Source organism: Streptomyces sp. NPDC005576, assembly GCF_042871745.1.
In the GTDB taxonomy this organism is placed as follows: Bacteria; Actinomycetota; Actinomycetes; order Streptomycetales; family Streptomycetaceae; genus Streptomyces.
The window spans coordinates 451317-508987 of record NZ_JBIAJC010000002.1; the positions used below are offsets into that span (position 1 = coordinate 451317).

Annotated in this window: 48 protein-coding genes and 4 tRNA genes (2 of these 52 cut by a window edge); 24 read left to right on the forward strand and 28 right to left on the reverse strand. The window is 72.5% G+C overall.

The genetic code is table 11. The features are described from left to right. Both ACFYPN_RS05395 and ACFYPN_RS05400 read left to right on the forward strand, forming a co-directional pair. Positions 1–408: the 3' portion of a YidC/Oxa1 family membrane protein insertase gene (locus tag ACFYPN_RS05395; RefSeq protein ID WP_358757296.1), read on the forward strand. Its footprint begins 363 nt before the window's first position; the window shows 408 of its 771 coding nt (coding positions 364–771); the start codon falls outside the window, past its left edge; the stop codon is at positions 406–408. 232 nt (positions 409–640) lie between these two features. After that, positions 641–1501, forward strand: a complete 861-nt coding sequence (locus ACFYPN_RS05400; RefSeq protein WP_358757294.1) for a fumarylacetoacetate hydrolase family protein — start codon at positions 641–643, stop codon at positions 1499–1501. 99 nt (positions 1502–1600) lie between these two features. Here the strand turns inward: ACFYPN_RS05400 and ACFYPN_RS05405 are convergent, their stop codons facing one another. Next, entirely contained in the window at positions 1601–2086 is a 486-nt protein-coding gene (locus ACFYPN_RS05405) for a heme-degrading domain-containing protein (RefSeq protein ID WP_358757292.1), read from the reverse strand. Continuing rightward, positions 2083–3228, reverse strand: a complete 1146-nt coding sequence (locus ACFYPN_RS05410) for a Gfo/Idh/MocA family oxidoreductase (protein WP_358757290.1) — start codon at positions 3226–3228, stop codon at positions 2083–2085. Before ACFYPN_RS05410 ends, ACFYPN_RS05405 begins: the two co-directional genes overlap by 4 nt. A 56-nt stretch (positions 3229–3284) precedes the next feature. Between ACFYPN_RS05410 and ACFYPN_RS05415 the strand changes: the two genes are divergently transcribed. The 5 genes from ACFYPN_RS05415 (at position 3285) to ACFYPN_RS05435 (ending at position 8351) form a co-directional block, all read left to right on the forward strand. Continuing rightward, positions 3285–4451, forward strand: coding sequence for an ROK family protein (locus tag ACFYPN_RS05415; RefSeq protein WP_389296780.1), 1167 nt, complete (start codon positions 3285–3287; stop codon positions 4449–4451). 289 nt (positions 4452–4740) lie between these two features. Further along, positions 4741–6069, forward strand: a complete 1329-nt coding sequence (locus ACFYPN_RS05420) for a peptidase (RefSeq protein ID WP_358757288.1) — start codon at positions 4741–4743, stop codon at positions 6067–6069. A 169-nt stretch (positions 6070–6238) separates the two neighbouring features. Then, positions 6239–7018 carry an HAD-IIA family hydrolase gene (locus ACFYPN_RS05425; protein ID WP_358757286.1) on the forward strand — a complete coding sequence of 260 codons (780 nt, stop codon included), beginning with the start codon at positions 6239–6241 and terminating at the stop codon, positions 7016–7018. A gap of 93 nt (positions 7019–7111) precedes the next feature. Then, positions 7112–7672: a hypothetical protein gene (locus ACFYPN_RS05430; RefSeq protein WP_358757284.1), complete on the forward strand. Its 561-nt coding sequence runs from the start codon at positions 7112–7114 to the stop codon at positions 7670–7672. A 1-nt stretch (position 7673) separates the two neighbouring features. Further along, on the forward strand, positions 7674–8351 hold the full coding sequence (locus ACFYPN_RS05435; protein ID WP_358757282.1) for a class F sortase: 678 nt from the start codon (positions 7674–7676) through the stop codon (positions 8349–8351). 317 nt (positions 8352–8668) lie between these two features. On the opposite strand, the gene ACFYPN_RS05440 is transcribed toward ACFYPN_RS05435, so the two are convergent. After that, positions 8669–8742, reverse strand: a tRNA-Lys gene (locus tag ACFYPN_RS05440). 188 nt (positions 8743–8930) lie between these two features. On the opposite strand from ACFYPN_RS05440, the gene ACFYPN_RS05445 reads away from it, so the two are divergent. The 3 genes from ACFYPN_RS05445 (at position 8931) to ACFYPN_RS05455 (ending at position 12841) form a co-directional block, all read left to right on the forward strand. Further along, complete coding sequence (locus ACFYPN_RS05445; protein WP_389296783.1) at positions 8931–10232, forward strand: peptidoglycan-binding protein; 1302 nt, start codon at positions 8931–8933, stop codon at positions 10230–10232. Positions 10233–10352: 120 nt separating this feature from the next. Next, the gene (locus tag ACFYPN_RS05450; RefSeq protein ID WP_389296785.1) at positions 10353–12038 is read left to right on the forward strand and encodes an SPFH domain-containing protein; all 1686 of its coding nucleotides are present in this window, start codon (positions 10353–10355) and stop codon (positions 12036–12038) included. A 212-nt stretch (positions 12039–12250) separates the two neighbouring features. Next, a complete protein-coding gene (locus ACFYPN_RS05455; RefSeq protein WP_358757276.1) occupies positions 12251–12841 on the forward strand; it encodes a lytic polysaccharide monooxygenase in 591 nt (196 codons plus the stop codon). A 248-nt stretch (positions 12842–13089) separates the two neighbouring features. Here the strand turns inward: ACFYPN_RS05455 and ACFYPN_RS05460 are convergent. Then, a tRNA-Lys gene (locus ACFYPN_RS05460) sits at positions 13090–13163 on the reverse strand. Positions 13164–13267: 104 nt separating this feature from the next. Then, complete coding sequence (locus ACFYPN_RS05465) at positions 13268–14026, reverse strand: IclR family transcriptional regulator (RefSeq protein WP_389296787.1); 759 nt, start codon at positions 14024–14026, stop codon at positions 13268–13270. 474 nt (positions 14027–14500) lie between these two features. Here ACFYPN_RS05465 and ACFYPN_RS05470 point away from each other — a divergent pair, with 474 nt between their 5' ends. Together ACFYPN_RS05470 and ACFYPN_RS05475 are read left to right on the forward strand one after the other, a co-directional pair. Next, on the forward strand, positions 14501–15265 hold the full coding sequence (locus ACFYPN_RS05470; RefSeq protein ID WP_358757272.1) for a decarboxylase: 765 nt from the start codon (positions 14501–14503) through the stop codon (positions 15263–15265). 131 nt (positions 15266–15396) lie between these two features. Further along, entirely contained in the window at positions 15397–16539 is a 1143-nt protein-coding gene (locus ACFYPN_RS05475; RefSeq protein ID WP_358757270.1) for an LLM class flavin-dependent oxidoreductase, read from the forward strand. Between the two features lie 74 nt (positions 16540–16613). Here the strand turns inward: ACFYPN_RS05475 and ACFYPN_RS05480 are convergent, their stop codons facing one another. Then, positions 16614–18479, reverse strand: a complete 1866-nt coding sequence (locus ACFYPN_RS05480) for a putative bifunctional diguanylate cyclase/phosphodiesterase (protein ID WP_389296789.1) — start codon at positions 18477–18479, stop codon at positions 16614–16616. A 494-nt stretch (positions 18480–18973) separates the two neighbouring features. On the opposite strand from ACFYPN_RS05480, the gene ACFYPN_RS05485 reads away from it, so the two are divergent. After that, positions 18974–20215: a M6 family metalloprotease domain-containing protein gene (locus tag ACFYPN_RS05485; protein WP_358757266.1), complete on the forward strand. Its 1242-nt coding sequence runs from the start codon at positions 18974–18976 to the stop codon at positions 20213–20215. 87 nt (positions 20216–20302) lie between these two features. On the opposite strand, the gene ACFYPN_RS05490 is transcribed toward ACFYPN_RS05485, so the two are convergent. The 7 genes from ACFYPN_RS05490 to ACFYPN_RS05520 all read right to left on the reverse strand — a co-directional run bounded on the left by ACFYPN_RS05490 (position 20303) and on the right by ACFYPN_RS05520 (position 27051). Continuing rightward, positions 20303–20376, reverse strand: a tRNA-Lys gene (locus ACFYPN_RS05490). Next, the gene (locus ACFYPN_RS05495; protein ID WP_389296790.1) at positions 20367–21047 is read right to left on the reverse strand and encodes a bifunctional DNA primase/polymerase; all 681 of its coding nucleotides are present in this window, start codon (positions 21045–21047) and stop codon (positions 20367–20369) included. Before ACFYPN_RS05495 ends, ACFYPN_RS05490 begins: the two co-directional genes overlap by 10 nt. 177 nt (positions 21048–21224) lie before the next feature. After that, complete coding sequence (locus ACFYPN_RS05500) at positions 21225–21566, reverse strand: hypothetical protein (RefSeq protein ID WP_358757262.1); 342 nt, start codon at positions 21564–21566, stop codon at positions 21225–21227. A 362-nt stretch (positions 21567–21928) separates the two neighbouring features. Then, positions 21929–23287 (reverse strand): AAA domain-containing protein, encoded by a 1359-nt coding sequence (locus tag ACFYPN_RS05505; RefSeq protein WP_389296977.1) that lies wholly within the window; start codon positions 23285–23287, stop codon positions 21929–21931. A 5-nt stretch (positions 23288–23292) separates the two neighbouring features. Continuing rightward, complete coding sequence (locus ACFYPN_RS05510) at positions 23293–24945, reverse strand: hypothetical protein (protein WP_389296793.1); 1653 nt, start codon at positions 24943–24945, stop codon at positions 23293–23295. Further along, positions 24936–26201: a hypothetical protein gene (locus ACFYPN_RS05515; protein ID WP_358757258.1), complete on the reverse strand. Its 1266-nt coding sequence runs from the start codon at positions 26199–26201 to the stop codon at positions 24936–24938. Before ACFYPN_RS05515 ends, ACFYPN_RS05510 begins: the two co-directional genes overlap by 10 nt. Next, complete coding sequence (locus tag ACFYPN_RS05520) at positions 26086–27051, reverse strand: phosphatase PAP2 family protein (protein ID WP_358757256.1); 966 nt, start codon at positions 27049–27051, stop codon at positions 26086–26088. The genes ACFYPN_RS05515 and ACFYPN_RS05520 overlap by 116 nt, the downstream gene beginning before the upstream one ends. 364 nt (positions 27052–27415) lie before the next feature. On the opposite strand from ACFYPN_RS05520, the gene ACFYPN_RS05525 reads away from it, so the two are divergent. Continuing rightward, complete coding sequence (locus ACFYPN_RS05525) at positions 27416–28012, forward strand: histidine phosphatase family protein (RefSeq protein WP_389296794.1); 597 nt, start codon at positions 27416–27418, stop codon at positions 28010–28012. Positions 28013–28111: 99 nt separating this feature from the next. On the opposite strand, the gene ACFYPN_RS05530 is transcribed toward ACFYPN_RS05525, so the two are convergent. Then, the gene (locus tag ACFYPN_RS05530; RefSeq protein WP_358757252.1) at positions 28112–29488 is read right to left on the reverse strand and encodes a tetratricopeptide repeat protein; all 1377 of its coding nucleotides are present in this window, start codon (positions 29486–29488) and stop codon (positions 28112–28114) included. A gap of 242 nt (positions 29489–29730) precedes the next feature. Here ACFYPN_RS05530 and ACFYPN_RS05535 point away from each other — a divergent pair, with 242 nt between their 5' ends. Both ACFYPN_RS05535 and ACFYPN_RS05540 read left to right on the forward strand, forming a co-directional pair. Continuing rightward, entirely contained in the window at positions 29731–30258 is a 528-nt protein-coding gene (locus ACFYPN_RS05535) for a hypothetical protein (protein ID WP_358757250.1), read from the forward strand. Positions 30259–30399: 141 nt separating this feature from the next. Continuing rightward, positions 30400–31335 (forward strand): fused MFS/spermidine synthase, encoded by a 936-nt coding sequence (locus ACFYPN_RS05540; protein ID WP_358757248.1) that lies wholly within the window; start codon positions 30400–30402, stop codon positions 31333–31335. Positions 31336–31402: 67 nt separating this feature from the next. On the opposite strand, the gene ACFYPN_RS05545 is transcribed toward ACFYPN_RS05540, so the two are convergent. Next, positions 31403–33169, reverse strand: coding sequence for a 2-isopropylmalate synthase (locus ACFYPN_RS05545; RefSeq protein ID WP_389296796.1), 1767 nt, complete (start codon positions 33167–33169; stop codon positions 31403–31405). A 177-nt stretch (positions 33170–33346) separates the two neighbouring features. Here ACFYPN_RS05545 and ACFYPN_RS05550 point away from each other — a divergent pair, with 177 nt between their 5' ends. From ACFYPN_RS05550 to ACFYPN_RS05575, 6 genes are all read left to right on the forward strand, one after another. Next, a complete protein-coding gene (locus ACFYPN_RS05550) occupies positions 33347–34039 on the forward strand; it encodes a FadR/GntR family transcriptional regulator (protein ID WP_389296798.1) in 693 nt (230 codons plus the stop codon). 777 nt (positions 34040–34816) lie between these two features. Next, a complete protein-coding gene (locus ACFYPN_RS05555) occupies positions 34817–36154 on the forward strand; it encodes an extracellular solute-binding protein (RefSeq protein ID WP_358757242.1) in 1338 nt (445 codons plus the stop codon). Positions 36155–36842: 688 nt separating this feature from the next. After that, complete coding sequence (locus ACFYPN_RS05560; protein ID WP_358757240.1) at positions 36843–37838, forward strand: sugar ABC transporter permease; 996 nt, start codon at positions 36843–36845, stop codon at positions 37836–37838. 18 nt (positions 37839–37856) lie between these two features. After that, positions 37857–38774: a carbohydrate ABC transporter permease gene (locus tag ACFYPN_RS05565; protein ID WP_389296800.1), complete on the forward strand. Its 918-nt coding sequence runs from the start codon at positions 37857–37859 to the stop codon at positions 38772–38774. Between the two features lie 103 nt (positions 38775–38877). Further along, the gene (locus ACFYPN_RS05570; RefSeq protein WP_358757238.1) at positions 38878–40329 is read left to right on the forward strand and encodes a GH1 family beta-glucosidase; all 1452 of its coding nucleotides are present in this window, start codon (positions 38878–38880) and stop codon (positions 40327–40329) included. Between the two features lie 335 nt (positions 40330–40664). Continuing rightward, positions 40665–41696, forward strand: coding sequence for a LacI family DNA-binding transcriptional regulator (locus ACFYPN_RS05575; protein ID WP_358757236.1), 1032 nt, complete (start codon positions 40665–40667; stop codon positions 41694–41696). Between the two features lie 81 nt (positions 41697–41777). On the opposite strand, the gene ACFYPN_RS05580 is transcribed toward ACFYPN_RS05575, so the two are convergent. The 3 genes from ACFYPN_RS05580 to ACFYPN_RS05590 form a co-directional block, all read right to left on the reverse strand. Further along, complete coding sequence (locus ACFYPN_RS05580) at positions 41778–42611, reverse strand: TIGR04222 domain-containing membrane protein (RefSeq protein ID WP_389296802.1); 834 nt, start codon at positions 42609–42611, stop codon at positions 41778–41780. Positions 42612–42768: 157 nt separating this feature from the next. Further along, positions 42769–43155, reverse strand: coding sequence for a VOC family protein (locus tag ACFYPN_RS05585; protein WP_358757232.1), 387 nt, complete (start codon positions 43153–43155; stop codon positions 42769–42771). Positions 43156–43364: 209 nt separating this feature from the next. Next, the gene (locus tag ACFYPN_RS05590) at positions 43365–44396 is read right to left on the reverse strand and encodes a medium chain dehydrogenase/reductase family protein (protein ID WP_389296804.1); all 1032 of its coding nucleotides are present in this window, start codon (positions 44394–44396) and stop codon (positions 43365–43367) included. Between the two features lie 233 nt (positions 44397–44629). Between ACFYPN_RS05590 and ACFYPN_RS05595 the strand changes: the two genes are divergently transcribed. Then, positions 44630–45349, forward strand: a complete 720-nt coding sequence (locus ACFYPN_RS05595; protein WP_389296806.1) for a TetR/AcrR family transcriptional regulator — start codon at positions 44630–44632, stop codon at positions 45347–45349. Between the two features lie 234 nt (positions 45350–45583). Here the strand turns inward: ACFYPN_RS05595 and ACFYPN_RS05600 are convergent, their stop codons facing one another. The 6 genes from ACFYPN_RS05600 to ACFYPN_RS05625 form a co-directional block, all read right to left on the reverse strand. Further along, on the reverse strand, positions 45584–47053 hold the full coding sequence (locus tag ACFYPN_RS05600; protein ID WP_389296808.1) for a glycosyltransferase: 1470 nt from the start codon (positions 47051–47053) through the stop codon (positions 45584–45586). A gap of 71 nt (positions 47054–47124) precedes the next feature. Continuing rightward, positions 47125–47778 (reverse strand): hypothetical protein, encoded by a 654-nt coding sequence (locus ACFYPN_RS05605; RefSeq protein ID WP_389296809.1) that lies wholly within the window; start codon positions 47776–47778, stop codon positions 47125–47127. Positions 47779–47831: 53 nt separating this feature from the next. Then, a complete protein-coding gene (locus ACFYPN_RS05610) occupies positions 47832–48209 on the reverse strand; it encodes a hypothetical protein (protein ID WP_389296811.1) in 378 nt (125 codons plus the stop codon). An 805-nt stretch (positions 48210–49014) separates the two neighbouring features. Beyond that, positions 49015–49087, reverse strand: a tRNA-His gene (locus ACFYPN_RS05615). Positions 49088–49236: 149 nt separating this feature from the next. Then, a complete protein-coding gene (gene orn / locus ACFYPN_RS05620; protein ID WP_358757222.1) occupies positions 49237–49842 on the reverse strand; it encodes an oligoribonuclease in 606 nt (201 codons plus the stop codon). Positions 49843–49852: 10 nt separating this feature from the next. Next, positions 49853–51073, reverse strand: a complete 1221-nt coding sequence (locus ACFYPN_RS05625) for a helix-turn-helix domain-containing protein (RefSeq protein WP_358757220.1) — start codon at positions 51071–51073, stop codon at positions 49853–49855. Positions 51074–52235: 1162 nt separating this feature from the next. On the opposite strand from ACFYPN_RS05625, the gene ACFYPN_RS05630 reads away from it, so the two are divergent. Continuing rightward, positions 52236–52757, forward strand: coding sequence for a universal stress protein (locus ACFYPN_RS05630; protein ID WP_358757218.1), 522 nt, complete (start codon positions 52236–52238; stop codon positions 52755–52757). A 192-nt stretch (positions 52758–52949) separates the two neighbouring features. On the opposite strand, the gene glmS is transcribed toward ACFYPN_RS05630, so the two are convergent. The 4 genes from glmS to ACFYPN_RS05650 form a co-directional block, all read right to left on the reverse strand. Continuing rightward, positions 52950–54779: a glutamine--fructose-6-phosphate transaminase (isomerizing) gene (gene glmS / locus ACFYPN_RS05635; protein ID WP_358757216.1), complete on the reverse strand. Its 1830-nt coding sequence runs from the start codon at positions 54777–54779 to the stop codon at positions 52950–52952. Between the two features lie 78 nt (positions 54780–54857). Next, a complete protein-coding gene (locus tag ACFYPN_RS05640; RefSeq protein ID WP_266704610.1) occupies positions 54858–55133 on the reverse strand; it encodes a hypothetical protein in 276 nt (91 codons plus the stop codon). Between the two features lie 674 nt (positions 55134–55807). After that, positions 55808–56977 (reverse strand): acyl-CoA dehydrogenase family protein, encoded by a 1170-nt coding sequence (locus ACFYPN_RS05645; RefSeq protein WP_358757214.1) that lies wholly within the window; start codon positions 56975–56977, stop codon positions 55808–55810. A gap of 8 nt (positions 56978–56985) precedes the next feature. After that, positions 56986–57671, reverse strand: partial view of a hydroxymethylglutaryl-CoA lyase gene (locus ACFYPN_RS05650; RefSeq protein ID WP_358757212.1) — the 3' portion only. The gene runs 343 nt beyond the window's last position; only the last 686 of its 1029 coding nucleotides appear in the window; the start codon falls outside the window, past its right edge; its stop codon occupies positions 56986–56988.

Genomic DNA, 57671 nt, shown 5'->3' on the forward strand with positions numbered 1-57671 from the left:
GACCCCAACGAGCTCCTCGGCCACCAGCTCTTCGGGGCGCCGTTGGGCGAGCGCTGGCACCACGCTCTCGCCGAGGGCGGTCTCTTCGGCGGGCAGGGGCTGGTCTACCTCGGCCTCTTCGGGATCGTCACCGTCGTGGCGACCTTCAACTACCGGCGTACGAAGCGTCAGATGGCGCTCAACCCGGTGGCGCCCACGGCCGGCCCCGACGGCCGGCCGGTGCCGGGCATGGGCGCGATGACGAAGGTGATGCCGCTGATGTCCTTCTTCACGCTCTTCACCGTGGCCGTGGTACCGCTCGCCGCGGCTCTGTACGTCGTCACCAGTACGACGTGGACCGCGATCGAAAGGGCCTACCTCTACCGCGACGCACCGGCCGCCGGAGTGGCGATGGCCTCGGTCGTCTGACCCGCGAAGGGCGCTCTCTGCCTCGGATGACGCGTGGCCGGGCCCGTCCAGGGGCTGAACGCACCTTGCCAAGTGATCCGATGTCTTGCAGGGTGAACCGGTGGAGTGGGCTGTGCTGGGTGCGGTCCTCGGCAGCCGCCGGAGCCGCGCCCGACCGGCACGGACCCTCTCCACCCAGGCACCTCAGGCCGGGCATCCCAGCCCAGGCATCTCTACCCAGGGAGTGGCACCCGTGAAGTTGCTTCGAGTCGGCACGGCGGGAGCGGAGCGCCCGGCTCTGCTCGCGGAGGACGGAACACTGCGCGACCTGTCGGGGGTCGTCCCCGACATCGACAGTGCGCTGCTCACCGACGCGCACGGGCTGGACCGGGTACGCGCCGCCGCGGTCGACCCCGGATCGCTGCCCGAGCTCGACCCGTCGGGGCTGCGGACCGGGGCTCCTCTCGCCCGCATCGGCAAGATCGTCTGCATCGGGCTGAACTACCACGACCACGCCGAGGAGACCGGGGCGGCGATCCCCCGGGAGCCGATCCTCTTCTTCAAGGCGCCCGACACGGTCGTCGGCCCCGAGGACACCGTCCTCGTGCCGCGCGGCAGCGTGAAGACCGACTGGGAGGTCGAACTCGCGGTCGTCATCGGCCGCACCGCCCGCTACCTCGACTCGGCCGAGGAGGCGCTGCACCACGTCGCCGGCTACGCCGTCGCGCACGACGTCTCCGAGCGCGAGTTCCAGACCGAGCGCGGTGGCACCTGGGACAAGGGCAAGAACTGCGAGACCTTCAACCCTCTCGGCCCGTGGCTCGTGACCGCCGACGAGATCCCCGACCCGCAGGCGCTGTCACTGAAGCTCTGGGTCAACGGCGAACTGAAGCAGGACGGCACCACCGCCGAGCAGATCTTCCCGGTCGGCGAGGTCGTGCGCTACCTCAGCCACTTCATGACCCTCTACCCGGGCGACGTCATCAACACGGGCACCCCGGCCGGCGTCGCGATGGGCCACCCGGACCCGAAGCCGTACCTCCGCGCGGGCGACGTCGTCGAGCTGGAGGTCGAGGGGCTGGGACGCCAGCGACAGGTGCTGAAGGACGCGTGAGCGCGACGCCCCGGGGTCCCGCGCGGTGATGCGCGGGACCCCCGGGGCGTCGCGACGGAGAGCGGGCGCCGGAAGCGGGCGCCGGCGAGGGAGTGCGGCTCACCCCTCCAGCGTCGCCAGGAACTCCTCCAGGCCCTGGACGACCAGGGCGTGGTCGTCGGCCTGGGGGAGGCCCGAGACGGTGACGGTGCCGATGACGCCCGCGCCGTCGACGGTGATCGGGAACGAGCCGCCGTGCGCGGCGTAGGTGCCCAGCGGCAGGCGGGACGAGTCCTCGAAGGTGGTGCCCTTCGCGCGGAACCTGGTGCCCACGAGGTACGAGCTCTCCCCGTAGCGCTCCACGACCTTGCGCTTGCGGTCGATCCAGGAGTCGTTGTCGGCGCTGGAGCCCGGGAGCGCGACGTGGAAGAGCTGCTGCGCGCCGCGCCGGATGTCGATGGCGACCGGGGCGTTCCGCTCGCGGGCCAGCCGGACGAGCAGGGTGCCGAGGGCGTACGCGTCCTCGTACCCGAAGCGGGGCAGGGTCAGCCGGCGCTCCTGGGCGAGCAGCTCGGAGACGGTGGGGGCGTCGGGGCGCTTGCTCATGCCTGCGGCTCCTCGTCGCTCGGCGTACCGGTGGGCCGGGCGGGGTGGGTGCCCGGCTGCGGGACCAGGGTGACGGAGGTCCCCTCCTGGGCGGAGCGGCGGGCCGCTTCCAGGACGTCGAGCGCGGCTGCCGCCTCCAGGGCGGTGACCGGGTTCTCGCCGGTGCCGCGCAGGGCGGCGGCGATGGCCGCGTAGTACGCCGGGTAGTCGCCCGGCAGGGTGCGGACCGGGACGCCGCCACCGGTCAGCGGCGACTCGCCCGAACCGAGCCGGCCCCACAGACCCTCGGGCTCCTCGCCCCAGGGCCCCTGGCCGGTGCCGGGGCGGTGGCCCTCGCGCAGCGCCGCCTCCTGGGGGTCCAGGCCGTACTTCACATAACCGGCCTTCTGCCCCAGCACCCGGAAGCGCGGGCCCAGCTGGGCCGTGGTGGCGCTGGCGTACAGGTGCGAGCGGACGCCGCTCGCGTGGGTGATCGCGATGAAGGTGTCGTCGTCGGTCACCGCGCCCGGACGGCGGGTGTCGGACTCGGCGTACACCTGGACCGCGGGGCCGAACAGGACCAGCGCCTGGTCGACGATGTGGCTGCCCAGGTCGAAGAGGAGCCCGCCGATCTCCTGCGGGTCGCCCGACTCGCGCCAGCCGCCCTTCAGCTGCGGGCGCCACCGCTCGAACCGGGACTCGAAGCGCTGCACCTCGCCGAGTTCGCCATCGGCCATCAGCCGGGCGATCGTCAGGAAGTCGTTGTCCCAGCGGCGGTTCTGGAAGACCGAGAGCAGCACCCCGCTCTTCTCGGCGAGCGCGGCCAGTTCGCGGGCCTCGGCCGCGGTGCCGGCGATCGGCTTGTCGACGACGACCGGCAGCCCGGCCGCCAGGGCGGCCTCGGCGACCGGGACGTGCGTCTTGTTCGGCGTCGCGATGACGACGAGGTCCAGCTCGCCGGCGCGCGGCCACAGCTCCTCGGGCGAGTCGGCGAAGCGGACGGCGGGGAACTCCGCGCGGGCCTGCGCCCGGCGCTCCTCGTTCGAGGTGACGACCGTGTCGAGCACCAGGCCCTCGGTCGCCGCGATCAGCGGGGCGTGGAAGACGGAGCCCGCCAGGCCGTAGCCGACGAGCGCGACGCGGAGGGGTTCGGTGGAAGTCATGGAATCCACTTAAGCAACGCTGTTGCCAAAGTGCAAGCGGCGCCCACAATGGGGTGGTGAACACGAGCGATACCAGCGATACCAGTGAGCCCCGGGGCGGCCCCGGTGTCGGCGCGCGCAACGGCGCCGGGGTCAACCTCCCGGCCCTGCGCCACCACAACGCCGCCCTCGTGCTCGACCTGCTCCGCGGCGCGGGCGGCGACGGCATCAGCCGCCTCGAACTGGCCGAGCGCACCGGACTCACCCCGCAGGCGGTCAGCAAGATCACCGCCCGGCTGCGCGCGGAGGGCCTCGCCACCGAGGCGGGCCGCCGCGCGTCCACCGGCGGCAAGCCGCGTACCGTGCTCCGGCTCGTCCCGCACGCCCGGCACGCGGTCGGCCTCCACCTGGACCGGGACCGGCTGACCGCGGTCCTCGTCGACCTCGCCGGTACTCCGGTCGCCGTCCGGACCGCACCGCTCGACTTCGGTGCCCCCGCGGCCGAAGTGGTCGCAGGGGCGGCGGACGCGGTGGCGGAGGTGAGCGCGGCCGTGCCGGTGGCATGGGCGGAAGGCGGTCCGGCCGTGCTCGGGGTGGGTGTGGCCGTCCCCGGCCCGCTCGACCACCGCGACGGGGTACTGCACCGGGTCACCGGTTTCCCGCAGTGGGACGGGTTCCCGCTCCGGGAGGCCCTCGCCTCCCGCACCGGCCTGCCGGTCTCCGTGGACAAGGACACCAACGCCGCCGCCCTGGGCCTCGCCCTCCGCGACCCGGACGCGGGGGACTTCGCGTACCTCCACCTCGGTACGGGCCTGGGCGCCGGGCTCGTCCTCGGCGGGGCGCTCCACCGGGGCGCCCGCACCGGTGCGGGCGAGTTCGGGCACCAGACCCTCCAGCTGGACGGTCCGCCGTGCGGGTGCGGCGGACGCGGCTGCGTCGAGGCGCTCTGCCTCGCGGCGGTGGAGCGGGGCGACGTCGCCGAGTCCGCCCGGGTCCTGGGCGCCGGAGCCGCCAACCTCGTCGCACTGCTCGACATCGACCGGGTGGTGCTGGGCGGACGCACGGTCGCGGCGCACGAGGACGCCTACGTACGGGGCGTGCGCGCCGTGATCGAGGAGCGCGCCCGCCGCGAGGGCGCCGGGTCACCCGTGCCGGTCGCGGTCGCGGGCGGCGGCGACCACCCCGTCGCCGAGGGCGCCGCCCAACTGGTGCTCGGCCCGCTCTTCGGGAGGACGACGGAGTAGCGGGCGGCGGAGGAGAGGCCGACCCGTGAAGTCCACCCGGTGGAGATCGACCGGTGGAGGTCGGCCCGGGGAGAACGACCGCTGGAGGCCGCCCGGGTGGAGGGTCTCCGCCGCCCGGGTGACCCTCGGTCACGCCTGTGCGATGTTCGTACTTATCTGTGGAAGCGTCTCCGCCGACATGCCGGTGACGCCCGCGCACCGGTCACGACACCGGTGGTTCCGCACCGGTCGCGAAGCGCCGGTGGTCACCTCCGCACCGGCCGTTCGCGCGCTGCGAAGGGTACCTCGCATGCTCCCCCGACTTCCCGCACGATCCCCACTCCCCGCACGATCCCCACTCCCCGCGCGTCCGGGAACTCCCGCGCGGTCGCGACTTCCCGTACGGCTGCGCGAGGGACGTGCGTTCACCTCGCTCGGCCTCGCGGCCGGGATCGCCGTACCGGGCGCACTGCTCGGCGGCCCGCAGACCTCCGCCGCCGAACACGCCGCGACCGCGACCGTCCTCGCGGACCAGCAACCCGCCTGCGGCGCACCGGGCGCCAGGGACTTCCCCATCGACACCCGGATCCACGGCGGCCCGGACACCTACGCCTCCGGCGGGGGGTACGGGATCTGGTACCTGGACCTCGTCAACACCACCTCGGAGTCCTGCCGCGCCCTCCACCCCGTACTCGTCCTGACCGACCAGGAACGGCTGCTGACACCCGACCAGATCCAGCTCGCCTACACGGAGGGCGCCGGTACGGACACGGGCGCCGCCACCGAGCACCGGGTCAGCTGGGAGACCACCGACCGGAACGAACAGATCGGAGTCTTCGGCGGCGGGGACGGGGGCGACGACTTCGAGGGCTTCACCGTGCCCGCCGGGCGGACCGTGACCGTCCGCGTCAGGATGGCCTTCACCTCGGACACCCGCCCCGGGAAGGTCGTCGCCAACGCGGCCGTCGTGCAGCGCCACCGCGCCGAACCCGCCGGTGGGCGGGCCGACGGGGACGGCGACTGGGTGGGGGAGTCGGAGGACTACCCGTTCTCCATCGTCGAGGGAGAGATCGAGGGTGGCACCGACCTGGTGTTCCCCTCCGACGCATCCCCCTCCGACGCATCCACCCTCGACGCCTCCGACCCGGATGCCTCCGACCCGGATGCCTCCGACCCGGACGGAACCACCGACCCCGGCGAGACCGCCGCATCCGGGGCGGCGGACGAGGGAGCGGGTGCCCGGACCGGCACGGACACCACCCCCGGCCGGAGCGCACACCCGGACGCCGGGACGGGCGGGAACCGGACGCCAGGCTCCGACCCCCGCACCCGCGCAAGTGCCGGCACCGGAACCGGCACAGACGCCACCGGCACCGGACCCGCCCCCGACGCCTCCGCCGGCCCCGGCGCACCGACCACCCCTCGCGCCTCCAGCAGCCCCCCGGGCGGCCTCGGCCTTCCGCGCGACCCCGCCGGGAACCCGCTCCCCGAGCTCGCCCGCACCGGCCGCCCCGGCCACGCGGCGGCTCTCCGTACCGGCGCGGTGGCCGTCGCGCTGCTGCTCGGCGGTACGGCCGCACTGCTTCTGGCCCGCCGGATGCGGCGGGGCAGGGCCCTGGGTGGCGTCCGGCGCACCTGAGGCACCGAGGGGTCCACCACGCCCCGGACCTGCCGCGATCCGACCCCCTCCGCGTGATCGATACGGGCCACCTTTCGGCCTAAACTCGGGACGCCGGCGCCGCACACCGCAGTGCCGCCGGCGTCCCCAGCACCTCGGGTGCACCGTGCGTACGGCAGGAGTCCGTGTGATGGCAGAGCGCAAGCCGATCGAGTCCTGGCTGACCGACATGGACGGGGTCCTCATCCACGAGGGAACGCCCATTCCCGGCGCGGACGCGTTCATCAAGCGGCTGCGGGAGTCGGGGAAACCCTTCCTCGTCCTCACCAACAACTCCATCTACACCGCCCGCGACCTGCACGCCCGGCTCAGTCGCATGGGCCTCGACGTCCCGGTCGAGAACATCTGGACCTCCGCCCTGGCGACCGCCCGGTTCCTCGACGACCAGCGCCCCGGCGGCACGGCGTACGTCATCGGCGAGGCGGGTCTCACCACCGCGCTGCACGACATCGGCTACGTCCTCACCGATCACGCCCCCGACTACGTGGTGCTCGGCGAGACCCGTACGTACAGCTTCGAGGCGCTGACCAAGGCGATCCGGCTGATCAACGCGGGCGCCCGCTTCATCTGCACCAACCCGGACGAGACCGGTCCGTCCGCCGAGGGCCCGCTGCCGGCCACCGGTTCCGTCGCGGCCCTGATCACCAAGGCCACCGGCAAGGAGCCGTACTTCGCCGGCAAGCCCAACCCGCTGATGATGCGGACCGGGCTCAACGCCATCGGCGCGCACTCCGAGACCAGCGCGATGATCGGCGACCGGATGGACACCGACGTGCTGGCCGGTCTGGAGGCCGGAATGGAGACGTTCCTGGTGCTCACGGGGCTCACCGCCACCGCCGACATCGACCGCTACCCCTTCCGCCCGTCCAACGTCGTGGACTCCATCGCGGACCTGGTCGACCTGGTCTGACACCCGCACGGGGGTGTCCGTACGTCGCCCGACCGGGCGACAGCGGATGCGGGAAGCGGGCGTACGGGTGAACCTTCCGTCAGGAGGTTCACGATGCGTTCACTGCCCCTCACCATCTGCACCACCGCGGCGGTCGCGGCGATATCCGTCTCCGCGCCCGCCGCACTGGCCGCCCGGAACGACGAGGGCACCCTGCGGGTGACCCCGTCGACCGTCGTTCCGGGCGGCGAGGTCGAGCTCTGGTCCGACGCCTGCGGCAAGGGGACGGAGGGCGTCGGCGACTCCGACGCCTTCGTCGCCCCGGTGCGGTTCGGCCCCGCCGCCGGGTGGACCCCGCCCAAGGGCCTCCGGGCCGGGGCCCGTGTCCGGTACGACGCCGGGGCCGGCCGGTACGACGTCACCCTCCGCTGCGAGGGCCGGGGCGGCAGGGGCGGCCGGGCCACCGCCACCCTCACCGTGGTGCACCACGCCCGGCCGACCCCGGTCGCCCCCGTCCGCGCGGGCGGCGGCGGTACCGCCGAACTCGCCACGCCGGCCACGGAGTCCGGCGGGCCGGGCATCCGCCATGTGGTGGCCGGGCTGGCGCTCGCCGCCGCCGCGGCGGCCACCGCTGCTTTCCGCGGCGCACGCCGCCGCCGTCCGGCCGCGGACTGACGTGTCCGCCGCCTCTCGCCCGGCAGGTACCGGGCGGCTGCTCACCGGAGTGGCGTGGGCCGTGCTCCTGCTCGGCCTCTGGCTCTGGGGCCGTGAGTCCGACGGAGGGCTCGGCGGCAGTTCGGCGCCCACCACCGGCGACGTCGCGGCGGTCGGCCGCCCCCTCGGGATGCCGCTGCCCCCGGCGCACGATCCGCTGGACGCCTCCCCGCCGCGCGCGGTCGCGATCCCGTCCGTCGGGATCGACGCCCCCGTCGTCGGCCGCGGCCTCGACCGTGCGGGAGCGGTCGATCCGCCCCCGTTCGCGACCCCGGGGACCGTCGGCTGGTACGACGACGGCGCCGAACCCGGCACCGAAGGGGCCGCGATCATGGTCGGCCACGTCGACACGGAGACGGAGCCCGCCGTCTTCTACGGCCTGAGCGCGACCCGGCCCGGCGCCGAGATCCGGGTGACCCGGGCCGACGGCACGATCGCCGAGTTCACCGTCGACGACGTGCAGGTCTTCACCCGGGCCCGCTTCGACGCCCGGAAGGCGTACGGGCAGCGCCAGGACGGGCGGGCCGAACTCCGGCTGATCACCTGCGGCGGTACGTACGACCGCGCCGCGCACGCCTACACCGCCAATGTCGTCGTCTCCGCCTACCTCACGGGAGAGAACGCCGACGACACCACCTGAGACGGCCCCGACCGCGCCGCCCCCGGTCGCGAGGTGTTCCGGGGCCCCCGCGCGGGGAGAATCACCAGAGGCGTTCCGTAACGGTTCCTGTGCGGAGAGTCACTATCCGGTGTGGCGCGTGCAGGCCGCGCGACTCCGGTCCGCGCCCGTGGTCGGGCGGGGTGCGAGGTGCGAAGAGGTGTCGCGCGGATGCGTGAGGAGATACGAGAGGTGGCAGCGAGCCCCGCGGTGTGCGCGGGGCGGGGGCGGACGTCCCGGCGTGGGCCGGGTGACGAACAAGGCCCCCTCACGTGAAGTGAGAGGGCCTTGACTCTGCGTGCGCCGCCAGGGACTCGAACCCCGGACCCGCTGATTAAGAGTCAGCTGCTCTAACCAACTGAGCTAGCGGCGCCTGCTGACCTGGAGAACATTACCGGATTCCGCAGCATGCTCCTGACCATTTTCCGTGACGCCACGCCCTGTCGCATGGTCGTTTTTTCTCTTTGATCCGTCAAAATGCGATTTGTCATGAGAGTGCAGACGCTGACACGCGTCGCGGAAGGCCTGAAAAAATCTTGACAAGTGCGGAGGGGAATCGACATGACCACTGTCCCGGCCTTCGAGGAGTACGAACCCGCCACCGACTGCGGCTGTGCCGGCTGCGCCCTCCAGCGGCGCGCGGCGGCGGCCCGGACCCTGCCGCCCCGGCTGGGCGGCCATCCCGCCGCGCACGGGGCACGTCGTGCCCTGGTGCTCGCCACGGCCGCCGGGGTGGTCCTCTCCGCCGGTGCTGCCGAGGCGGTCGCCCCGGCCGGCCGCACCGCCGGGCCCGTCCGTGCGGAGGACGTGAGCGGCCCCGGGCCCACGACCCCGCAGGGGCAGGCCGGACCGCTGAGGGACGGCGGAGCCCAGGCCCCGCCCCCCGCGAACGCGCCCCTGCTCCTGAGGGCCACCACCCGCGACGAGATCATCTCCCGCGCGAAGACGTGGGTGGCCGCGAAGGTGCCGTACGACATGGAGAAGTACTGGTCCGACGGGTACCGCCAGGACTGTTCCGGCTACGTCTCGATGGCCTGGGACCTGGGCGGCAACGAGTGGACCGGCAGCCTCTCCTCGTACGGCACGCGGATCGCGCGCACGCGGCTGGAACCGGGCGACATCCTGCTCTTCCACAACCCCGCCGACCCCAACGAGGGGTCGCACGTCACGATCTTCGGCGGCTGGACCAACAGCGCGCACACCCAGTACATGGCGTACGAGCAGACGCCCCCGGCCACCCGGAAGAAGACCACCCCTCTCGCGTACTGGAGCAACTCCGACATGTACGTGGCCTACCGCTACAAGGGACTCACCGGAGGTTCCGCCGGCAGCTCGCCGACCGGTTTCCCGGGCGCCGCCGCGTTCGGGCCGGGAGCCCGCAACGCCCACGTCACCCGCCTCGGCTCCCTGCTCGTCGCGCGCGGCGGGAAACGTTTCTACACCGAGGGCCCCGGACCCGCCTGGAGCGAGGCGGACCGGCGAGCGACCCGCGCGTTCCAGCAGGCGCAGGGGTGGAAGGGCGCGCACGCGGACGGCCTGCCCGGCCCCGACACCTGGCGCCGGCTCGTCAACGGCACCGGGAGGAACATCCCGGCGGCCGGGTCGGGAGGCAGTTCGAGCGTGGTGCCGCCCTTCCCCGGACGGGGCTATTTCCGGCCGGGTCAATCGAACGCCCATGTCGAGCGGCTCGGCAGGCAGTTGGTGGAGAAGGGGTACGACCGGCACTACGTGTCCGGGCCGGGCCGCCGCTGGACCGAGGCGGACCGGCGCAACGTGGAGGCGTTCCAGCGGGCCCAGGGCTGGCGCGGCGGCGTGGCGGACGGCTACCCGGGACCGGACACCTGGCGGCGGCTCTTCTCGTGAGGGCCCGAGCCGGGCCCGGGAGCCCGAGGGCCGCCCCGTCGGAGCGGCGGATCGACAGCTCCGGATCGCCGGAGTACGGAAAGGGAACGGTGGCGCGTGTACGGAGACGAGGAAGACCGCGTGGGGGCGGGCCGTGGCACGGGAGACGGTACGGACCCGGTCCCGCGCCGGGGGCCGGTGCGGGACCCCGGCCGCGACGGAGACGGCGAGCCGCGTGCGGAAGGCGGTACGGACGGCGGGGGTCCGTGCGTGGACGTGGTGCTGGAACTCGTGCAGAGCGAGGCGGAGACCTCCTCGATGCGCACGGTTTCGGCCACCGTCTCGGTGCCCGCCGGAGGCGCGGACGGAGGTCCCACCGACGAGACCGACGAGACCGACGGAACCGACGACGCGGACGACACCGACGCGACCGGCGGAGCCGGGTGGGCTGCCGGGGGAGGGGTGGTCGGGGGCGGGGGGAGCGTGGGTGACGCGCGTACCGGGCAGTCGCCCGCGGGGGAGGCATTCGTCGTCGAGGTGCCCGCCCCGACCACCGGCCTCCGCGAGGACGACCGGTGGGGCACCGGCCGCCGCCGGCCGGTCATCGCCAACGACTCCACCGCGTCCATCCCGGTCCACCTGCTCTTCCGCGACGAACCCCGGAACGAACCCCGCGACGGTGCCCGCGATCCCGGTGCCGGTGCCGGGGCCGGGTTCCTCCCACGTGCCGGTGGTGGTGTACCGGACCCGTACGGATCGCCCGGAGGCGACCCGCGACGGACCGCCCGAGTCGCCCCGCTCCCCGTCGCCGTGGCCCACCACGCACCGCCGGCCGACCGGTCCGGGGCCGTGTCCGGGGCGCGGCGGCCGCCCGTACCCCGTTCGCCGCAGGTCGGTCCGCCGACCCGGCCCGCGCCCGTCGCCGATCCCCGGTTGCGCGAGCGCCCCGGACCGGCCCTGCCCGGCTGGGTGGCCGTGCTCACCGGAATGACCGGCCTCGCCGCCGTGCTGGTGGTCCTCTGGTGGGTGGGCGCCCTGCCGGGTACGGCGCAGAGGCGGCTCGGCGTCGGGCCGCGTCCGTACGAGGGCATCGGCATCGGTCTCTGGGCGGTGCTCGCGGTGCTGGTCACCGTGGTGCTCTTCGCGTTCGGCGGCCTCGGGCGCGGGCGGGTCGGGTACGCCCTGGTGCTGACCCTCTTCGGCGACTACCGGGGGAGTGTCCGGCGTACCGGGCTCGTCTGGGTCTCGCCGCTGCTGCTCCGCCGCCGCACCGACGTGCGGCTGCGGCACTGGCGGAGCGAGCCGATGCCCGCCGTGGACGCGAACGGTACGGCGCTGCGGGTCACCGTCCTCGTCGTCTGGCGGGTCGAGGACACCGTCCGGGCGGTGCTGGGGGTCGCGGACCACGAGACGTATCTGCGGGAGCAGGTCGAGGCGGCGATGGCCCGGGTCCTCTCGCAACTGCCCGCCGACGCCTTCCACGAGGACGCCCCCACGCTGCGGAACGCCGAGGCGGTCGGGGACGCGCTGACACGGCTGCTGAAGGCGGAGTGCGAACCGGTCGGGGTGGAGGTCTACTCGGCGCAGCCGACCGGGATCGAGTACGCCCCCGAGGTCGCGGCAGCGATGCAGCGCCGCCGGGTCGCGGCGCTCGACGCCCGGCACCGGGACAGCGTCCTGACCTCCGTGGTGGACGCGGTCGACGACACCGTCAACCGGCTCACCACGCGCGGGCTCGTCGCGCTCGACGATTACGAACGCAAGGCCCTCGTCAGGGACTTGACGGTGGCCTTCTACACCGGGCGGGGTGGTGGCGAAGGGATCTGAGGGGCCCGTCGGGGGCCGTCGGTACCGGCGGGGTGGGTCGGGCCCGGCGGGGTCCGTGCGGCGGTGCAGGGTAGCGAAACGGAATGCCGTCACGCATTGGTCTGGACATGTTCACGCCACGTCAATACTGTGGAACTTGGTCTAGACCGCACGACCGCGCGCTTCACGAGCAGTGCTCACCGAGAAGTTCCCCTGTACCTGAGGAGCGAAGCATGCGTAAGAGGACAAGCGCGGCCGTGGTCGGCCTCGCGATTCTGGGCGCTTCGGCGCTCGCCACCAGCAGCGCCAGCAGCCACGGCTACACCGACTCCCCCATCAGCCGCCAGAAGCTCTGTGCCAACGGCACGGTCACCAACTGCGGCAACATCCAGTGGGAGCCGCAGAGCGTCGAGGGCCCGAAGGGCTTCCCGACCGCCGGTCCCGCGGACGGGAAGATCTGCTCCGCCAACCACGGCGAGTTCGCGCAGCTCGACGACCCGCGCGGGGGTGCCTGGCCCGCCACGCAACTCACCGGCGGCCAGTCGTACAACTTCCGCTGGCAGTTCACCGCCCGTCACGCCACGACGGACTTCCGGTACTACATCACCAAGCAGGGCTGGGATTCCACGAAGCCCCTCACCCGGGCCGCTCTGGACCCGCAGCCGTTCCTGACGGTGCCGTACAACAACCAGCAGCCGCCGGCCACGCTCACCCACGCGGGCACCATCCCCAGCGGGAAGACCGGTCGGCACCTGATCCTGGCGGTGTGGACGGTCGCGGACACCGCGAACGCGTTCTACTCCTGCTCGGACGTGAAGTTCTGACCCCCGCGCCGGAGGCAGGGGTGCTCGACGGCCCCCGTACCGGCACGGGTGCGAGAAGCGCCGGCCCGAGAGGCACCGGCGTGAGCGGGACGGGGAGCACGAGCGGCGACGGCCGGACGTGATGCCCCGGAGATGAAGCGCGGCCGTTCGGGCGGGACGGCCGGGTCCACGAACCGCCGTGAAGAGGCGGGACGGCGCAACGCAGTGGGGCGGTCTCCGATACCGGAGACCGCCCCACTGTCGTGTCGTGCGCCGCCAGGGACTCGAACCCCGGACCCGCTGATTAAGAGTCAGCTGCTCTAACCAACTGAGCTAGCGGCGCCTGCTGACTCGAAAATAATACCTGGTCCGAAGGGGTGCTGACGACATCCGCCCCGCGGAGCCCGGACGGAACGGGGGCGGGCCGGTCCGCCCCCGGCGTGTCGGTCAGAGCGCCAGCGACAGCAGGACCGGCGCAGCCTGCTGGTTCAGCACTTCGGCGGCCTCGCGCAGGCGGTAGGTGTCGCCGACCGGGAGCGACAGGGCCAGACAGCCCGCGGAGCCGCCGGCCGTCAGCGGGACCGCCGCGCAGACCGTACCCACCGCGTACTCCTGGAGGTCCAGCATCGGGACCGTCGCCGGATGGTGGTCGAGGGCGGCCAGCAGCACCTTCTCGTCCGTGATGGTCCGGGAGGTGAGCCGCGCCGTGCGGTGGCGCGCGATGTGGTCGCGCCGGGCGGTCGGGTCCAACTGGGCCAGCAGGCACTTGCCGACCGCGCTGGCGTGCGCCGCCGAGCGGAAGTCGACCCACTCGTTGACCGCGGGGGTGAGGGGGCCGTCGAGCACCTGGGTCACCGTGACCTCGCCGTCGACGTACCGGCTGATGTAGACCGCCGCGCCGACGGTGTCGCGCAGCTGCGCCAGGGCGCGCTGGAGCCGTTCCTCCAGGGCCAGGCGCCGGGTGGGTCCCGAGCCGAGGAGGAGGAGTGAGGCGCCGAGGACGTACGCGCCGTCCGCGACCTGCTCGACGTACCCCTCGCGGCGCAGCGTCAGCAGCAGAGAGGTGAGCCGGGCGGACGGCAGTCCGGTCTCCCGTGCGATCTGCGTCTCGGTCACACCGTCGCCGTGGTGGGAGACCGTCTCGAGCACGCGGAAGGCGTGCTGCACCGCGTGGAACGGCGCTGTTGGTTCCGGTCGCAATGTCACGGTGCCCCCCTGCCCAAGGTCCGACCGCAAAGCTTTGCGTCCACGATAGTGGCGAAGAAGTGTCCGTGGCAGGGGTGTTGGCCACTTCTTGCCCCATCTGTGCCGTCCTGGGCTGGGACGCATCCGGGCGGCATATGCCAGAGTCATGATCTGGGTTGGCAAATGCCAGGTCACGGGGGTGCGCAGGCGTTCCCATGCCCGGGGAACGTCCCGGAGGGCGCGGGGAATTTTTCCGGTCGCTGCGATTCGACCACCTGTCCTCCGTCGAACATCAGCGCCGACTTCCGGGCCCCGCGCGGTGTCCGCCGGACGCTGCCCGGGCCGTCCCGCGCGGTCCGGGTGGGTGCGACGGCGGATGTCGGGAACACTGGAGTGAGAGGAAGAGACAGGGGCGACTGCCGGGCCGGCCGCACCGTCCGTGCGCGGCCCGCCCCTGACCCGGACCGCTGGTCCGGGTGACAAGGAAGGGTGGACATGACGACCGTCGGACTTCTCTACCCGGGCGAATGCGCCGAGGACGACTTCCCGCGGATCGAGATCACGCTGGACAGCGACATCAGACTGCCTCTGTTCCGCACCGGGATCGGCGACGACGTCCGCCATGTGCAGGCCCTGCGCGAGCTGGGCTCCGCCGAGCGACTGGACGCCGGTGTGGAGGAGCTCCGGCTCGCCGGCGCCGAGTCCCTGGTGTGGGCCTGCACGGGCGGCAGCTTCGTACTCGGCCGCGACGGCGCCCAGGAGCAGATCAACGCCCTGGCGCGCTCCGCCGGTCTCCCCGCCTCCAGCACGTCCTTCGCCTTCGTGCACGCGGTGGAGGAACTCGGGGTCCGGCGGGTCGCCGTCGCCGCGACCTACCCCGACGAGGTCGCCGCCCTCTTCAGCGACTTCCTGACGGCCGCCGGTATCGAGGTGGTCGCCACCCGGGGCAGCGGGATCATCACCGGGGCCGAGGTGGCCGGCTGGGGCCCGGACCTCACCCGGGAGCTCGCCGTCGCCGGCGACCACCCGGACGCGGAGGCGGTCCTCCTCCCGGACACCGCCCTGCACACCGCGGCGCAGGTCACCGAATTGGAAGAACTTCTCGGAAAGCCGGTCCTCGCGGCCAACCCGGTCACCGTCTGGGAGGGGCTGCGGCTCGCCGACCGGCACATCTGGGCCCCCGCGCTCGGCGCTCTCTTCGCCACCCGCGAGCCCCCGCTCGGCACCGTCGAACCGCGCGGACTCGAAGTACGCGAATGAGGCGGTCGGGCCGGTGACGGGGCCCCGTGCTCCCGCCGCCGCGGCACCTCCGCCGGAATAAGCGGAGCCGCCCTCCTGTTGCACGGGTTCGATACGCATACGTATGACCAGTGGCACCGGGAGAGCGACACGTGGACGAGAACCGAGGCGACGAGATCCGCACCGACGGCGACGGAGCCGCCGACGGCAGGGCCGGCACCATCAGGGGCGCGGCGGGCGGGACCGCCCCCGTCCCCCTGTCGGTCCTCGACCTGGTCACCGTGGGCAAGGGCAGTACCGCGAGCGAGGCCCTCCGTACCAGCGTGGACATCGTGAAGCTGGCCGAGCGGCGCGGCTTCCACCGCTACTGGGTCGCCGAGCACCACTCCATGCCCGGAGTCGCCTCGTCCTCACCGGCCGTGATCCTGGCGCACCTCGCCGCCCACACCGACCGCATCCGGCTCGGTTCGGGCGGCGTGATGCTGCCCAACCACGCCCCCCTCGTCATCGCGGAGCAGTTCGGCACCCTGGAGGCGATGGCCCCCGGCCGCGTCGACCTCGGCCTCGGCCGCGCCCCCGGTACGGACGGCGCCACGGCCGCCGCGCTGCGCCGGAGCGACCGGCTCAACGAGGGCGCCGACGACTTTCCGCAGCAGCTCGCCGAACTGACCCGCTTCCTGGACGACGACTTCCCGGACGGCCACCCCTACTCCCGCATCCACGCCGTCCCCGGCCCGGTGCAGGCCACCTCGGACGGCGGGGTGCAGTCGCCCGCCCGGCCGCCGGTCTGGCTCCTCGGTTCGTCCGGCTTCTCCGCCCGGCTGGCCGGCGTCCTCGGGCTGCCCTTCGCCTTCGCGCACCACTTCTCGGCCCGGAACACCATTCCGGCCCTGGACCTCTACCGGGAGTCCTTCCAGCCCTCCGAGGTGCTCGACGCCCCGTACGCCCTGATCGGCGCCGCCGCCCTCGCGGCCGACACCGAGGCCGAGGCCCGCCGCCAGGTGCTCACCGGCGCGCTCAGCATGCTGCGGCTGCGCAGCGGCCGCCCGGGCCTGGTGCCCACCCCGGAGGAGGCCGAGGCCCACACCTTCGGCCCGCTGGAGAGCGACTTCGTGGACGAGTGGCTCGGCAACATCGTGTACGGCACCTCCGAGCAGGTCCGCGCGGGCCTGGACGACCTGGCCAAGCGGACCGGTGCCGACGAGCTGATGATCACCGCCAACGCGCACGGCGGCGAGGCCCGGCTGCGCAGTTACGAGCTCATCGCCGACGCGTACGGCCTGCCCACGCTCTGAGCTGCCCACGCTCCTGCCTGCCCACGCTCAGACCCGGCCACCCTCCACGTGGCGTTCCCTCCGGTGCCCCGTCCTCACGGGGCGCCGGAGGCCGGTCGTTCCCCGGCCGTTCCGCCCGCGTCGATCAGTTCGTCGATCCGCTCCGGTGCGACCGCCCGCGAGTACAGCCAGCCCTGCCCGGTGTCGCAGCCGATCCGGCGCAGCCGCTCGGCCTGCTCGGTCGTCTCCACGCACTCCGCCGTCACGGTCAGCCCCAGCCGGTGCGCCAGCTCCACCAGCGCCTCCACGATCGTCTCGTCGGCCGGGCTCGGGTGCGTACCGCCGTCGTCGTACCGGAAGCCGCGGACGAAGGAGCCGTCCAGCTTGAGTACGGAGACGGGGAGCCGGCTCAGGTAGGCGAGGTTGGAGTAGCCGGTGCCGAAGTCGTCGATGGCGATCCGTACGCCCATGTCGCTCAGTGCCTGGAGGGCCCGCAGCGGGCGGCCCGCCGACCCCATGACGGCGGACTCGGTCAGCTCCAGTTGCAGCAGTCCGGGGTCGAGGCCCGTCTCGGCGAGGATGTCCCCGACCTCGGCGACCAGGTCCGAGTCCCAGACCTGCCGCACGGCGACGTTGACGCTGACGAACAGCGCCGGCCCGTCCGGGTGGTCCAGCTGCCAGCGGCGCGCCTGGCGGCAGGCCGTACGCAGCACCCAGCGGCCCAGCCGGACGATCGAGCCGTCCTCCTCGGCGATGGCGACGAAACGGTTCGGCCCCAGCATCCCGAACTGCGGGTGGTTCCACCGCACCAGCGCCTCGACGCCCCGCACGACCCCGTCCGCCATGCCGACCAGCGGCTGGTACTCAAGGACGAACTCGCCGCGGTCGACGGCCGGCCTGAGCGTCGAGGAGAGCGCTTGCCGGGTCATCCGATGGGCGTTGCGTTCGGGGTCGAAGAGGGTCCAGCGGGCCCTGCCGTCCGCCTTCGCCCAGTAGAGCGTGGTGTCGGCGGCCTGCATCAGCCCGGTGGGGGAGGTGCCGGCCGACGCGCGTTCCACCACCCCGATCGAGGCGGAGACCGAGAGCCGCTGCCCGGCCAGGTCGAACGGCTGCTGCACCGCTGTGAGCAGCGCCTCCGCAAGGTCCAGCAGCTGCTGGGTGCCCTGTGACTCCTCGACCAGCACCGCGAACTCGTCGCCCCCGAGCCGCGCGACGAAGTGACTGCCGTCGCGGTGGTGCGGGTCGCGCCCGGCGACCTCGCTCAGCCGTCCGGCCACGGCTGCGAGCAGCCGGTCGCCCGTCCCGTGTCCCAGGGTGTCGTTGACGGCCTTGAAGCCGTCCAGATCGAGATAGCAGAGCCCGATCCGGCCGGGGCGCGGCAGCAGCGAGCTGTCCTGGAACGGCGACAGGTCCAGCGCGGCCGAGAGCCGCTCGAAGAAGAGGGTCCGGTTGGGCAGCCGGGTCACGGCGTCGTGCATCTGGAGGTGGCGCAGCCGCTGCTGGAGTTCGTGCCGGTCGCTGATGTCGACCACCGTCAGCAGCGACCGCCCCGGGGCGCCCGCCGAGGGGTCGGCCATCGGCACCACGGTGATCTCCGCCCAGAGCGGCCGCCCGTCGCGGTGCTTGAGCCGGCGGGTGCAGCGGAACCGGGAACGCCGCCCGCGCAGCACCTCGCGGTAGGCCCGCCAGGCGTGGTCGTCCGGGGTGAGACCGACGAGTGCGGCGGCGGGCAGCCCGGCGAGGCCGTCGGCGCCGGTGCCCACCATCCGGGCGAGCGTCTCGTTGGCCCGGACGACCGCCCCCGCGCCGTCCACGACCGCCATGGCGAAGGTGGCACTGCGGAAGGCGGACCGGTAGTCGAGCAGCGCGGTCTCCGGCTGGTGACGCTCCGTGTCCGCCGTCGGGTGCGCGCCGGGGGACGTGCCTGCCGGGGCCCGGTGCCCTTCGGAGGTTCCGCTCACCGCTCGCTCCCGCTGTGCAGATTGTCGTGAACAGGTGTGGCCGGACCGGCCACCGGGTGGAGCGCCCCGGGCCGGGGCACGAACCACGCGGGAAAACGTGAGGAAGCATAGAGGGTGCGGTGCCGGCGCTTCCAGCCCGGCCCGCCCGTGCGCTGCCGCCGCTCGGGTCCGGGTGGGTGTCCACGTGCCCTCGGCCGCCCTGCGGAAGGTTCCGGTACCGCTCCGTCCGGTCTCCCGTTTTGCCCGCCACCGTTCCCTTCTGTACGACTGCGTTCTCGGTCGGCGTCCCACTGTCGGATTCCGAGAAGCGGATGTCCGTATGTGACGTTACGTGATCACTGGCTTCCGGCTGGCGCGTCACCGGTGCGAGCGGGCCGGCCCCGGAGCGCCCCCCCGGGCCCCGCCGCACCCGTGTGGGGCAGCCCAGCGGGCGGCGCGCGGTGATCGGGCACAGGGTGGAGCGAGGCGTTCCGCATTTCCACCCGGAGGTAGATGTGCCGCGACAGCACGGGCCCGGGGGGATGGAGAAGCCGAGTCCGCGCGGAGTGACGGCGGCGCTCACCGCTCTCATGGCGCTGGCCGCGATGTCACTCGTCGCCGGTCCGGCCGCCGCCGCGTACGCGGGTGTGAAGCCGTGCGCACTGCCCCGTACCCCGGCCCACCACTCGCTGGGACTCGACAACTGGAACGGCGCCTACCCGCGCCCGGTCCGGCGCCTCGACGCAGTCATGATCTTCCTGTCCTTCCCGGACGCCGACCCGGTCGTCCCGCCGGACGCACTCGCCGCCGACTACTTCCCCTCGACCACCGCGTTCTTCGAGCGGGCCAGCTACGGCACCTTCACCCTCGCCGCGCACCCGCAGAAGCGCTGGGTGCGGATGCCGCACCCGTCCACCTGGTACGGCATAGCGCGCGACTGGGACTCCGGCCGGCGGACCTCCTACCTGCACGACGCGATCAGGGCCGCGGACCCGCAGGTCGACTTCTCGGCGTACGACATCGTCTACCTGGTCGCCGACCCCGACGCCCCGGGCGTCGACTCCGACGCCACCAAGGTCGTCAACTTCGACCACCCGATCACCGCCGACTCCACGGACATCAGGCGCGTGGTCACCGTCTTCGAACAGCATCCGCCCGACCGCAACGTCCTCGCCCACGAGACCGGGCACGTCTTCGACCTCGCCGACCTCTACCACCGCCCCACGGACGGCAAGGGCGACTGGGACACGTACGTCGGCGACTGGGACGTCATGGGCAGCCAGTTCGGTCTGGCGCCGGACCTCTTCGCCTGGCACAAGTGGAAGCTCGGGTGGCTCGGCGACCGGCAGGTGGTCTGCGTCCAGGGCAGCGCCGACGTGACCCTGGAGCCGGTCGCCGCGGCCCCCGTCCCCGGCGGCACCATGGGCACCCGGCTCGCCGTCGTCAGGACGGGCGAGGACAGCGCGCTGGCCGTCGAGGCCCGCGGCGCCACCGGTAACGACCGGGCGACCTGCACCGAGGGCGTGCTGATCTACCGGGTGCGCAGCGGTACGGCCTCCGGAGGCGGCCCGGTGGAGGTGCTGGACACCCACCCGGAGACCGAGGCCTGCTGGGACCGCTCGGTCTACCCGCCGCTGGCGGACGCCCCGCTCGGAGTCGGGGAGACGTACAGCGTGCCGGGGGAGCGGACCCGGATCGAGGTCGCCGACCGCACCCCGTCCGGCTCCTGGACCGTACGGATCACCACCGGCACCTGAGCCCTCCCGGGGGAGGCGGGCCTCCCCCCGGGAGGCGAAGGGGACACGAAGAAGCCCCCCGCTCGCGCGAGGGGCTTCTTCCGTCGGTGCGCCGCCAGGGACTCGAACCCCGGACCCGCTGATTAAGAGTCAGCTGCTCTAACCAACTGAGCTAGCGGCGCCTGCTGACGTCGTAGACATTAGCACCCGGATCAGCCGGAGGAAAAATCGAGTAATCGGACACCGGGGGGACCGGGGTCCGGGCCGCCCGTACACACGCCCACCGCAGTACGTCGGGGCCGGGCAGCCAGGGAGTACGGGTGTCGGGGGCGACCACCCACTGCGGCCCCGGGGCGGTGGTGTCGCAGGCCAGCGGCGGTACGGTCACCGCGTCACCGGTGCCGTGACAGAGCACCGGGGGCAGGGTGCGCGAGGAGGTGTCCCGGCGTGTCGCGCCCGTGCCCCACTCCTCCCAGGCCAGCAGGGAGGGCAGCCGCTGCGCGGTGCCGGGGGTCGCGAAAAGCAGGGTCCGGCCGCGATGGGTCGCGACGGGACCGGAGCCCGGGCCCTCCGCCCAGAGCCGCTCCAGCATCCGCCGCCCGAAGAGCGCGGGGACGCTGACCACGTCGAACGCGGTGCCGCACGGCAGGACGCCCGGTGACGCGGGGCTCGCCCGCCAGCGGGTGAGGGTGGTGCGCGGGTTCGCGGTGGCGCCGGCGAGCCAGACGGCTCCCGCAGGGGTGACCTCGGCGGGCTGGTGTGCGGCCTGACTCCGCAGGGGAGGGAGGGTACCGACGCCGGAGCGCGGGTTGCGGGCCTGCAGGGACGTTTCGTCTTCCAGCCATGCGGTCATGGAGACAGGTCTACCGGGCGTGACGGGACTGACGCCGAGAGTCGTCGAATCCAGGACAGGGCATCACCGTGCCGGGTATCTTGCCCGCGGGCATATGCCAGAAGCTGTACCCGGAGTGACCGTGCCGGGGGCGGGGGCGCCGGACAGGTCTCAGGAGCGGCATTCAGGGGGCTGGGGTCAGGGGCGCGGTGACTTCAGCAGGGACCGGCCGAATTCGATCATTTTCTCCGCGTAGTCCTCGGTCCACTCCGCGCGCTCCGCGACGTCGGCGGGGGTGAGCCGGTCGAAGCGGCGGGGGTCGGCGAGCTGGGCGGCCGCGACGGCCTGGAACTCGATGCTCCGGTCGGTGGCCGCCCGGAACGCGTGCGTCAGCTCGGTCGCGCGGGAGAGCAACTCCGCCGGGTCGTCCATCGACTCCAGGTTGAAGAAGTGCTCGGGGTCGGACGTCGCCGCCGCGGGCTCGAAGAGCAGCGGGGCGGGGCGCATCCTCGGCTGCGCGTTCCGGTCGGCTTCTGCCATGTGCGTTTTCCTCCTCCGGGAAGGCCGGACGGCCACCCTCCATTGTCCAACCCGGCGCAAGTCCGGTGTCCGGGTCCCCAGCCCGTCCCTGGTGACGAACGTGCCCGGCACACCGAATGATTCCGCGCTCGCGGACATGCCGGTGCGCCCGGAGGTGCCCGTGGCCCCGGGCACCGCCGTGGTCCCCACGAGCTGTCCGCCGTACGCCACGGTGGCCCCGAACAAGTCTGTCCGGGCCGCCCGGCCGGAAAACACCGTCCGGAAGTGTTCGGCCCGCGCGCTCCCCCCGTACCCGTCGATGAGCGGGCGCGGCGGGGCCGAGTACCAGGGACCCCGGCAGCCCCACGTCAACAGCCCTTTCGTCAACCGCCCCAGGGCACCCGGTGCTTCGACCAGTGCTCCCAGGTGGACTGCATGGCCTCCCAGCCGTCCGGGAACTTCACCTCCACGCCGAGCTGCACCGGTTCCGTCGACGGGTGCGCGTCCAGCAGGTCGGCGACCCCCGCCCGGCACACCACGACGCAGGCGTGGCGGTGGCGGGAGGCCAGTACGCAGAGCCGGCCCGTCTCCAGGTGGAAGGCGGTGGCGTCGGGCCGTCCGGAGAGTGGGTGGAGGACCACCGTGACGTCGAACTCCCGGCCCTGGAGCCGGTTCGCGGTGTCCACCGCGACGCCGGTGACCCCCAGCCCGGCGAGCGCGACGCGTACTGCCGCCGCCTGGTCGCGGTGGGCCGTACCTACCGCTATCCGGTCCGCCGTCACCGGGACCGGGCCCGCCGCGCGTTCGCTGGTCGCGGTGGTGCCCCGGTCCAGCAGCCTGCGGACCACCAGCGCCACCGCGCGTACCGCCTCCGGGTCGGTGCGCGGGGTGTGGCGGGCGGGCAGCTCCAGCAGCCCCCAGCCGGCCTCCGCCGCCACATCCAGCACCCGGTCGGGGCCCGAGCCGTCCGAGGCCTCCGTGAAAGCCAGCGTCCGGTCCCCGTGGCCGGTGCCGCTGCGGAACGGGGTGTACGGGTAGAACGCGTCCGACACCAGGGGCGCGGCCGAGGCCGGCAGCCGCCAGGAGACCGGCAACCGGTGCTGCGGCAGCCGCGGGTTGTGCGCCAGCAGGGTGGAGACCGCGCTCGCCGACGGGTCGTGGCTCAGTCCCGCCCACTGGTCCGCGCCCACGATCGAGAACGGGTCCAACTGGCCCGGGTCGCCGACGAAGAGCGCCCGCCGGAAGAGACCGGCCACGGCGAGCAGCGCGTCCGACCGCATCTGGTACGCCTCGTCGACGATCGCGTGCTCCCACGGCTCCACGTTCTTCACGTGCGCCCACTTCGCGGCCGTCGAGACGACCACGTCGAGCCCGGCCAGATCGGCCGCCTTCGCCGACTTGCGGACGTTCTCCAGGTCGTCCAGCGCCTTGTCGTACGGGTCGGAGTCGCTGCTGTGCAACCGCCCCACCGGCAGCTCGGGCTCCTTCTCCGCGAGCCGCAGCACCAGGTCGTCGACCTGGGCATTGGTCTGCGCGATCACCATCAACGGGCGCCCGGCCGCGACGAGTTCCAGTGCGGCGCGGACCACCAGGGTGGACTTGCCCGCACCCGGCGGGGAGTTGACCACGACACCCGGGGAGCTGCCGCTCAGGGTGTCGGCGAGGATCGCGCCGGTGGCCCGCGCCGCCGCCGCCCCCGGGTCGAACGCCCCGGTCGCCGTGAGGTCCTCCGCCCTCGTCACGTCGGTCACAGCACATCCTCCGGGGTGACGGCGTCGGGCTGCTCGGCGGTCGCACCCGGCGGGCCACCGTGCGTCCACGGGGTCTCCTCCGCGTCCGGCAGCGCCGGACCGCCGCGCTGGTCGTGCTCGAAGAGCGTCCACACCGTGCGGTCGCCGGGCGAGGGGAGCGACCCGGGGGCCGGCTCCTTGCCGCGCCCCATCCGGTCCAGGACCCGCAGCACCAACAGCACCTCGGAGCCGTCCTCCGGCGCGTCGGCGCCCTCGGTGTGCTCGGTGTGCTCGGTGTCCTCAGGGGCCTGTCCCGCGTACCCCACGAACTCCGCCGACTGCGGCTTGCCGTCGAGCGAGCGGTACACCTTCGTCCGCTCGCCCACCTGCGGGCGCTCGACCGTGCGGACCGTGACCAGCGGACGCGGGGAAGGGCGCTTCGACTCCGTGTACGCCATCTCCACCCCGGTCACCTCGCCGACGAACGCCTCGCCGTTCAGCCGGCGGCCGGCCAGCACCAGCGGATCGTCCAACGCCTCCTGCGCGTCCAGCCGCGCCTGCGCGGTCTCCCGGGAGGACAGCTTCCGGGCCGCCGTCACCGCGTCGTCCCGGCGTGGCTGCGGCGGCTCCCCGGAGCGCACCTTGTCCCGGTGGCCGGTGAACGACCAGCGGTCGCCCGTCCACCGCTCCTCGGCCCTGGCCCCCTCCGGCAGCTCCCGCAGCCGGTCGAGCCCGCGCCACACGGCGTCCCAGGTCGGGAGCAGCACTCCGGCCAGCAGCGAACGGATCTCCCGCTCGGCGGCGTGCAGTTCCCCGAGCCGCCCGTCCGCCTCCAGCCCGTCCTGGACGGCTGCGAGCGCGGTGCGGGCACGGTCGTACCGCTCGATCGCGGGCGCCAGCAGCCGGTTGTCGAACGCCGGGTCGGTGGCCGGGCCGGCGGGCGGGCAGACCAACTGGCCGTCCCGGCCCCGCTCCAGCTCCGCCCGGAGCGCCGCCTGAGCGCCCGGGACGCCGTCCGGCGGGTCGATCCAGGCGAGCAGCGCCCCCAGGTGCTGGTCCTCCACACTGCTCTGCCCCGTGGCCCAATGGCGGTTCAGCAGATCGGTGGTGGCCAGCAGCAACGAGGAACCCGGCACCCGGGCCCGCTCCGCGTAGTGCGTCAGCCAGCGGCCGAGCAGCGGCACCCGGGGCGGGGCCGGATAGGGGGTGTCCGGATCGTCCTCGGCGGTACGCCGGAACCGCATCGACCGCCCCAGCAGCCGCACCAGGTCGAGCCCCGCCCGGCTCGGCACGATCAACTGCGCGGCGTCCACGCACAGCTCGACCTCGACCTTGACCTTCTTGCCGGTCTCCGGATCGGTCTCGCTCCGCTCGGCGGGCTCCACCACGTCCGCGTACGCCTCGATGTGCGGCAGCACCAGCTCGGCCAGCTCCGCCAGGAACGCGAACCGCAGATCGCGGTCGCGCGGCTGCGCCACCGCCAGCAGCGTCGGCGCCTCCCGGTCGGTGCCCACCAGTGCGCCCAGCGGGGCACCCGCCTCGCCCGAGGTGGTCAGCGGTACGAGGACGAGCGGCCGGTCGGTCAGATGGCGGTGGCGCACGGTGGCGAGCGGCTGGGCCCGCCCGCTGTCCACGGCTTCCATCCGCGCCAGGGTGCTGATCAGTGACATGCCGTGGTGCCTTCCCGAGCCGTGCCTTCCCGAGCCGTGCCTGTCCGAGCCGTGCCTTCCGGTGCCCGCGTGCGCGGGACCGCCGCGCCCTCCAGCGCCTCGGCGCGCAGGGCCGCCGCCCGGCGGAGCGCGGCGACCGCCGGGTCGGCCGGGTCGCCCTCCTTGCCGGCGGCCGCGTCGAGCACCGCGCGGATGGTCGTCAGGCCGCCCAGCTCACCGCTCACCCCGCGCCCCAGCGTCCGCACCGCGTCCTGGGCCCGGGACCTCGCCCGGCAGTGGAACGCGAGCTCGCAGGCGGCCAGGCACTCCGGGGCGTACGCCGCCGGGACCGCCTCGACGGCGGCGGTCAGCTCCTCGGCCGAACGCTCCGGATCAAAGCTCGCGCCCTCCGGGAGCAGGGCGGCGATCTCCTCGATGCGGGTGAGCCGGGTCAGCTGGCGCCGGGTCACCGCGCGCTGCTTCCGTACGTCCACCACGGAGCCGGCCGGCAGGTTGGAGAAGTCCTTCGGGCAGACGAGGAGGACGTCGTGCGCCACCTCGGCACCCTCGGTACGGGCGGCGACCGCCTCCAGGGCCAGGACGTAGACCGCCGACTGGCGGGCGGCGGCACCGACCTTCGCCGCGTCGGCCGAACCGTCGATCATCGGGAAGGACTTGATCTCGATGACCGTCCACCGGCCGTCGGGATGCACCACCACGGCGTCCGGTTCCAGGTACGCGGGGGAGCCCGCCACCTCCAGAGCCAGCATCGGATGGTCCAGCAGGCTCCAGCCCCCGGCCGCGGTCGCCTCGCGCAGCGCCAGCGCGGTCCTGGCCGTCCGTCCCTCGGGGCCGGCCGCCGTCAGATCGGGGACCCGGGCGCCCTGCGGCGGCTCGCCACCGCCGCCCAGGCTCTCGTGCAGCAGGCGCAGCAGCTCGGTGCCGCCGTCCGCCTTGACCCGCGCCTCGAAGGCGTTGCCCCGCATGAAGGCGAACTGGGACTGGCCGTACCCCGAGGGGGAGCCGAGCGCCTCGGCCAGCCCGGTCTTGTCGACCCCGGCGCCGTCGAGCAGCGCCCGCCGCTTGCAGCCGGGGTTGGCGGCGAGGGCGGCCAGCGCGCGGGCGTCCAGTGGGTGCGGGACGACCGTCGGTCCGCGCAGCTCAGCGAGCCGCTGCCGGAGCGCTGTCGCCGGAGGCCGCCCGGCCGGGGGAGCCGGAGGCTTGGGGCGCGTCGCTGGGATGTGCGGAGGGGGTCCGCCGGCCGGGGAATCGCTCACCCGCCGAAGTCTCGCATCCGCTACTGACAATCGGGGACCGCGTCGCCACAACCGTGCTCCCCCGTGCGCGCAACCGGGAGACGGAAGCCCGCAGCCGGGCCGAGACGCCGGCGGCCGCCCGCATGACCGGGCGGGCCAGCAGCGCGCCCGCGCCCATCACCGCGACGCCCGCCACCGCGTCGAGGAAGTAATGGTTGGCGGTGCCCATCACCACGAAGACGATCGTCAGGGGGTAGAGCACGCCGAGCGCGCGCAGCAGCGGATGCCGCCCGTACCGCCACAGCAGCACCCCGCACCAGAGCGCCCACCCCACGTGGAGGCTCGGCATCGCCGCGTACTGGTTGGTCATGCCGCCGAGTCCGCGCGGGGCGCTCGCCTCCGCGCCCCACCACCCGTAGGAGCTGTACTGCGCCATGGTGTCGACGAAGCCGTGCCGGGCGTCGAGGAGCCGGGGCGGACAGGTCGGCATCAGCGTGAAGCCGATCAGACCGATCAGGGTGGAGGTCAGCAGCCAGGTGCGGGCCGCGCGGTAGGCGGCGGCGCGGCGCCGGTACATCCAGAAGAGCAGGGCCGGCGTGACGAGGTAGTGCAGCGAGGCGTACGCGAAGTCGGCGGGTATGCCCAGCGAGGAGTGCGCGGTCAGCAACCGGTTGAGCGGGTGTTCGAGGTTCAGGTGGAGCGACTTCTCCACCCGGAGTATCGAGAGGCCGTGGTCGACGGCGGTCGATATGTCACCGCGCACCAGCAGCCGGCCGACCGAGTAGAGCCCGTACACCCCCGCCAGGAGCGGCAGCTCCGTCCACCAGCGGGGCCGGTGCCCGGAGGCGCGTACGGGTGTGGCGTGCGGCATCCGGTGGCTCTCCCCTGTTCAAGCGTCCGACGGCGAGCGTTCAACCGTACGGCGGTCGTCGGTCGCGATTTCCCCCGGGGGGTCCCTTTCGCACACCCCTGCCCGCGACCTGCCGCCGGCGGCGCCGGCGACGGTCGGGGTACCGCGCAGAGAGGGACGTGCGGACGAGCCGTGAGGTTGCCCGCGTCCTCGCTCCCTGTCGGGTGCCCGGCAGGACGGGCCGCACGCCGGTACGCGATGATGCGGGATGATGGAGAGGGACAGGCGCACCGCCCGAAGGCCGGAGCGCGTCCCTTCCCGGCGTCCGGACACCGTGGTCCCGCAGCGCCCCCGCCGTCCCCCAGTTCTCAGGGAGAGCCCGCTCATGGCACCGCGCATCCTGCTCGCCCGGCACGGCCAGACCCAGTGGTCGGTCCAGGGCAATCACACCGGCAGGACCGACATCCCGCTGCTCGACTCGGGGCGCGGGGGCGCCAAGCTGCTCGGCGAGCGGCTGCACCGGGCCCCCTGGTCCGGGCTGCCGGACACGGACGTCCGCACCAGCCCGCTGGTACGCGCCTCCGAGACCTGCGAGCTGGCCGGCTTCGGAGGCCGGGCGGAGACCTGGGACGCCCTGATGGAGTGGGACTACGGGGAGTACGAGGGCCTCACCCCCGCGCAGATCAGGGCGGACCGGCCCGACTGGCTGATCTGGCGCGACGGGGTCCCCGGCGGGGAGTCCACCGCCGACATGACGGCCCGCGCGGACGGGATCGTCGAGCAGGTGCGCTCCGGCGAACGCGACGTCCTGGTCTTCGCGCACGGCCACGTCCTGCGCTCGCTCGCCGCGCGCTGGCTGGGCGAGGACCTGATGTTCGGTGCCCGCCTCCGGCTGGAGCCGACCTCGCTCTCGGTGCTCGGCTGGGCCTACGGGATGCCCGCCGTCGAGCGGTGGAACGACACCGGCCACCTGGAACGCTGAGCGCCGGCGCCCGACCGGGGCGCTGTACCAGGGCGCCGCCGGCCGTGGTGCTCAGCTGCGCAGCCGCTCATCGGTTCATCTGCTCGGCTGCGCGTCCGGTCAGCCCTTTCGCACGGTCCGGTACCGCTCCAGCAGGCCGGCCACCGCCGTCGCGTCACGGTCGGCGGCCAGCACGCGTACCGTCCCCGCCAGCATCCCGCTGATCCGCGAGGACCTGACCCGGTCCAGCAGGTCCAGCACCTGATGCGCGGAGCGGACCGCTTCCTCCGCCGCGCCGGCCCGGGCCAGGTCGCCCGCCAGCTGTGCGCGGTAGAGCGCGAGGTTCCGGGTGAAGTGCGGGTCCTGGAGCGCGGTGGCCCGCCGGCCGTGCCGGGCAGCCCGGGGCCAGTCGCCGAGGGTGGACCAGCACTGCGCTTCCAGCAGGTGCATCTCCGCCTCGCGGAAGAAGCTCATCCACTCCGGGTCGCCCTCGGCGGGCCCCCGGTCGAACGCGGACCGGGCCCGTGCGATCGCCCGGTCGCAGCCCGTACGGTCCCCGAGGCCCGCCCGGCCGCCCGCTTCGCGCAGGGCGAGCAGGGCCAGCAGCCGGTGGGAGCCGACCGAGCGGGCCGCCCGCTGTCCGGCCTCGGCCGCCCGGACCGCCTCCCTCGGCCGTCCCGCGTCGCGGGCCAGGAACGACGTGTTGCAGAAGGCGTGCGCCTCCAGCGCGTCGTCGCCCGCGACCCGGGCGGTGGCCAGTGCCTCCGCGTAGTAGGAGCGCGCGTCGTCGAACCGCCCCGAGTCGTGGGCCAGCCAGCCCACCGATAGGGCCAGCTCGCCGGCCCCGGCGTGCAGTCGGTCGGCGGTGGCGCGGCGGGTGGGCGTACCCGAGTCGAGCAGGGCGTACGCCGCCCGCAGCGGCTGGGCGGCACGACGGTAGAGCCCGTCGCCGCCGTGCTGGTCGTCGAGGACGCGGATCTCGCGCACCGCCTCCTCCACGGAACGCACCTCGGCTTCGCCGGCCCGTCGCTGGGCGGGCAGGACGATCGGGGTGCCGGCGGCCCGGTGGGCGCCGATCCCGATCGATGCGGTCGCCACACTGGTGGTGCCGCTCGTCATGAACACGCGACGCAGCACGTCGCTCTCCTCGATGTCGCTGGGTACGGAGAGGGCCGGAACCGTGTCCCCGGACAGGGGTGTCCGGACCGCCGCCGGTACGCGGGTGCGCGCCGAACGTCCGCGCACGCTCTCCCGGTCCGAGAAGCCCAGGTCCCCCAGAGTGGCGCCGGGGAACATGTGCAGGAAGACCCGTTCGTACGCGTAGTTCGGGCAGCGGATCTCGCCGGACTCCACGCGACCGATGTAGCGGGCGTCGCAGGCGACCTGCTCGCCGATCTCGCGGGCGGCCCTGCGGACGGCCGCCGCGAACTCTCCCGCCGAGCGCTGTCCGCGCAACTGGCGGAAGACGAGGTTGGGAACGGCCCGTGACGACACCATGGCGTGGCCCTCTCTGGTGCAGCCGGGCGCATGCCTCAGGTGTCCCGGCGGAGCAAGAACGTACCTGGTGTGACGGGGCGTTCACACAGTGTTTCGCAACAAAGTGGGGCATCTCGGCCGCGATCCGCCATGAACTGCCACCCTTTGCGGCGGCTCGGCACCGTAGCCCTTGACGCGGTCGGCGCGTTGGTCCATGCGGAGACGGGGCGTGGCTCCGTTCGGCGACGACAGGAGGGGTTCCCATGCTTCACCTCGGCACGGAGACCGGCCCATGGACCACTGCGGCCACCTCGAAGGACGCGGGGGCGCAGCCGGCCGTTCCGCCGCACCCGACATCGGCCCCGATCGAGGGATGTGCCGCACACTTGTGTGACCTCGTCACCGTCCCCGCCCGGCAGGGGCTGGAGGCCGTGGACATCCTGCGCCGGGGCACGGACCTGCTCGCGGTGGGGCCGGTGCTCCACGACGGGGCCGGTGACACCGTCGGCTTCCTGGTGCCGCCCGGTACCGCCGAGGGCTGGGACGTGCCGGGCAGCGCGTGTACGAGCACCGAGGGCCGGGGGCTCCGCCTCCCCGCCGGCCCCCCCTCGAGCCTGACGCCCGGCGCCGCCCCCGGCCTCACCCCGGACCTCCCCGACGAGCCGTCCGTCTCCGGAACCGGCTGGCTGCTGCCGCCCGCCGAGGATGCCCCGGTCACCGACCCCGCAGCCCTGCGGGCCGCGCTCGACCAGGCGGCCCGCATGATCGAAGCGGCCGACAACTGCCGCTGAGCCCATAATGACCAGGTGGGCGGGGTGGTCCGGGGGAGTCCCCGGGGTTCCCCCGCCCAGGGCGCGTTCCGGGATGCGCCCAGCCGGCCCCGCGCGACCAGGACGCGGAACCGGCCGGACGGGGCAGTGAGGCGGACGGACGTGGCACGTCGAGGAGGGCAGGCGGGGAACGCGAAGCCCGGCAAGCGGGCGGACCGGACGGACCGGGCCGAGCGCCCGGGGCGGGCCGAACGGTCGGGGCGCGGGCGGGAGGCACGCACCGCGACCGTCGACGGCGGCCACGCCGAACTCGTCCCCGACAAGGAGCGCCGGGACGCCTGGACCCTGCTGCTCGACGGCGCCCCGCAGTCCCACGTGGACCTCGACGACCCGACGTACCTCTCCTTCGAGTACCAGCGCAGGATCGGCCACGTCATCGACCTCGCCGCGCCCCCGCAGGCCCCGCTGCACGTCCTGCACCTGGGCGGTGGCGCCTTCACCCTCGCCCGCTACACCGCGGCCACCCGGCCCCGCTCCACGCAGCAGATCGTCGAGATCGACGCGCCCCTCGTCGCGTTCGTGCGCCAGGAACTGCCGCTCGACCCGCAGGCCCGGGTCCGCGTCCGCGCCCTGGACGCCCGGGAGGGGCTCGGGAAGACGCCCGACGGCTGGGCCGATCTCGTCGTCGCCGACGTGTTCGGCGGAGCCCGTACCCCCGCACACCTGACGACCACCGAGTTCCTCGCCGAGGTACGGCGGGTGCTGAAACCCGGCGGGAGTTACGTCGCCAACCTCGCGGACGGGCCGCCGCTGGCCCATCTGCGGGGCCAGATCGCCACCGCCGCGGCGCACTTCCCCGAACTGGCGCTCGCCGCCGACCCCACCGTCTGGCGGGGCCGCCGCTTCGGCAACGCCGTGCTCGTCGCCTCCGACCGCCCCCTCGCCGTCGCCGAACTGACCCGCCGCGTCGCCACCGACCCGCACCCCGGCCGCGTCGAACACGGCCGCGCGCTGGCCGACTTCACCGGCGGGGCGGCGGTCGTCACCGACACGGGCGCGAAGGCGTCCCCGGCGCCGCCGCCGACGGCGTTCGACTGAGCGTCCGGCCGGGCGGCCGGCGTTCCGGGACGGCCAGGACCGCCCGGAGCGCCAGGACCGCCCGGGATCACCCCGCCCGGTTCACCGCCGAGAGCACCGCCAGCACCGAGGCGGTCAGTACCGAGGTGTCCCGGCCCGCGCCCCAGACCACCCGGTCGCCGACCCGGCACTCCGCGTACGCCATCGCCGGGCTGTCCTGGCCGCCGGTCGTCGCGTGCTGCGTGAAGTCGAGGATCTCCACCTCGTGACCTGCGCCCGCCAGCGCGCGGACGAAGGCCGACAGGGGGCCGTTGCCGGTGCCCTCGTAGTCGCCCGTCCCGTCCGCGCCGCCGCCCTCGGTGCGCAGGGTGCACACGAACCGGTGCTCCCCGCCCCCGGTGAGCCCGGTGGTCCACTCCTCCAGCATGAGCGGACCGTCCTGGCCCGGCGTCAGGTACGTCGCCGTGAACAGCTCCCAGAGGTCCTTCGGGGTCGCCTCCCGGCCGCTGTCGTCGGTCGCCCGTTGCACCGTGCGGGAGAAGTCGGGCCGCATCCGGGCGGGCAGGTCCACCCCGTGGGAGCCGCGCAGCAGATGGGCGATCCCGCCCTTGCCCGACTGGCTGTTGACCCGGATGACGGCCTCGTAACCACGCCCCACGTCCGCCGGGTCGATCGGCAGGTACGGCACGTCCCAGGTCGGCGAGCCGGTGCGAGCGTGGTGGGCGAACCCCTTGCTGATGGCGTCCTGGTGGGTGCCGGAGAAGGCGGTGTACACGAGGTCCCCCGCGTACGGGTGGCGCGGCGGCACCGCCAGCCGGTTGCAGTGCTCGACCGTGCGGCGGATCTCGTCGATGTCCGAGAAGTCCACCATCGGATCGACCCCCTGGGCGTGCAGGTTCAGCGCGAGGTTCACCAGATCGACGTTGCCGGTGCGCTCGCCGTTGCCGAAGAGGCAGCCCTCCACCCGCTGCGCGCCCGCCAGTACGGCGAGTTCGGCGCAGGCCACCCCGGTGCCCCGGTCGTGGTGCGGGTGGACGGAGAGGATCACCGACTCCCGGCGGTCCAGGGCACGGTGCATGTACTCGATCTGGTCCGCGTAGACGTTCGGCGTCGCGATCTCCACCGTGGCGGGCAGGTTGTGGATCACCGGCCGGTCCTGGGACGCGTCCCAGAGGGCCGTCAGCCCGTTGCAGACCTCCAGGACGAAGTCCGGTTCGGTCAGCACGAAGACCTCGGGGGAGAACTCGAACCGGATGTCCGTCGCCGGGTGCTCCCCGGCCAGCCGGTCCATCAGCTCCGCCGCCCCCCGCACGGTCTCCCACACCTGGGACCGGTCCCGTCCGAGGACGACGTCGCGCCAGACCGGGGCGGTCGGGATGTAGAGGTGGACCACCGCGCGGGGCATCCCGGCCACCGACGCGAAGGTCCGCGCGATCAGGTCCGGCTTGGCGGGGGTGAAGACGACGGGGGTCACGTCGTCGGGGACCGCGTCGCTCTCCACCAGGTGGCGGACGAAGTCGAAGTCCGTCCGGCTGGCGGAGGGATAGCCGATCTCGATCTCCTTGAACCCCATGGTGACCAGCAGGTCGAACATCCGCCGCTTGCGCGGGGTGTCCATCGGTTCGGCCAGCGCCTGGTTGCCGTCGCGCAGGTCGACGGGCACCCACAGGGGCGCCTTCTCGATCCGAGCGTCCGGCCAGCCGCGGTCCAGGAGGGGGACGTGCACCCGGTCGAAGGCGGACCGGTAGCGGTGCGAGGGCATGGAACTCGCCCGCTGCGGGTTCCACGCGGGCGAGTCGGCGGGCACCGGGCCGCGCGGTGTGCGGAGGGTGGGGAAGCTGTGGGTCGTGGGCATCGGGACGGAAGTTCCTTCGCTGGTCGCCTGATGCGACCGGCACAGCACGGCACCCCGCGGCGGGGTGCCGGTCGCGTCAGGCCCCGCCGCGGCAGCCGAGAAGAAGGAGACCGCTGAGCGTCATGCCGGTACAGTAGACACAGTTCAAGTCTTCAGACAACCCGACAGGTGAAGCGCGTGTCCCCCCTCGGCCCACTCCGTCCCAGCCCCCTCGTCGACCAGGCCACCGCCCATCTGCGCGAACAGATCACCGGCGGCACCTGGCCGGTCGGCACGAAGATTCCGGGCGAGACCACCCTCGCCAAGACCCTCGGCGTCGGCCGCTCCACGGTCCGTGAGGCCGTCCGCACCCTCGCCGCCACCGGGATGCTCCAGTCCCGCCAGGGAGCAGGCATCTTCGTCGTCGCCGACCGCCCGCACGAGGACTGGCCGGCGCGGCTGCGCCGGGCCGCGGTCACCGACATCTACGAGGTCCGCATGCTCATCGAGGTGCAGGCCGCCCGGCTCGCCGCCGAACGCCGCACCGAGGACGACGTCACCGCCCTGGACGAGGCCATGACCGCCCGACGGGCCGCGAGCGGCTGGGGCGACGCGGAGTTCGTCGACGCCGACATCGCGCTCCACCGGGCGGTGGTCGCCGCCGCCCACAACCCCGTACTCACCGACCTCTTCGGCGAGTTCGCCCCCGCGCTGCGCCAAGGGCTCATCGACCTGGTCGACCTGCTCGACCTGCGCGCCGAGCACCCCGGGCACGGCGAGGAGACCCACGCCGCGCTCGTCCGGGCCGTCGCCGAGGGCGACGGGGAGGCGGCCGAGCGCCTGACGAAGGCCGACCTGGAGGCCACCCTCGCCCTCCTGCGCGGCGCGTAGGACGGGAGCCCGGCGGGGGGCCGCGGGCCCGAGCCGCGAGCCGCGGGGTGCAGGGTGCGGGGCCCGGGGTGCGGGGTCCGGGACTCGGGGTGCGGCGCGTGTTCCATGCGGTCCGGCGCACGGGACACGGGGCGCGGCCGGGGGCGTGACCCTGTTCCGGACCGTCCGCCGCGCCCGCCGCCGAAGCCGTCGACGTACCTCAACGGGGCTCCCGCCGCCGCGCCTTCGGCCGGGTGGCGGCCGGCGCGCCACCGGCGGGGCGGCGGGGGCGACGGGCTTCGAGGAAAGAACACGATCGCGCCACAGTCGGGGGCCAGGATTGTTTCCGGCCGGGTCCCTGTTCACTTTTCGGCGGTGCGCTTCCAGGCCGACTGGGTAAAGAACCGGCCAGTGGGTAGGACCCGATGCGGGATGGCGGGTTCCGGTCGATGGAGTCGCTCCATCGAGGCAAACCACCCCCCACCTGCGGTGATTCGGTGATTGGCCGTCACTGACCCCGAGACCGCGCCAATTGGCAAGCCCTGTGCGGGACACGGTCTCGTGACTTGCCGGACACGCTCGCGCAACGGAAGCGTCTTCAAGTCTTGACACCCACCCCCTTGAGGCAGCAACCTTCCGTCATCGGCGCATGGGAGCGCTCCCACATCGCACACCCGATTTTTCGTGCGATCGGCACTGCCCGTGCTTCCCCCCAGTAACACCTGGCGCGGCACTCACGGCGCCCGGGTCCCGCAGTGAGCCAACCGCCAGTCACACCCTGGAAATAGGAGTAGTGGAATGCGCATCACCCGCAACGTCGCAGGTCGACGCCGTAGAGCCGCGATCGTGGCCACCACTGGCCTGACGGCCACCGCCCTGCTGCTGACGGGCTGCAGCAGCGACTCGTCGGACGACGAGAGCAGCAGCGGCAGTAGCAAGGACGCCGGCGGCAACATCACGCTGACCGTCGCCGACTTCGGCCAGTTCGGATACAAGGAAGCCGGTCTCTTCGCCGAGTACCACAAGCTTCACCCGAACATCACGGTCAAGGAAGACACCACGGCCGACGAGAAGGTCTACTACCCGAAGCTGCTCCAGCAGCTGAACTCGGGCAGCGGCCTTGCGGACGTCCAGGGTATGGAGGTCGGCCGCATCAAGGAGCTGACCGACACCAAGGCGGACCAGTTCGCGGACCTGAGCAAGGTCATCAGCGCGACCGACTTCGTCTCCTGGAAGGCGAAGCAGGCCACCACCTCCAGCGGTGCGCTCATCGGCGCCGGCACGGACATCGGCCCGATGTCGCTCTGCTTCAACACGGAGCTCTTCAAGAAGGCCGGCCTGCCGACCGACCGCACCGAGGTCGCCAAGCTGGTCGAGGGCGGCTGGGAGGACTACCTCAAGCTCGGTGAGTCCTACAAGAAGAAGGCCCCCGCGGGCACCTACTTCATGGACTCCGCCAGCGCCATGTTCAACGCCGTGGTCAGCTCGAACGCGAAGCAGTACTACGACGAGGACGGCAAGGCGATCTACAAGGACAGCCCCAGCGTCCAGCAGGGCTGGGACCTGGCCGCCGAGGCCGCCGACAAGAAGCTGACCCAGGGCCTCGCCCAGTTCAGCGACCCGTGGGCCGCGGCGCTCCGCAAGGGCACCATCGCCACCGTCGCCTGCCCGGCGTGGATGGCCGGTCAGATCTCGGTGAACGCCGGTGACGCCAACAAGGGCAAGTGGGACATCACCAGCGCGCCGGGTGCCACCGCCGCCAACTGGGGTGGCTCCTTCCTCGGTGTTCCGAGCTCCGGCAAGCACGTCGACGAGGCCATCAAGCTCGTCGCCTGGCTGACCGCCCCCGAGCAGCAGGCCGCCGTCTTCAAGGCGATCGGCTCCTTCCCGTCCAACACGGGTGCGTACGACCTGCCGGGTGTCAAGGACGCCAAGCTGCCGTACTTCAACGACGCCCCCATCGGTGAGATCTACGCCGGTGAGGCCAAGTCCATCCCCGAGGCCGTCCTCGGCCCGAAGGACGCGACCATCAAGGACACCATCTCCACCCAGATCAACAACATGGAGCAGCGCGGCACGAGCCCGGACGACGCCTGGGACGCCGCCACCAAGGCGATCGACAAGGTGATCGGCTGATCCCCGGCGGTGCGGAAGGTCCTCGGGCCTCCCGCACCGCCGCTCGGCGTGCGCCCGCCACCCCGTCCGGGGCGGGCGCACGCCACCCGCCCGTTCCCCCGGGCCGCCCGGACACCGGGCCCGGTACGACGGGCAGAACCGCCGGTACGGAAGTCACCGGCACGCACCACCGCCTCCCGGAACCACCCGCAGCACCGCACGGCTGCGACCACGTACCTCCGCACGGCTGCACCACCGCACGGCTGCACCACCGCACGCAGAACCACCCGCACCACCGCACGAAGATCCGCCCGCACGCATGGCCACCGGTCTCTCCGGCACGCCGCCAGGCCGTTCCACCGGCCTCCCCGGCCCGTCGCGCGAGGCCCGGCCTGGGCAGCTGAACCTTCGGTCTCCACGGCCCGTGGTCGCAGGTGAGACACCGGTTTCGCCGGTTCACCGCCCAGAGGCGCCCAGAGGCGCAAAGAGCCCGTCGCCACACACGAATGACCGGCCTCCCCGGCCCGCACCATCCGCTCGTCACCCGCCGGCCCCGCACGGCCGGCCCCGGTACGAACGGCTCCCGCCCACCCCGCCCCACCCGACCGGTACCGCTCCGCACCCCACCGGGACGCGCAGTCCCGTATCCGGGCCGGCCCGGTACCGATCGACGCGCCCGCCGGCGCACCCCAGGGAAGGACTCCCGCCCGTGGCAACCTCGACCCCCACCCGGGACGCCTACGTCCCGCCGCCCCGTGGTTCCCGACAGAAACCGGCGAGCAGCCGGCAGACCTGGCGGAGCCGGATGTGGCGGTTCGACGACAAGGTGTCCCCGTACGCGTACATCGCCCCGTTCTTCCTGGTCTTCGGGGCCTTCGGCCTCTACCCGCTCATCTACACCGGCTGGATCGCCCTCCACCGCGTCGAGATGACCGGCATGGACCAGATGGAATGGGTCGGCTTCGACAACTTCACGAAGATCCTCCAGGACTCCGAGTTCTGGACGGCCGTCTCCAACACGTTCCTGATCGGTGTCATCTCCACCGTTCCGCAGCTGCTGGTGGCGCTGGGCCTGGCCCACTTGCTGAACTACAAGCTGCGTGCCAGCACCTTCTGGCGCACCATCATCCTCACGCCGTACGCGACCTCCGTCGCCACCGCGGCCCTCGTCTTCGCCCTGGTCTTCCGGACCGACGGCGGTCTCCTCAACTGGGCCCTGCACTTCATCGGCCTCGGTGACACCAACTGGGCCAACGGCCACTGGACGTCGAAGATCGCCATCTCGGTCATGGTGATCTGGCGCTGGACCGGCTACAACGCGCTGATCTACCTCGCCGCGATGCAGGCCGTACCGAGCGACCTCTACGAGGCGGCCTCGCTGGACGGCGCCAACCGCTGGCAGCAGTTCCTCAAGGTGACGATCCCCTCGCTGCGGCCGACGATCCTCTTCACGATCGTCATCTCCACCATCGGCTCCATGCAGTTGTTCGGTGAGCCGCTGCTGCTGGAAGGCGGCCAGATCGGCGCCTCCGGCGGTACCGAGAACCAGTACGAGACGCTCAGCATCTACCTGTACAACTACGGCTGGAACCTGGGACACCTCGGCATGTCCGCCGCCGTGGCCTGGGCCATGCTCGCCCTCCTGCTGGCCATCGCGCTGATCAACTGGATCATCGGCCGCTTCGTACGCCGTTCCGCGGCCTGACCGGGAGCGATACCTCTCATGACCATCACCAGCACCCCCGCCAAGGTCGCCGCCCCCGGGCACTCGAAGCCGGACCGCCGCGCACCCCGCAAGGCTCGCCTCGCCATGGGCGCGGGCGACACCCACAAGGCCGGGCCGTTCACCTACATCGCGCTGATCGTCATCGGCATCGGCTCCATCCTGCCGCTGTACTGGACGTTCGTCGCCGCCTCGCACACCCAGGACGAAGTCCTGGCCTCCACGCCGCCGTTCCTGCCGGGCGGCCGGCTCTGGCACAACCTCCAGGCCGCCTGGGAAGGCGCCGCCCTCGGCAAGGCGATCGTCAACACCCTCATCGTGTCGGCGTCCATCACCGCCGCGACGCTGTTCTTCTGCACCCTCGCCGGCTACGCCTTCGCCAAGATGCGCTTCAGGGGCCGCGGTTGGCTGATGACCGCGGTCATCGCCACCCTGACGATCCCGCCGCAGCTCAGCGTCGTACCGCTCTTCATGATGATGTCGGACATCGGCTGGAGCGGAAAGCTCGAGTCCGTGATCTTCCCGACCCTGGTCAGCGCGTTCGGTGTCTTCTTCATGCGGCAGTACCTGCTGGAGGCGCTTCCGTACGAGCTGATCGAGGCCGCCAAGATCGACGGCGCGAGCAACTTCCGCATCGTGCTCAGCGTGGTGCTCCCGGTGGCGCGCCCCGCGATGATGGTGCTCGGCATGCTCACCTTCGTCCAGGCGTGGAACGACTTCTTCTGGCCGTACCTCGCGCTCAACCAGCAGAACCCCACGATCCAGGTGGCCCTCGGCCAGCTGAGCGCCTCGTACACGCCGGACCAGTCCATCGTCATGGCGGGCGCCCTGATCAGTACGCTTCCCCTGCTGGTGGTGTTCGTGGTCTTCGGCAAGCAGATCGTCGGCGGCATCATGTCCGGCGCGGTCAAGGGCTGATACACCCCGGCCCGTACCTCCGGTGCCCCGCGCGACGCCCCCACAGGTGCCCGCGCGGGCCTCGGAGCCCCCTCTTCCTCTTCATCCATGGGAGCGCTCCCGCATGACTGCTGTACGCCCTGACCTCGCCCCCAAGCAGGCCGTCGACGCCACCGTCTTCCCGCCCGGATTCATCTGGGGCGCGGCCACCGCCGCCTACCAGGTCGAAGGCGCGGCCTCGGAGGACGGCCGTACCCCGTCCATCTGGGACACCTTCTCCCGCACCCCCGGCAAGGTCCGCAACGGTGATACCGGCGACATCGCCGGAGACCACTACCACCGCTACCGCGACGACGTGGCGATGATGAAGGAGCTGGGCCTCGGCGCCTACCGCTTCTCCATCTCCTGGTCCCGCGTGCAGCCCACCGGCCGCGGCCCGGCCGTCGAGCGCGGCCTCGACTTCTACCGCAAGCTCGTCGACGAACTGCTCGAAGCGGGCATCCAGCCCGTCGCGACCCTCTACCACTGGGACCTCCCGCAGGAGTTGGAGGACGCCGGCGGCTGGCCCGAGCGCGCCACCGCCGAGCGGTTCGCCGACTACGCGGCGATCATGGCCGGCGCCCTCGGCGACCGCGTCGGCACGTGGACCACGCTCAACGAGCCCTGGTGCTCCGCCTACCTCGGTTACGCCTCGGGCGTCCACGCCCCCGGCCGTACCGACCCCGGCGCGTCGCTCCAGGCGGCCCACCACCTCAACCTCGCCCACGGACGGGCGATCGAGGCTCTGCGCGCTTCCATCCCCGCCAGTGCGCAGACCTCGGTCACCCTCAACCTCCACCAGGTGCGCGCGCTCACCGACGCCCCCGCCGACGTCGACGCGGCCCGCCGCATCGACGCGGTCGGCAACCGGGTCTTCACCGGCCCGATACTGCACGGCGCGTACCCCGAGGACCTGATCGCCGACACCAAGCACCTCGTCGACTGGTCGAAGCTGGTGCACGACGGCGACCTGGCGACCATCTCCCGCCCGATCGACGTCCTCGGCATCAACTACTACGCGCCGACCCTCGTCACCGACCCGTCGGCCGGCGGCGCGGAGAGCAACAGCCACGCCCACGGCGCCAGCTCGCACTCGCCGTGGCCCGGCTCGGAGCACGTCGCCTTCCACAAGGCCGACGGCAAGCCCGTCACGGCGATGGACTGGTCCATCGACCCCGACGGCCTGCACGCCCTGCTCGTCGACACCGCCCGCGAGTTCCCCGGCGTGGCCCTCATGGTCACCGAGAACGGCGCCGCCTTCGACGACTACGTCTCGCCCGAGGGCCGCGTCGAGGACCCGGAGCGCATCGAGTACCTGCACGGTCACATCGACGCGGTCCGCCGCGCGATCGCCGACGGTGTGGACGTCCGCGGCTACTTCCTCTGGTCGCTGATGGACAACTTCGAGTGGGCGTACGGCTATTCGAAGCGCTTCGGCATGGTGTACGTCGACTACGCGACGCAGACCCGCACGCCCAAGGCGAGCGCCCACTGGTACTCCGACGTGATCCGCCGTCACGGTCTCCCGCAGGCCTGACACGTCCGCACCCGCGGGTGACAAGTCCGGGGGTGTCCGCCGGAGTCGGGGCCGCCTGACCGGCCCCGACTCCTCCGGACACCCCCTCGGCGCAGACGGCCTCCCCGCCCACCTGCGTCCCGGAGGCGCACCACACGCCCCGGCAAGAAGGCCCGGCTGCACACGGCAGCCGGGCCTTCACGCGTCCCGGAGGGCGTCCCGTACGATTGGGAGCGCTCCCAATTTTGGTGCTCTTCGGCGGCCCCCGGTTCCGGAAACGTGTCAAGGGAATCTTTCGACAGGGCTTTCTTCGACATATTCGACTGTGAGAAGTTGACGGCGAACGGGAGGCGGACATGGTGTCAGCACGCGTACGGGGCGGTGGGCGGCCGACGCTCGAAGAGGTCGCCGTCAGAGCGGGTGTGGGCCGCGGCACGGTCTCCCGCGTCATCAACGGTTCACCGCGCGTCAGCGACCAGACCCGGGAGACCGTCGAGGCCGCCATCGCCGAACTCGGTTACGTACCGAACCGCGCGGCCCGCGCCCTCGCCGGGAACCGCACCGACGCCATCGCGCTCGTGGTGCCCGAACCCGAGGCCCGCTTCTTCGCCGAGCCGTACTTCTCCGACATCGTGCGCGGGGTGGGCGCCGCCCTCGCCGACACCGACATGCAGCTGCTGCTCACCCTGGCCGGCAACGACCGCGAGCGCCGCAGACTCGCCCAGTACCTCACCGCGCACCGCGTGGACGGCGTCCTGCTCGTCTCCGTGCACGCCGACGACCCGCTCCCCGAACTCCTGGAGCAGCTCGGCATGCCGTGCGTCATCAGCGGCCAGCGCAGCGCCGACGAGCCACTCACCTCGGTCGACTCGGACAACTTCCAGGGCGGCCGCAGCGCCGTCGCGCACCTCATCGCGCAGGGCCGCCGCACCATCGGCACCATCACCGGCCGGCTGGAGGTCTACGGCGCACAGCGGCGCCTGGACGGCTACCGCCAGGCGATCGCCGAGGCGGGCCTCCCCCCGGACGAACGCCTCATCGCGCTGGCCGACTTCACCGAGGAGGGGGGAGCCCGCGCGATGCGCGAACTGCTCGCCCGCCACCCCGACCTGGACGCCGTCTTCGCCGCCTCCGACGTGATGGCGGCCGGCGCCCGCCACGTCCTGCGCGAGGCGGGCCGCCGCATCCCGGACGACGTGGCCCTCGTCGGCTTCGACGACTCGGTGGTAGCCCGTCACATGGAGCCCGGCCTCACCAGCGTCCGCCAGCCGATAGAGGAGATGGGGCGCGCCATGACCGAAGTCCTCCTCCAGCAGATCACCGACCCCACCGACGAACGCCGGCACCTGGTGCTCCCGACCGAACTGGTCGTCCGCACCTCCTCGTGACGGGGCGCCCCCGGTGGGCGCCCCCAGGAGTCGGAGAGCCGTCGCCCGCGCACGGTGAGCGCCGCCGTGGCGGGACAGGTCTCAGAGGCCGCCGAGTCCGGGCGGGTCCTCGAAGGGCGCTTCGCCGCGCGGGCTTTCGGGCCAGGTGATGGCGCCGGACAAGGGGGCGAGCTTGCCGTAGAGGGCACCCTGCGTGAGTACGCCGCTCAGCAACAGGGCGTCCTCCTGGGAGAGCTCGTCATGGGTGGGCGGTATCCATCGCGGGTGGCGCGTCTCGTGGGCGGTCAGCGCCGCCTGTCCGGCCTCCGTCGTGCGGAAGCTCCAGAAGTAGTCCCTGTCCGGAGTCGCCGACTTCACTCCGGCGACCAGCAGAACCGTCGTGGCCGCGATCGGAATCGATACGATGCGTCCCCCCGGAGCGGCCAGGCCGACAGCGGTCAGCCCTGTCGCGACGGAGAGGAACACCGCCCCGATCAGAAGGCGATGGGCCCTGTGGACCGTTCGCAGCCGCGTGGGGTGCCGCACCAGTCCCTGATCTCCCAGCCGGTCGCCGACCGCGGCGACGGCCCGGATGCGGTAGAGCCGGTCCATCCTCCGCCACATCCTGCGGCGTGGTGCGAGACCGATGACCTTGATCAGGCCCGCCTCCACCTCGTCACGCGGGACGGGATCAGTGACGGTGAGGACCTTGTCCTTCGCCTTCAGCCGGCCGCCCAGCACCATGGCGGCCAGAGCGACGTGGACGACCCGCCGTGCCCCCGCGCGGAGGTGGGCCACCTCGTGGAGGGTGAACTCCTCCTCCGGTGGCCGCGGCACTACGGGTGCGCGGAGGAAGGCCCGGTGCGCACGGTGGAACGGGACGGCGCAGAGCGCTGTCAGCGCGTACGCGGCAACGAGCAGGACGATCCAGGACATGGCGCGCACCTCCGGCCGGCGGACCTCACCGCTCTCTACCCGGGCCCGCGGTGTCCGACGCGTGGAGGCGCCGACCACCCGGCTCATCCGCAGAATGCGCCCCGGCCCGCCCCCGACTTGCGCACGCCGCGGCGCGTACCCGTCCGGGCCGGGTCCGTCAGGGGCGGCTGCGCAGGGGGTGGTCCGCCGGGACCTCGATCACGCCGATGCGCAGCCCGTCCGGGTCGGCGATCCACATCTCGATCAGCCCCCACGGCTCCTGGACGGGTGGCCGCAGGATCGGTACACCGCGTGCGCGCAGTTCTTCGTGGGCGGCGGCGACATCGGCGACTTGGAGCCAGAGCCGCAGGTCGGGGGAGGGCGGAGTGTCGCCCCGGCCGGAGACTTCGAGGAAGCCGCCGCCCAGGAAGTAGACGGTGCCGCGCTCCGGGCCGGTGCCGAACTCGCGGTGGATCGCGAGGCCGAGGGCCTGGCCGTAGAAGGCGCGGGTGCGCTCGGGGTCGGTGGGGCGCAGCAACGTCCGGCTGCTCAGTACGTGCACCATGCGCACCGAGGCTACGCCGCGTACGGCCCCGGGCCCGGGTGCCCCGGCCGGTCGGGATGCCCCGGCGGCAGACACCGGTTCCGCGGCGGGGTGCGGGGTGCAGGGGGTGGTGCGGGGCGGCGGGCGCCCGTACGGGCACCGGGGCGCGCGCCGGGGCGCAGATGGGTACGGGCAGGGCGCGGATTGGCTTGCCCGTCGGCCGTACGGAGCTACGGAACGAGGACGACCTTCCCGGCGACCGTGCCGGACTCGGCCAGCCGCATCGCCTCGGCGGCCCGGGCGAGCGGGATCTCCGCCGCGATCCGGGGGGTGAGGTCGCCCCGGTCGAGGGCCGCGAAGACCTGGGTGAGGTCGGCGCGCAGCCGGGCCCGGAAACGGTCCTTGGCGTAGGCCCGGCCGGCCCAGACGTTGTAGAAGTACGCGCTGCGGCAGTTGGGGAGCCAGTTCCAGAGCCAGACCCGGCCCAGCAGCTTGAACACGGGGAGCGAACCCGAACCCTCGTCGTCGCGGGTGGCGGCGCTGCCGTAGGAGACCAGGGTGCCGCCCCGGGCGAGCAGGCCCCAGGAGTCGTGCACGCTCCGGCCGCCGATGTGGTCGAAGACGGCGTCCACGCCACCGGGGGCCAGTTCCCGGACGCGGGCCGGGACGTTCTCGTTCCGGTAGTCGACGGGGATCACCCCGAGCGCCCGCAGCCCCTCGTGGTGGCGGGCGGACGCCGTACCGATGACCTTGGCGCCGGCGGCGATCGCCAGCTGCACGAGGACCGAGCCCACACCGCCGTTGGCGCCGTGGACCAGGACGGTAGCGCCGCTGCGGACCTTGGCCTTGCGGTGGAGCATCTGCCAGGCGGTGATCCCGTTGACGACCGCGGTCTCCGCCTCCGCGGCCCCGACCCCGTCCGGTACCCCGACCACGTCTGCGGCGTCGAGCACCACGTGACTGGCCCAGCCGCCCGTCTTCGTCAGGGCGGCGACCCGCTTGCCGACCAGCTCCGACCCGATGCCGGGGCCGGCCGCCAGCACCGTGCCGACCAGGTCGTATCCGGGAACGAAGGGGAACGCGGGCTGGTCGTAGTACCGGCCCCGCCGCATCTGCTGCTCGGCGAACGACACCCCCGTCGCCTCCATCCCGACCACGACCTGACCGGCGGACGGCACCGGAACGGGGACGGAGCGCAGTTCCAGCCCTTCCGGCTCGACCTTGCCGGGCAGGACCACTTCGACGCACTTGTCGCCACGCATGACGATCTCCCGTTCGCTCGTACCGCGTTGACCGGAGCAGCTGGTTTGCGCTGCTCTTGTTTGTTAGAAGCTATAACGAGAATGACTTGCTCTCTCGATCATGTCAAGCGCTCATTGTTGTTCCGTGAGGACAAATGGCGATCGTGATAGCTTCTAACGGAAGCGTGGAGGGTGGGTGTGACGGTGACCGCACACGTAACGGACCCTTCATGGAAAATGAGGAGATGGTGGTCATGGCCGACATTGACGCGACTGGTCCGACTGGTCCGACCGGTCAGGCGGGTGCGAGTGAGGCGACCGGCGCGACTGGTTCGACCCCGCGTGCGCGGTATCGGCAGCAGGTCCGCGCGGAGGTCAAGAGGTGCGCCCGTGAGCAGATCGCCACGGCGGGCGCTTCGGGTCTCTCCCTCAACGCCATCGCCAAGCAGATGGGCATGAGCGGCCCGGCCCTCTACCGGTACTTCGCCGGGCGCGACGAGCTCATCACCGAGCTGGTACGGGACGCCTATCGCAGCATCGCCGACGCCTTCGTGGCGGCCGGGGAGAAGGCCGGTCCGGCCGGCCTCGCGGAGGTGCTGAGGCGCTGGGCGCTGGAGGACCCGCACCGGTACTTCCTCGTCTACGGCACGCCCGTACCCGGGTACGAGGCGCCCGAGGAGATCACCGCTATCGCCGGGGAGATGATGTCGGTCCTGCTCGGGGCGTGCGCCGCCGTCACGGCGCCCCCGGGCAGCGGGTCGGAGGCGGAAGCCTTCGAGGCCCACCTGGCGGACCACCGTGCCTGGGCGGGCGCCCACCCCGATGCCGCACCGGCCGCCCTGCGCCTCGCCCTGGCCTTCTGGAGCCGCCTGCACGGCGTGCTCTCGCTGGAACTCGCCGGCCACTTCACCGGCATGGGGCTCGACCCGGCCCAGCTGTACACCGCAGAGGTGGAGTCACTCCTCGCGCGGTGACCGCGGGGAGCGGGGGCACCCCGGCCGGTCCACGGGGGCCTGTGCGGCCCGGACACGGACAGGTCCGGACACGGACAGGTCCGGACACGGGGGAAGGCCCGGCTACGGGCCGAGCTGGTCCGTAGCCGGGCCGACACGCCCATGCGAGAAAACCTCCCACCTCACGGTGGGGAGGATTGCGGGGCGCCGGGCTTCCCCGCCCCGCTGGTCGACGTCCCTCGCGGTGTCCCGCCGTCAGTGGGATACGGCGGGGGATCCGGCGGGGGATCCGGCGGCGGGGACGAGGATCGTCGTGCCGGTGTGCGTCATGCTGACCAGTTCCTGAGGAAGTGCCCGTACCAGGCATTCTTCGAGGGAGGAGTGGTTTCGTCCCCAGGTGTCCCTGTCGGCGCAGGTGGGGAGTTCGGTGAGGAGCCGGTCGAAGGCGCGCGCGTGGTACGCGACGGCGTGGAGGCGGGAGCTCCGCCCGGCCAGGGGCTGTTGCCTGGGCAGTGCCGTCCGCGGTTCGACGCCGCCGATGAAGCACCCGGCCCAGGGCCGCGTGCGCAGGTGCTCGTCGGCTGCCGCGAGCCGCTGGCCGGTGTCCACGGGCAGGACCGTGTCGAGGTCGATGACCAAGGTGTTCTCCAGGCCACGCTGACGGGCCTGTTCGATGGCGAGACGATGGGCCTGGGCGCGGGCGACGTGGGGAGCCTCGGGGAGATGGGGTGCGCGCACGCAGCGCACGCGCTCGGCGATCCCGAGCTGCTTCATGCGTTCGCTCAACCGGGACAGGCCCTCGTCCCCCTCGGCGGGCAGTACGACGACGAGGTCGTCGAAGAGGGAGAACGGGTTGGCCTTCTCCGCCTCGTACGCGCTCACCCAGCTGTCGACGTCAGCGGCGTTTCCGGCCTCCCGGAAGTGGTCCAGCGCGTCCTGGGTGTCCATCCCGGCTTCCTCCCAGCCGATCAGGTAGTTGCGCACGCGGTCTCTGGCCGGGGCCGGATAGGGCTGGCCGTCGGGGCGGTCGAAGCGGTGCGTCCAGCGCAGGAAGGGCAGGCACAGCGTGCGGCGGCCGGCTGCCCGGAACTTCTTGTGCAGGTAGCCCTCCTCGCCGCCGTGGCCGCGCATGCGGGAGTTGAAGCCGACCCATGCGTCTTGGCGGCAGCCGAACAGCCCGAGCCCGTGCATGGTGATCTCGAACGGGGCGTGGTCAGGGTCCTGGCCGCGCGGGTCGCTTCCCCAGATGCCGAACAGGCCGTTCCACACCGGTTCCATGTGGGTGGAAACCCGGCTGGCGTCGTCCCAGAGCAGCGGCCCCTGCAGCAGGTCGCGGCAGTCGGGGTTGGCGTCGATGTAGTCGAGCAGCCGTGCCAGCGAGCCCGGTGCCAGCAGCACGTGGCAGTCGACGCACAGCACCCACTCGGTCTGCGCCTCACGGAAGATCAGATCCCGCACGGCGGTGCCCGCGACGAAGTCGATCGGCAGGTACCGCAGGTGGGGAATTTTGTCCTGAAGCCGACGCAGAGGGTCCCCCGCAGAACCATGGGGGTTGTTGTCCAGTACGAGGATGTCGACCCGGTCGGCGACTTCTGGATGGAACAGGCGCAACGCGAGAGCGGTGAAGTAGGCGCCGTCGTAGTCGTCGTAGACGGCCATGCCCACGGTCAGGGTGGCCCGGCGGGCGACGGGGCCGTCGATGGGGGAGTCGATCGCACGGGACATAGGTGTAGCCGGATGGCCTTCCATGGAAGGCCCCCGGTCGGTCGACCGGGGGCGAGTGGGGCAGGGCGGATTCAGGCGAGCCAGCCCTCGAAGGAGAAGTGACTGTCCATCAGCTGCCCGGAGGGGCAGGAGACCCACTGGGTCCGGCGCCACGCCGCGGCCGGGAAGAAGGTCAGGGTGTCGTGGTCCGGCCGGATCTCCCGGAACGACTCGGCGCACGCCGGATACCCGTCGCGGACCGTGGTGTCGTAGACGCGCAGCCCGCCCCCGGTGAACTCGCGCGGCCTGCGGTGCAGGGTGTAGACGAAACTCACGGCCCGGTCGTTCTCGCTGCCTGTCGGCTCCACGCAGGCGCGGGTGACCGGCTCGGCCTCGCGGCCCTCGGCCGACTGGTGATTACGGGTGATGAACTCGTAGCCCATACGGCCTGCGGGTGCGGCGATGCCGAGCATGTCCTGTACCACCGCGGACAGGCTCCGCACCGCCTCGGCCAGTCCCGGGGCCCGCAGGACACGCTCCGGCGAAACCCACCGCGAAGGGATCCGGGCGACCTGCCCGTGCACTGCTGTCAGGTGCTCGAGTTGTGCCCGGCAGGCGTCCTCGAGCAGGCGGTCGGCGCCGGCAGCCCCGAGGAAGTCCTCGAACCTGCACACCGGCGTAGCGAGCGTCACCGCCGGCTGTCGGGCATGCGACACCGCGCCGATGCCCGCCGGAGACTGTGCCATCGTTTCCATCACGTTCGATCAGCTCCGCGTCGGCTGGTGGATCGGAGAAGCAATCAACGCTGGCCCACGGGCCGGCCGACAGAATTGAAGAGCGGCGGCGCCAGCGAAGTCGTGGTCGTGCTCGTCGGCGGCGCGGGCTCGTCGATGTCGCCGCCGGGTGATCCCTGAAGGATGAAGTCCAGGATCGGCAGGAACGTCTGGTTGTTGGTGACGACAGTTTTGGGCCCGTTGTTCGCGATGACCGTGTCGCCGCCGCGACGTGGTTGCCTCTCCTCGTGGTGCGGCCCCCCGGATGCGCACACTTCCTCGGAGCCCTGCCCGCAGTACGAAGCCGCAGGACTACCGAACGCCTGGGCCTGCGCCGCGAACCCTCCGGCCATACCGACCGCGACCGTCGTCGCCGTCGCCAGTGCTGCCAGACGTGCTCGCATGGAGCTGTCCATGACCGACCGCCTCTCTGTTGAGTCGAAGTGAGTAACAGAAAGGATCGTGTCAGTCGCTGAGGGCTACGGTCTGCGTCGCCACACCAAAAGGCCCCAAGACCACCCGATGACGACGCCCGTACGTCAGTCTGGCCACCGCCACTCGGTGAACAGCGGTGCTGTTCGCTGAGCGAGGATTGGCGTCGCTGCTACCCGTTCTTCGCGTGGCGGGGTCGACCCGGCGAACCACGCGTCCAGGGGCTCAAGAGCATGCTGAAGCAACGCGACTACGTTCTTGGGAAGTTGTTTCCGTACCTGATTCAGTTCGCCCCGTGCTTCCAGGCGCTCGCGGTAGAGATCAGGCGTACGCCGACCGGACGGCGCCCCATCCGATTCCAGCTGCCGGACCAGTTGTTCCCCAGCACACAGGCGATCGTTCGCAAGCCATTGCGGAGTCCCCGGAGTCCTACTCACCTCCGGCTGGAAGCGCTGAAGGTGTGCGTGGAAGGGCAGCAGCGAGAGGTGTGGCGATCGACTGCTCCCGGACCCCGGATGCCCTGGTGCTGTGCGAGAAGACGACCAGTCGCGCAGGTCCTGGTCGGTGTCTGGGTGTTCTGTCCACGGAGGTTGGTGACGGCGATCACGGTCGGGTGATCTTGAACGAGTGGGGGCCTCCCAGGTGCCGCCGCGCCCTCCCTGCCACGGGTCAAACGGTGAGTGGAGGATCCGGCCGCTTGTGGCCGCGTTTGGCCGACTCAGGACACGAAGAAGCCCCCGACCCGCGTTTCCGCAGATCAGGGGCTTCCCCTTCAAGGGTGAGTAACGGGACTCGAACCCGCGACATCCTGGACCACAACCAGGTGCTCTACCATCTGAGCTATACCCACCATGTTCGTCCGGGCGTTTCCGACCGGCCGAGAAAAAGTGTACAGGGTTTTCGAGGGTGCTCGTGCCACCTTTCCGCGGCCCCGTCCACGGGCCCTCCCAGGCCCGTGATCAGGGGGTTGTGCGGTGGTGGCGACCAGGGGAGGTCCGCCTACGAGTCGGCCCGCACCACGTGGCGCGCGGCGATCTCCTTGGCGCGCTCGGAGTCCGGTCCGGGCCGGGGCACGAAGACGGCCTCGCGGTAGTAGCGCAGCTCCGCGATGGATTCGCGGATGTCGGCGAGCGCCCGGTGGTTGCCGTTCTTGTCCGGGCTGTTGAAGTAGGCCTTCGGGAACCAGCGCCGGGCCAGTTCCTTGATCGAGGACACGTCGACGATGCGGTAGTGGAGGTAACCCTCCAGGGCCTGCATGTCGCGCGCGAGGAAACCCCGGTCGGTGCCTACGGAGTTTCCGCAGAGCGGGGCCTTGCCCGGCTCCTTCACGTGCTCGCGCACGTACGCCAGCACCTGGGCCTCGGCGTCCGCGAGGGTGGTGCCCCCGGCCAGCTCGTCCAGGAGGCCCGAGGTGGTGTGCATCCGCCGCACCACCTCGGGCATGGTCTCCAGGGCCGCGTCCGGTGGGCGGATCACGATGTCCACCCCGTCGCCGAGCACGTTCAACTCCGAGTCGGTGACCAGAGCCGCCACCTCGATGAGTGCGTCGTCCGTCAACGAGAGTCCGGTCATCTCGCAGTCGATCCATACCATGCGGTCGTTCATGGCCCCCACCCTACGGGGCGCTCCGCTGTCCCGGCAGGGCCGGGCGCCCGCCGGTGTACCCGTCCGGGCCCCGGTCCGCACGGTCCGCACGGTCCGGCGCCCCCGCGGAGGCCGCGAACGCGGCCAGCCCCGTGGAGCCGCCCGGCATCCTGCGTACCGCCGACGAGACCTGGGCCGGCACCACGGCCTCCACCGCCCCGGCCTCCGGACCCGAGCCCGGACGACGGGCCCGGTAGGCGGCCCGGTACGCGGCGGGGGAGGAGCCGAGCTGGCGGCGGAAGTGACCGCGCAGCGCCACCGGCGAACGGAAGCCGCAACGGCCCGCGACCTCGTCCACCGAGTAGTCCGACGTCTCCAGCAGCCGCTGTGCCTGGAGGACCCGCTGGGTGATCAGCCACTGGAGCGGCGCACTGCCGGTGAGTGAACGGAAGCGCCGGTCGAACGTGCGACGGCTCATGTAGGCGCGGGCCGCCAGTGTCTCCACGTCGAACTGCTCGTGCAGGTGCTCCAGGGCCCAGGCCACGACCTCGGCGAGCGGGTCGGAGCCGATCTCTTCGGGTAAAGACCTGTCGAGGTAGCGCTCCTGACCGCCGCTGCGGCGCGGTGGCACCACGAGCCGGCGGGCCAGCGCTCCGGCGGCCTCCGTGCCATGGTCCGTCCGCACGATGTGCAGGCAGAGGTCGATCCCGGCGGCCGTACCCGCCGAGGTGAGGACGTCGCCGTCGTCGACGAAGAGCTCGCGCGGATCGACGTGCACCGACGGATAGCGCTTGGCCAGCGTCGGCGCGTACATCCAGTGCGTCGTCGCCGGGCGGCCGTCCAGCAGGCCGGCGGCCGCGAGCACGAAGGCGCCGGTGCAGAGCCCGACGATGCGGGCGCCCTCCTCGTGGGCCCGGCGCAGCGCGTCGAGCGCCTCGACCGGAGGCGGCGAGGTGATCGAGCGCCAGGCGGGCACCACCACGGTGCCTGCCCTGCTGATCGCCTCCAGGCCGTACGGGGCGGTGAGTTCGAGACCGCCGGTGGTGCGCAGCGGTCCCTCCTCGCCGCCGCAGACCAGCAGTCGGTAGCGCGGTACGCCCGCGTCCTGCCGGTCGATGCCGAAGACGGAGAGCGGGATGGAGCTCTCGAAGATCGGGCCGCCGCTGAACAGCAGTACGGCTACGACCTCCCGGCGCCGCCGCCCGGCCAACTTCCGTGCGGCCTCCGTTACGGATGCGGAGTCCTGGCTCATGACGCTAAGCCCCCCTCGGTGTTCGCGTCTCCCTGGTCCCTACAGGCCTGTCGCTCCTGCACGTGTCCCCTCGGCGCCGCACGTGTCCCCAGTGCTCGATTCCAAGATCGAACCTACTGGGTCCGGCGATGCCGAAATGACACGTTCCCTCACCGGCTCAATGTCGACAAGGCAACGTGGCGTGAAGCGTTCGATCACGAAGCGTTCCACTCGCGAGCGGCACTGTGAAGTGCGCGTCGCGATCATGGCCCGTCCGCGTCGGGTGAAAGCGTACCGCGCGGTCCGTTCCTGCCAGGTGACAAGTGCGAATGAGGGGCACATCGCCAAGGTTTCGGCGCAGATGTGAAGTTGGCTCAAAATAGACGGTCCCGCGCGGGTGATTTAGTCACGCTCCGGCGCGCTCCCCGCGCACTCGGCCCGCTTTCGATCGCGCCCCTCCCGCACCTGCGAAGAAGCCCCGCCGCGGTGGCGCGCTCCCTCGCCGGCCGTCGGCGGGGGAGCGGACGGGGCGGGCCGGCGAACGCGCGCGAGCCCAGCGGATCCGCGGATTCACCGGCGCACGCAAGGGAATCGGCTTGCGCCCGGTGCGCCTCTCCGTGCGCCCTCCCGCGCTCGGGCCCGGCCTGGCGCGGAAGGGCGGGGCGGCGTCGGACGCCGTCGGTCACCACGCGCACGCTCCGGTCGTGCACCCCGGTGCGACGACGCGGCCGACCGTGGCCCGAGAGGGGCAACAGGGGGTGTTTCATGGGTCAGTACCGGGCAGGTGCCGACGGGCCGGAGCCCCTCTCCGACCCATACCGGTCCGTCGGAAAAACGGGGCGGCGGCCACCCGCGGCCACGGAACGCTCCGTGTAAGGGGCAACCGGCATTGCCAACCGCCCGCGCCTCGTGCATGCTCCCCCAGAGCGCGTCACGCGCTTTGCGGCGGTCTGGGCAGTGGAGGAGTGGCGCCGTACCCTTGGGGGTAAAGGGTTGGAAAGATGATTCCCGGACAAGGGCCCCGAGCAGGAGCCCGGGACGACAACCCCCGGCAGCCGTCGTCGGTCCATGGTCCTGATGGTCGTCGGACACAAGTCCACCGTCCCGTACCACCGCGCCCCGCAGCCGAGTACGTCCCCCTAGCCGTTCCCTCCTCACGAGGACTCTCTTCGCCGAGACACCGATGGCCGGTCACGAATCCCCTGAACCCGCAGACCGCAAACAGGTAACCGACCCCGGGTCGGACCCTCTGACGGTCGAAGAAACGCGTCACTCCTGCGACCCGGCCTTCCGGCACGGTGTCGTGGTCGGTTTCGACGGCTCCACGTCCAGTGAGCGCGCCCTGGCGTACGCGATCGGCATGGCCTGCAGATCCGGCTCGGGGCTGATCATCGTGCACGTCGCCAACCGGCTGCCGACCACCGTCTGGGCAGGCTGCGAACCGCCCGTCTTCGTCGACGTACCCGATCACCGCACCGAGGTGCTCGGGCTCGAACTGGCCTGCGCCGAGTACCTCTCCGAGGTGCCGTGGGTGCTGGTCGAGCGCGGCGGCGACATCTGTCACGAACTCGAGGAAGTCGGCCGCGAGTATGCCGCCGACGCCATCGTCGTCGGGTCGACGCACGGCATCGTGGGCCGGATCTTCGGCTCCGTGGCCGGCCGTCTCGCCCGCCGCGCACAACGCCCCGTCATCGTCATCCCCTGACCGACGCACCCCGGACGCGAGTGACGAGCCGTCAATTCCCCGTGGCCGTACACCAGTACGCCGGGTACACCAGTACGCCGGGTCATCCGCACACGGAAGAAGCGGACGCGCGCCACGATCGAGTGGTGTGCGTCCGCTTCTGCCGGGTTGTTCCCCGGGCGGTGTCCGGTCCCGTCGGCGCCGTTCCCCTACCTACTCGACGGTGACCGACTTCGCCAGGTTGCGCGGCTTGTCGATGTCCCGGCCCATGGCCAGTGCCGTGTGGTAGGCGAAGAGCTGGAGCGGGATGCCCAGGAGGATCGGGTCGAGCTCGTTCTCGTTCTTCGGCACGACGATGGTGTGGTCGGCCTTCTCCTGGACCTGGTGCGCGACGGCGAGGATCCGGCCGCTGCGCGCCTTGATCTCCTCCATCGCGGCCCGGTTCTTCTCCAGCAGTTCGTCGTCCGGCACGATCGCGACGGTCGGCATCGCGGGCTCGATCAGGGCCAGCGGTCCGTGCTTCAACTCGGAGGCCGGGTACGCCTCGGCGTGGATGTACGAGACCTCCTTGAGCTTCAGCGAGGCCTCGCGTGCCACCGGGTAGCCGCGCACCCGGCCGATGAACATCATCGACTTCGCGTCCGCGTACTCGGCGGCCAGTCGCTTGATCTCGTCCTCGTTGGCGAGGATCTCGCTGATCTGCTCCGGCAGCCGGCGCAGACCCGCGATGATCCGCTTGCCGTCGGCGACCGAGAGGTCACGGATGCGGCCGAGGTGCAGGGCGAGCAGCGCGAAGGAGACCACGGTGTTGGTGAAGCACTTGGTGGAGACCACGCAGACCTCGGGGCCCGCGTGGACGTACGTACCGCCGTCAGCCTCCCGGGCGATGGCGGAACCCACCACGTTGACGATGCCGAGGACCCGGGCGCCCTTGCGCTTCAGCTCCTGCACCGCGGCCAGCACGTCGTAGGTCTCGCCGGACTGGGAGACGGCGACGTAGAGGGTGTCGGGGTCCACGACCGGGTTGCGGTAGCGGAACTCGGACGCGGGTTCGGCGTCCGCGGGGATGCGGGCCAGCTCCTCGATCAGCTGGGCGCCGATCTGACCGGCGTGGTACGAGGTGCCGCAGCCGAGGATCTTGATCCGGCGCACCCCGCGCGCCTCGCGCGCGTCCAGGTTGAGACCGCCCAGGTGCACGGTGGAGAAACGGTCGTCGATCCGGCCGCGCAGCACGCGGTCCACCGCTTCGGCCTGTTCCGAGATCTCCTTGTGCATGTACGTGTCGTGGCCGCCCATGTCGTACGACTCGGCCTCCCACTCCACGGTGGTGGGCGTGGCCGTCGTGGTCGAGCCCTCCGTCGTGTACGTACGGAAGTCGTCGGCCTTGAGGGTGGCCATCTCGCCGTCGTCGAGGGTCACGACCTGGCGGGTGTGGGCGACGAGCGCGGCGACGTCGGAGGCGACGAACATCTCCTTCTCGCCGATGCCGAGGACGACCGGGGAGCCGTTGCGGGCGACGACGATGCGGTCGTTGAAGTCCGCGTGCATCACTGCGATGCCGTACGTGCCCTCGACCGAGCGCAGTGCCTCGCGGACCTTCTCCTCCAGGGTCTCGGCCTGGGCGCGGGCGACCAGGTGGACCAGCACCTCGGTGTCGGTCTCGGAGAGGAAGACGACGCCGTCGGCGACGAGCTTCGCGCGGAGCTCGGAGGCGTTGTCGATGATGCCGTTGTGGACGACGGCGACCTTGTTCTCCGCGTCCATGTGCGGGTGGGCGTTCTCGTCGCTCGGGGCGCCGTGGGTGGCCCAGCGGGTGTGCGCGATGCCGGTCGTGCCCGCGAAGCGCTTGGGGATACGGGCCTCCAGCTCGCGGACGCGGCCCTTCGCCTTGACCATCTTCAGCGTGCCCGGCTTGCCGGCCGCGGCCTTGCTCGTCACCACGATGCCCGCCGAGTCGTACCCCCGGTACTCCAGCCGCTGCAGACCTTCCAGCAGCAGTGGAGCGACGTCACGCCTACCGATGTATCCGACGATCCCGCACATGTTCTCTACCCCTCCTACGACGTACACGACGTACAGATGCCCTGCGGTGCCCGGCTTCCGGCGCTCTCGGGCGCGGCCTCAGCCGTAGACGATGCGGCGCAGCTGCCGGAGCGAGAGCTCCGGAGGCGCGACCGCGCGGTGCGGCAGTTCGGCCGCGATCCGCTCGAAGATCTCCGTGTTGACCAGCCCGCCGGACTGCAGTTCGCGGTGGCGGCGCCGGACGAAGGCCTCGGTCGTCTCGTCGAAGAACGCCAGCACGTCGAGTACCACCCGGGCCGCTTCGCCGCGCTGGAGCGAGGTGGAGCGTACGAGGTGGTCGATGAGGTCGTCGTGGGACGAGCGGCGTTCGAGCACCCGTTGATACTGCTTGGGTGGGCGCCCTTACGCAAGAAATCTGCCCGAAATCGGGCAGAGACCGTGTGAAACATGTGACTCGGCAGCCGGTACGTCGTCGTCGTGGGCTTCGCCGGGAGACGTGCATGCCGGTCACCGGAGCCTCCGGCCGGTGGCCGGAAGCAGCCCGCCGAGCAAACCGTTACGCCGGGTATCCCCTCTCCGGGGTGTACCGCACCGGCTGTTGTGGGCCATCGGGGACGGCCACGCCCCGCCACCGGGCGCCACGCGGCCGGCCCGCCGTCCCCGTCCGCCCGGTCGGTTCCGGTGCGAGGGTCTGCGGTCATCCGGCCACCGTGGCCGGATGGGGCCCCGGGCGGGTACGCGACGGGTGGGCGGTACGAGGCGGTGCCCGGCGGCCCCGAGTGCCGGGGGCGGGTAGCCGGCGGCGGTGCGCCGCAGCGGAGGGCCGCAGCCGTGATCGCTCCCGAAAGCGCCCCGGCACGCGTCGAGCCCCTCGACCGACACCTCCACCCTGCGGTGCTCCTCCAGGGCCTACGTCGTGCATGCCCGGACACCACCGCCCAGGTGGTGTCCGGCGGATCGTGGCCGGGGGCGCGACGCCCGGCACGGCGCCTTGCGACGCACCGCGCCGAACGCCGCGCCCTGCCCGACCTTGATCCGCCGGACACCGCCTAAGCCGCCGGAAGCCCCAGCTCCCTCGCGATCAGCATCCGCTGCACCTCGCTCGTGCCCTCGCCGATCTCCAGGATCTTGGAGTCCCGCCACATGCGGGCGACCGGGTACTCGTTCATGAAGCCGTAGCCGCCGTGGATCTGTGTGGCGTCGCGGGCGTTGTCGACGGCGACCGTCGAGGAGTACAGCTTCGCGATGGCCGCCTCCTTCTTGAAGGGCTCGCCGGCCACCAGGCGGGAGGCCGCGTCGCGCCAGCCGACGCGGGCCATGTGGGCGCGGGTCTCCATGTCGGCGATCTTGAACTGGATGGCCTGGTTGGCGCCGATCGGGCGGCCGAAGGCATGTCGCTCGGCGGCGTACTTCACCGACTCGTCCACGCAGCCCTGGGCCAGCCCGGTCGCCAGGGCCGAGATCGCGATCCGGCCCTCGTCGAGGATGCGGAGGAACTGGGCGTACCCCCGGCCCTCCTCGCCGAGCAGGTTCGCCGCGGGGACGCGGACGTCCGCGAAGGAGAGCTCGCGGGTGTCGGAGGCGTTCCAACCGACCTTGGAGTACGGGGCCGCCACGGTGAAACCGGGGGTTCCGGACGGGACGACGATCGCTGAGATGCGCGGGGAGCCGTCGTCCTTGCGGCCGGTCACGGCAGTCACGGTGACCAACTCGGTGATGTCCGTGCCTGAGTTGGTGATGAAGCACTTGGAGCCGTTGATCACCCACTCGCCGGCTGCCTCGTCCAGGACCGCCGTGGTGCGCGTGCCGCCCGCGTCCGAGCCGCCGTCCGGCTCGGTCAGCCCGAACGCGCCCAGCGCCTCGCCCGAGCAGAGCCTCGGCAGCCACCGCAGCTTCTGCTCCTCGGTGCCGAAGCGGTAGACCGGCATGGCGCCCAGCGAGACGCCCGCCTCCAGGGTGATCGCGACCGAGGAGTCGACCCGGGCCAGCTCCTCCAGGGCGATCCCGAGGGCGAGGTAGTCCCCGCCCATCCCGCCGTACTCCTCCGGGAACGGCAGGCCGAACAGGCCCATCCGTCCCATCTCCCGCACGATCTCGTACGGGAACTCATGGCGTTCGTAGTAGTCGCCGATCTTCGGGGCGACCACCTCGTGGGCGAACTCCTCCACGGTGCGGCGCAGTTCCTCGTGCTCGGCGGCGAGCCGGTGGTCCAGGGGCATGGCAGGGGTCACTCCTCGGGGGACGCAGGTGACGCTGGGGACGCGGGGGGTGCAGGTGACGCGGGGGGCGGTTCCGGACTCGGCGAAAGAGCGCGGACGGTACGGGACGGGCTCGGGCGGCCCAGCTTCCCGGCCAGCCACACGCTGGTGGCCGTGAGGGCGTCGAGGTCGACACCGGTGTCGATGCCGAGACCCCGGAGCATCCACACCAGGTCCTCGGTGGCGAGGTTGCCGGTGGCGCTCTTCGCGTACGGGCAGCCGCCGAGGCCGCCCGCCGACGCGTCGACGGTGGACACCCCGTGCTGGAGCGCCGCGAGGGTGTTGGAGAGGGCCTGGCCGTAGGTGTCGTGGAAGTGCACGCCGATGGTGTGGGTGCGCACCCCCGCCTCGTTCAGCGCGGCGAGCAGCGTCCGTACGTGGCCGGGGGTGGCGACGCCGATCGTGTCGCCGAGGGAGAGCTCGTCGCAGCCGAGGTCCATCAGCGCCTTCGCCACCCGGACCACCTGGCGCACCGGGACCGGCCCCTCCCACGGGTCGCCGAAGCACATCGAGAGGTAGCCGCGCACATGGACCCGGTCCTCCTTCGCGCGGGCCACGACCGGCTCGAACATCGCCAGCGACTCGGCGACGGACCGGTTGAGGTTGCGGGCGGCGAAGGTCTCCGTCGCGGAGCCGAAGACCGCGATCCGCCGCG

Excerpts from the sequence above, each read along its gene's own strand:
- ACFYPN_RS05605 (WP_389296809.1), bottom strand. The coding sequence starts at position 47,778 with ATGGCACAGTCTCCGGCGGGCATCGGCGCGGTGTCGCATGCCCGACAG.
- ACFYPN_RS05595 (WP_389296806.1), top strand. The coding sequence starts at position 44,630 with ATGGCCGACATTGACGCGACTGGTCCGACTGGTCCGACCGGTCAGGCG.
- ACFYPN_RS05565 (WP_389296800.1), top strand. The coding sequence starts at position 37,857 with ATGACCATCACCAGCACCCCCGCCAAGGTCGCCGCCCCCGGGCACTCG.
- ACFYPN_RS05585 (WP_358757232.1), bottom strand. The coding sequence starts at position 43,155 with ATGGTGCACGTACTGAGCAGCCGGACGTTGCTGCGCCCCACCGACCCC.
- ACFYPN_RS05580 (WP_389296802.1), bottom strand. The coding sequence starts at position 42,611 with ATGTCCTGGATCGTCCTGCTCGTTGCCGCGTACGCGCTGACAGCGCTC.
- ACFYPN_RS05455 (WP_358757276.1), top strand. The coding sequence starts at position 12,251 with ATGCGTAAGAGGACAAGCGCGGCCGTGGTCGGCCTCGCGATTCTGGGC.
- ACFYPN_RS05425 (WP_358757286.1), top strand. The coding sequence starts at position 6,239 with ATGGCAGAGCGCAAGCCGATCGAGTCCTGGCTGACCGACATGGACGGG.
- ACFYPN_RS05405 (WP_358757292.1), bottom strand. The coding sequence starts at position 2,086 with ATGAGCAAGCGCCCCGACGCCCCCACCGTCTCCGAGCTGCTCGCCCAG.
- ACFYPN_RS05535 (WP_358757250.1), top strand. The coding sequence starts at position 29,731 with ATGCTTCACCTCGGCACGGAGACCGGCCCATGGACCACTGCGGCCACC.
- orn (WP_358757222.1), bottom strand. The coding sequence starts at position 49,842 with ATGAACGACCGCATGGTATGGATCGACTGCGAGATGACCGGACTCTCG.
- ACFYPN_RS05495 (WP_389296790.1), bottom strand. The coding sequence starts at position 21,047 with ATGACCGCATGGCTGGAAGACGAAACGTCCCTGCAGGCCCGCAACCCG.
- ACFYPN_RS05445 (WP_389296783.1), top strand. The coding sequence starts at position 8,931 with ATGACCACTGTCCCGGCCTTCGAGGAGTACGAACCCGCCACCGACTGC.
- ACFYPN_RS05630 (WP_358757218.1), top strand. The coding sequence starts at position 52,236 with ATGGCCGGTCACGAATCCCCTGAACCCGCAGACCGCAAACAGGTAACC.
- ACFYPN_RS05625 (WP_358757220.1), bottom strand. The coding sequence starts at position 51,073 with ATGAGCCAGGACTCCGCATCCGTAACGGAGGCCGCACGGAAGTTGGCC.
- ACFYPN_RS05430 (WP_358757284.1), top strand. The coding sequence starts at position 7,112 with ATGCGTTCACTGCCCCTCACCATCTGCACCACCGCGGCGGTCGCGGCG.
- ACFYPN_RS05555 (WP_358757242.1), top strand. The coding sequence starts at position 34,817 with ATGCGCATCACCCGCAACGTCGCAGGTCGACGCCGTAGAGCCGCGATC.
- ACFYPN_RS05525 (WP_389296794.1), top strand. The coding sequence starts at position 27,416 with ATGGCACCGCGCATCCTGCTCGCCCGGCACGGCCAGACCCAGTGGTCG.
- ACFYPN_RS05470 (WP_358757272.1), top strand. The coding sequence starts at position 14,501 with ATGACGACCGTCGGACTTCTCTACCCGGGCGAATGCGCCGAGGACGAC.
- ACFYPN_RS05610 (WP_389296811.1), bottom strand. The coding sequence starts at position 48,209 with ATGCGAGCACGTCTGGCAGCACTGGCGACGGCGACGACGGTCGCGGTC.
- ACFYPN_RS05570 (WP_358757238.1), top strand. The coding sequence starts at position 38,878 with ATGACTGCTGTACGCCCTGACCTCGCCCCCAAGCAGGCCGTCGACGCC.
- ACFYPN_RS05575 (WP_358757236.1), top strand. The coding sequence starts at position 40,665 with ATGGTGTCAGCACGCGTACGGGGCGGTGGGCGGCCGACGCTCGAAGAG.
- ACFYPN_RS05410 (WP_358757290.1), bottom strand. The coding sequence starts at position 3,228 with ATGACTTCCACCGAACCCCTCCGCGTCGCGCTCGTCGGCTACGGCCTG.
- ACFYPN_RS05510 (WP_389296793.1), bottom strand. The coding sequence starts at position 24,945 with ATGTCACTGATCAGCACCCTGGCGCGGATGGAAGCCGTGGACAGCGGG.
- ACFYPN_RS05600 (WP_389296808.1), bottom strand. The coding sequence starts at position 47,053 with ATGTCCCGTGCGATCGACTCCCCCATCGACGGCCCCGTCGCCCGCCGG.
- ACFYPN_RS05530 (WP_358757252.1), bottom strand. The coding sequence starts at position 29,488 with ATGGTGTCGTCACGGGCCGTTCCCAACCTCGTCTTCCGCCAGTTGCGC.
- ACFYPN_RS05590 (WP_389296804.1), bottom strand. The coding sequence starts at position 44,396 with ATGCGTGGCGACAAGTGCGTCGAAGTGGTCCTGCCCGGCAAGGTCGAG.
- ACFYPN_RS05500 (WP_358757262.1), bottom strand. The coding sequence starts at position 21,566 with ATGGCAGAAGCCGACCGGAACGCGCAGCCGAGGATGCGCCCCGCCCCG.
- ACFYPN_RS05645 (WP_358757214.1), bottom strand. The coding sequence starts at position 56,977 with ATGCCCCTGGACCACCGGCTCGCCGCCGAGCACGAGGAACTGCGCCGC.
- ACFYPN_RS05545 (WP_389296796.1), bottom strand. The coding sequence starts at position 33,169 with ATGCCCACGACCCACAGCTTCCCCACCCTCCGCACACCGCGCGGCCCG.
- glmS (WP_358757216.1), bottom strand. The coding sequence starts at position 54,779 with ATGTGCGGGATCGTCGGATACATCGGTAGGCGTGACGTCGCTCCACTG.
- ACFYPN_RS05520 (WP_358757256.1), bottom strand. The coding sequence starts at position 27,051 with ATGCCGCACGCCACACCCGTACGCGCCTCCGGGCACCGGCCCCGCTGG.
- ACFYPN_RS05420 (WP_358757288.1), top strand. The coding sequence starts at position 4,741 with ATGCTCCCCCGACTTCCCGCACGATCCCCACTCCCCGCACGATCCCCA.